Annotated in this window: 54 protein-coding genes and 2 tRNA genes (1 of these 56 cut by a window edge); 34 read left to right on the top strand and 22 right to left on the bottom strand. The window is 69.0% G+C overall.

The genetic code is table 11. From position 1 onward, the window contains the following. Nucleotides 1-298, top strand: the 3' portion of a protein-coding gene (gene cynS, locus HCA44_RS11500; RefSeq protein WP_169648705.1) for a cyanase. 146 nt of this gene lie to the left of the window's left edge; only the last 298 of its 444 coding nucleotides appear in the window; the start codon falls outside the window, past its left edge; its stop codon occupies nt 296-298. Here the strand turns inward: cynS and HCA44_RS11495 are convergent. Next, on the bottom strand, nt 286-1,212 hold the full coding sequence (locus HCA44_RS11495) for a serine hydrolase (protein ID WP_169648704.1): 927 nt from the start codon (nt 1,210-1,212) through the stop codon (nt 286-288). The two genes, cynS and HCA44_RS11495, sit on opposite strands and share 13 nt — an antisense overlap. Next, entirely contained in the window at nt 1,209-2,090 is an 882-nt protein-coding gene (locus HCA44_RS11490; protein WP_169648703.1) for a LysR family transcriptional regulator, read from the bottom strand. The genes HCA44_RS11495 and HCA44_RS11490 overlap by 4 nt, the downstream gene beginning before the upstream one ends. A gap of 153 nt (nt 2,091-2,243) precedes the next feature. Between HCA44_RS11490 and bla the strand changes: the two genes are divergently transcribed. Beyond that, nucleotides 2,244-3,221 (top strand): class A beta-lactamase, encoded by a 978-nt coding sequence (gene bla / locus HCA44_RS11485; RefSeq protein WP_169648702.1) that lies wholly within the window; start codon nt 2,244-2,246, stop codon nt 3,219-3,221. Here the strand turns inward: bla and HCA44_RS11480 are convergent. The 3 genes from HCA44_RS11480 to HCA44_RS11470 form a co-directional block, all read right to left on the bottom strand. Continuing rightward, a complete protein-coding gene (locus tag HCA44_RS11480; RefSeq protein WP_346764682.1) occupies nt 3,218-3,973 on the bottom strand; it encodes a DUF5602 domain-containing protein in 756 nt (251 codons plus the stop codon). The genes bla and HCA44_RS11480 overlap by 4 nt on opposite strands. Nucleotides 3,974-4,079: 106 nt before the next feature. Beyond that, nucleotides 4,080-5,393: an MFS transporter gene (locus HCA44_RS11475; protein WP_169648700.1), complete on the bottom strand. Its 1,314-nt coding sequence runs from the start codon at nt 5,391-5,393 to the stop codon at nt 4,080-4,082. A 78-nt stretch (nt 5,394-5,471) separates the two neighbouring features. Beyond that, nucleotides 5,472-7,076 (bottom strand): AMP-binding protein, encoded by a 1,605-nt coding sequence (locus HCA44_RS11470; RefSeq protein WP_169648699.1) that lies wholly within the window; start codon nt 7,074-7,076, stop codon nt 5,472-5,474. 184 nt (nt 7,077-7,260) lie between these two features. Between HCA44_RS11470 and HCA44_RS11465 the strand changes: the two genes are divergently transcribed. The 3 genes from HCA44_RS11465 to HCA44_RS11455 all read left to right on the top strand — a co-directional run bounded on the left by HCA44_RS11465 (nt 7,261) and on the right by HCA44_RS11455 (nt 9,868). Next, nucleotides 7,261-7,701, top strand: a complete 441-nt coding sequence (locus HCA44_RS11465) for a Fur family transcriptional regulator (protein ID WP_169648698.1) — start codon at nt 7,261-7,263, stop codon at nt 7,699-7,701. 80 nt (nt 7,702-7,781) lie between these two features. After that, on the top strand, nt 7,782-9,242 hold the full coding sequence (locus tag HCA44_RS11460; protein WP_169648697.1) for a catalase: 1,461 nt from the start codon (nt 7,782-7,784) through the stop codon (nt 9,240-9,242). A 152-nt stretch (nt 9,243-9,394) separates the two neighbouring features. Further along, entirely contained in the window at nt 9,395-9,868 is a 474-nt protein-coding gene (locus HCA44_RS11455; RefSeq protein ID WP_169648696.1) for a DNA starvation/stationary phase protection protein, read from the top strand. Nucleotides 9,869-9,940: 72 nt separating this feature from the next. Here the strand turns inward: HCA44_RS11455 and HCA44_RS11450 are convergent, their stop codons facing one another. After that, entirely contained in the window at nt 9,941-10,531 is a 591-nt protein-coding gene (locus HCA44_RS11450; protein ID WP_169648695.1) for a CHAP domain-containing protein, read from the bottom strand. 51 nt (nt 10,532-10,582) lie between these two features. Between HCA44_RS11450 and HCA44_RS11445 the strand changes: the two genes are divergently transcribed. From HCA44_RS11445 to HCA44_RS11430, 4 genes are all read left to right on the top strand, one after another. Then, a complete protein-coding gene (locus HCA44_RS11445; protein ID WP_169648694.1) occupies nt 10,583-11,260 on the top strand; it encodes an HAD family hydrolase in 678 nt (225 codons plus the stop codon). Further along, entirely contained in the window at nt 11,257-12,240 is a 984-nt protein-coding gene (locus HCA44_RS11440; protein ID WP_169648693.1) for an LLM class F420-dependent oxidoreductase, read from the top strand. Before HCA44_RS11445 ends, HCA44_RS11440 begins: the two co-directional genes overlap by 4 nt. A 164-nt stretch (nt 12,241-12,404) precedes the next feature. Beyond that, a complete protein-coding gene (locus tag HCA44_RS11435; protein ID WP_169648692.1) occupies nt 12,405-13,208 on the top strand; it encodes a metal-dependent hydrolase in 804 nt (267 codons plus the stop codon). A 93-nt stretch (nt 13,209-13,301) separates the two neighbouring features. Beyond that, on the top strand, nt 13,302-14,108 hold the full coding sequence (locus tag HCA44_RS11430; protein WP_169648691.1) for an SDR family oxidoreductase: 807 nt from the start codon (nt 13,302-13,304) through the stop codon (nt 14,106-14,108). Nucleotides 14,109-14,130: 22 nt separating this feature from the next. Here HCA44_RS11430 and HCA44_RS11425 read toward each other — a convergent pair whose 3' ends face one another. Both HCA44_RS11425 and HCA44_RS11420 read right to left on the bottom strand, forming a co-directional pair. After that, the gene (locus tag HCA44_RS11425; RefSeq protein WP_169648690.1) at nt 14,131-14,940 is read right to left on the bottom strand and encodes a class I SAM-dependent methyltransferase; all 810 of its coding nucleotides are present in this window, start codon (nt 14,938-14,940) and stop codon (nt 14,131-14,133) included. A gap of 25 nt (nt 14,941-14,965) precedes the next feature. After that, nucleotides 14,966-15,754, bottom strand: coding sequence for a class I SAM-dependent methyltransferase (locus HCA44_RS11420; protein WP_169648689.1), 789 nt, complete (start codon nt 15,752-15,754; stop codon nt 14,966-14,968). A 117-nt stretch (nt 15,755-15,871) separates the two neighbouring features. Here HCA44_RS11420 and HCA44_RS11415 point away from each other — a divergent pair, with 117 nt between their 5' ends. Continuing rightward, nucleotides 15,872-16,855: a WYL domain-containing protein gene (locus tag HCA44_RS11415; protein ID WP_169648688.1), complete on the top strand. Its 984-nt coding sequence runs from the start codon at nt 15,872-15,874 to the stop codon at nt 16,853-16,855. A gap of 66 nt (nt 16,856-16,921) precedes the next feature. Here the strand turns inward: HCA44_RS11415 and HCA44_RS11410 are convergent. Further along, a tRNA-Pro gene (locus HCA44_RS11410) sits at nt 16,922-16,995 on the bottom strand. 73 nt (nt 16,996-17,068) lie between these two features. Next, nucleotides 17,069-18,040, bottom strand: a complete 972-nt coding sequence (locus tag HCA44_RS11405) for a metallophosphoesterase (RefSeq protein WP_169648687.1) — start codon at nt 18,038-18,040, stop codon at nt 17,069-17,071. A 66-nt stretch (nt 18,041-18,106) separates the two neighbouring features. On the opposite strand from HCA44_RS11405, the gene HCA44_RS11400 reads away from it, so the two are divergent. Next, complete coding sequence (locus tag HCA44_RS11400; RefSeq protein WP_169648686.1) at nt 18,107-18,586, top strand: GatB/YqeY domain-containing protein; 480 nt, start codon at nt 18,107-18,109, stop codon at nt 18,584-18,586. A 103-nt stretch (nt 18,587-18,689) separates the two neighbouring features. Here HCA44_RS11400 and HCA44_RS11395 read toward each other — a convergent pair whose 3' ends face one another. Further along, nucleotides 18,690-19,208: an Lrp/AsnC family transcriptional regulator gene (locus HCA44_RS11395; protein WP_277350810.1), complete on the bottom strand. Its 519-nt coding sequence runs from the start codon at nt 19,206-19,208 to the stop codon at nt 18,690-18,692. A gap of 158 nt (nt 19,209-19,366) precedes the next feature. On the opposite strand from HCA44_RS11395, the gene HCA44_RS11390 reads away from it, so the two are divergent. Next, complete coding sequence (locus tag HCA44_RS11390) at nt 19,367-22,909, top strand: indolepyruvate ferredoxin oxidoreductase family protein (RefSeq protein WP_169648685.1); 3,543 nt, start codon at nt 19,367-19,369, stop codon at nt 22,907-22,909. Between the two features lies 1 nt (nt 22,910). Here HCA44_RS11390 and HCA44_RS11385 read toward each other — a convergent pair whose 3' ends face one another. Further along, a complete protein-coding gene (locus HCA44_RS11385; protein WP_169648874.1) occupies nt 22,911-25,268 on the bottom strand; it encodes a penicillin-binding protein in 2,358 nt (785 codons plus the stop codon). Between the two features lie 344 nt (nt 25,269-25,612). On the opposite strand from HCA44_RS11385, the gene HCA44_RS11380 reads away from it, so the two are divergent. Beyond that, nucleotides 25,613-25,930, top strand: coding sequence for a WhiB family transcriptional regulator (locus HCA44_RS11380; protein WP_169648684.1), 318 nt, complete (start codon nt 25,613-25,615; stop codon nt 25,928-25,930). Nucleotides 25,931-26,026: 96 nt separating this feature from the next. Here HCA44_RS11380 and HCA44_RS11375 read toward each other — a convergent pair whose 3' ends face one another. Both HCA44_RS11375 and HCA44_RS11370 read right to left on the bottom strand, forming a co-directional pair. Beyond that, nucleotides 26,027-27,118 carry an ArsA family ATPase gene (locus tag HCA44_RS11375; RefSeq protein ID WP_240945475.1) on the bottom strand — a complete coding sequence of 364 codons (1,092 nt, stop codon included), beginning with the start codon at nt 27,116-27,118 and terminating at the stop codon, nt 26,027-26,029. 47 nt (nt 27,119-27,165) lie between these two features. Next, nucleotides 27,166-28,182, bottom strand: coding sequence for an ArsA-related P-loop ATPase (locus tag HCA44_RS11370; protein WP_346764681.1), 1,017 nt, complete (start codon nt 28,180-28,182; stop codon nt 27,166-27,168). Nucleotides 28,183-28,295: 113 nt separating this feature from the next. On the opposite strand from HCA44_RS11370, the gene HCA44_RS11365 reads away from it, so the two are divergent. The 3 genes from HCA44_RS11365 to HCA44_RS11355 are packed head-to-tail and all read left to right on the top strand — an operon-like array spanning nt 28,296 to nt 29,783. After that, on the top strand, nt 28,296-28,460 hold the full coding sequence (locus HCA44_RS11365) for a DUF4177 domain-containing protein (RefSeq protein WP_169648681.1): 165 nt from the start codon (nt 28,296-28,298) through the stop codon (nt 28,458-28,460). A 20-nt stretch (nt 28,461-28,480) separates the two neighbouring features. Beyond that, a complete protein-coding gene (locus tag HCA44_RS11360; RefSeq protein ID WP_169648680.1) occupies nt 28,481-28,993 on the top strand; it encodes a RidA family protein in 513 nt (170 codons plus the stop codon). Beyond that, nucleotides 28,983-29,783 (top strand): MBL fold metallo-hydrolase, encoded by an 801-nt coding sequence (locus HCA44_RS11355; protein WP_169648679.1) that lies wholly within the window; start codon nt 28,983-28,985, stop codon nt 29,781-29,783. The genes HCA44_RS11360 and HCA44_RS11355 overlap by 11 nt, the downstream gene beginning before the upstream one ends. A gap of 87 nt (nt 29,784-29,870) precedes the next feature. On the opposite strand, the gene HCA44_RS11350 is transcribed toward HCA44_RS11355, so the two are convergent. Together HCA44_RS11350 and HCA44_RS11345 are read right to left on the bottom strand one after the other, a co-directional pair. After that, entirely contained in the window at nt 29,871-30,545 is a 675-nt protein-coding gene (locus HCA44_RS11350; RefSeq protein WP_169648678.1) for a Crp/Fnr family transcriptional regulator, read from the bottom strand. Nucleotides 30,546-30,842: 297 nt separating this feature from the next. Next, on the bottom strand, nt 30,843-31,061 hold the full coding sequence (locus HCA44_RS11345) for a hypothetical protein (RefSeq protein WP_169648677.1): 219 nt from the start codon (nt 31,059-31,061) through the stop codon (nt 30,843-30,845). Nucleotides 31,062-31,283: 222 nt separating this feature from the next. On the opposite strand from HCA44_RS11345, the gene nth reads away from it, so the two are divergent. Genes nth through HCA44_RS11325 form a run of 4 tightly spaced genes read left to right on the top strand, consistent with a single transcriptional unit; the run spans nt 31,284 to nt 34,598 of the window. Continuing rightward, entirely contained in the window at nt 31,284-31,964 is a 681-nt protein-coding gene (gene nth, locus HCA44_RS11340) for an endonuclease III (protein WP_240945464.1), read from the top strand. Nucleotides 31,965-31,966: 2 nt separating this feature from the next. After that, nucleotides 31,967-32,626 carry a TlpA disulfide reductase family protein gene (locus tag HCA44_RS11335; protein ID WP_169648675.1) on the top strand — a complete coding sequence of 220 codons (660 nt, stop codon included), beginning with the start codon at nt 31,967-31,969 and terminating at the stop codon, nt 32,624-32,626. Next, entirely contained in the window at nt 32,623-33,411 is a 789-nt protein-coding gene (locus tag HCA44_RS11330) for a CoA pyrophosphatase (protein WP_169648674.1), read from the top strand. Before HCA44_RS11335 ends, HCA44_RS11330 begins: the two co-directional genes overlap by 4 nt. Next, the gene (locus HCA44_RS11325) at nt 33,408-34,598 is read left to right on the top strand and encodes a MarP family serine protease (protein ID WP_169648673.1); all 1,191 of its coding nucleotides are present in this window, start codon (nt 33,408-33,410) and stop codon (nt 34,596-34,598) included. Before HCA44_RS11330 ends, HCA44_RS11325 begins: the two co-directional genes overlap by 4 nt. 40 nt (nt 34,599-34,638) lie before the next feature. Here the strand turns inward: HCA44_RS11325 and HCA44_RS11320 are convergent, their stop codons facing one another. Genes HCA44_RS11320 through nhaA form a run of 3 tightly spaced genes read right to left on the bottom strand, consistent with a single transcriptional unit; the run spans nt 34,639 to nt 37,399 of the window. Beyond that, on the bottom strand, nt 34,639-35,625 hold the full coding sequence (locus tag HCA44_RS11320; RefSeq protein WP_240945463.1) for an alpha/beta hydrolase: 987 nt from the start codon (nt 35,623-35,625) through the stop codon (nt 34,639-34,641). 25 nt (nt 35,626-35,650) lie between these two features. After that, nucleotides 35,651-36,172 carry a phage holin family protein gene (locus HCA44_RS11315; protein ID WP_169648672.1) on the bottom strand — a complete coding sequence of 174 codons (522 nt, stop codon included), beginning with the start codon at nt 36,170-36,172 and terminating at the stop codon, nt 35,651-35,653. Nucleotides 36,173-36,196: 24 nt separating this feature from the next. Beyond that, nucleotides 36,197-37,399 carry a Na+/H+ antiporter NhaA gene (nhaA, locus tag HCA44_RS11310; protein ID WP_169648671.1) on the bottom strand — a complete coding sequence of 401 codons (1,203 nt, stop codon included), beginning with the start codon at nt 37,397-37,399 and terminating at the stop codon, nt 36,197-36,199. Nucleotides 37,400-37,647: 248 nt separating this feature from the next. Here nhaA and HCA44_RS11305 point away from each other — a divergent pair, with 248 nt between their 5' ends. Further along, entirely contained in the window at nt 37,648-39,021 is a 1,374-nt protein-coding gene (locus HCA44_RS11305; protein ID WP_346764680.1) for an MFS transporter, read from the top strand. 52 nt (nt 39,022-39,073) lie between these two features. Here the strand turns inward: HCA44_RS11305 and acs are convergent, their stop codons facing one another. Then, complete coding sequence (acs, locus tag HCA44_RS11300) at nt 39,074-41,026, bottom strand: acetate--CoA ligase (protein ID WP_169648670.1); 1,953 nt, start codon at nt 41,024-41,026, stop codon at nt 39,074-39,076. Nucleotides 41,027-41,234: 208 nt separating this feature from the next. On the opposite strand from acs, the gene HCA44_RS11295 reads away from it, so the two are divergent. Then, nucleotides 41,235-41,984, top strand: a complete 750-nt coding sequence (locus HCA44_RS11295) for an oxidoreductase (RefSeq protein WP_169648669.1) — start codon at nt 41,235-41,237, stop codon at nt 41,982-41,984. Nucleotides 41,985-42,444: 460 nt separating this feature from the next. On the opposite strand, the gene HCA44_RS11290 is transcribed toward HCA44_RS11295, so the two are convergent. Then, the gene (locus HCA44_RS11290) at nt 42,445-43,299 is read right to left on the bottom strand and encodes an HAD-IB family hydrolase (protein WP_169648668.1); all 855 of its coding nucleotides are present in this window, start codon (nt 43,297-43,299) and stop codon (nt 42,445-42,447) included. 281 nt (nt 43,300-43,580) lie between these two features. Here HCA44_RS11290 and ssd point away from each other — a divergent pair, with 281 nt between their 5' ends. Genes ssd through HCA44_RS11255 form a run of 7 tightly spaced genes read left to right on the top strand, consistent with a single transcriptional unit; the run spans nt 43,581 to nt 48,289 of the window. Then, complete coding sequence (gene ssd, locus HCA44_RS11285) at nt 43,581-44,720, top strand: septum site-determining protein Ssd (protein WP_169648667.1); 1,140 nt, start codon at nt 43,581-43,583, stop codon at nt 44,718-44,720. Further along, a complete protein-coding gene (locus tag HCA44_RS11280; RefSeq protein WP_169648666.1) occupies nt 44,717-45,901 on the top strand; it encodes a TadA family conjugal transfer-associated ATPase in 1,185 nt (394 codons plus the stop codon). Before ssd ends, HCA44_RS11280 begins: the two co-directional genes overlap by 4 nt. Further along, on the top strand, nt 45,898-46,713 hold the full coding sequence (locus HCA44_RS11275) for a type II secretion system F family protein (protein ID WP_169648665.1): 816 nt from the start codon (nt 45,898-45,900) through the stop codon (nt 46,711-46,713). The genes HCA44_RS11280 and HCA44_RS11275 overlap by 4 nt, the downstream gene beginning before the upstream one ends. After that, nucleotides 46,710-47,279, top strand: a complete 570-nt coding sequence (locus HCA44_RS11270) for a type II secretion system F family protein (protein ID WP_346764679.1) — start codon at nt 46,710-46,712, stop codon at nt 47,277-47,279. The genes HCA44_RS11275 and HCA44_RS11270 overlap by 4 nt, the downstream gene beginning before the upstream one ends. A 46-nt stretch (nt 47,280-47,325) precedes the next feature. Beyond that, a complete protein-coding gene (locus HCA44_RS11265; protein WP_169648663.1) occupies nt 47,326-47,544 on the top strand; it encodes a DUF4244 domain-containing protein in 219 nt (72 codons plus the stop codon). 11 nt (nt 47,545-47,555) lie between these two features. After that, nucleotides 47,556-47,912, top strand: a complete 357-nt coding sequence (locus HCA44_RS11260; RefSeq protein ID WP_169648871.1) for a TadE family type IV pilus minor pilin — start codon at nt 47,556-47,558, stop codon at nt 47,910-47,912. Beyond that, a complete protein-coding gene (locus tag HCA44_RS11255; protein ID WP_169648662.1) occupies nt 47,909-48,289 on the top strand; it encodes an Rv3654c family TadE-like protein in 381 nt (126 codons plus the stop codon). The genes HCA44_RS11260 and HCA44_RS11255 overlap by 4 nt, the downstream gene beginning before the upstream one ends. Before the next feature lie 9 nt (nt 48,290-48,298). Here HCA44_RS11255 and HCA44_RS11250 read toward each other — a convergent pair whose 3' ends face one another. Then, nucleotides 48,299-50,590 carry a DEAD/DEAH box helicase gene (locus HCA44_RS11250; RefSeq protein WP_169648870.1) on the bottom strand — a complete coding sequence of 764 codons (2,292 nt, stop codon included), beginning with the start codon at nt 50,588-50,590 and terminating at the stop codon, nt 48,299-48,301. 491 nt (nt 50,591-51,081) lie between these two features. Here HCA44_RS11250 and HCA44_RS11245 point away from each other — a divergent pair, with 491 nt between their 5' ends. From HCA44_RS11245 to HCA44_RS11225, 5 genes are all read left to right on the top strand, one after another. Continuing rightward, nucleotides 51,082-51,285, top strand: coding sequence for a cold-shock protein (locus tag HCA44_RS11245; protein ID WP_003935252.1), 204 nt, complete (start codon nt 51,082-51,084; stop codon nt 51,283-51,285). A 431-nt stretch (nt 51,286-51,716) separates the two neighbouring features. Next, on the top strand, nt 51,717-54,659 hold the full coding sequence (gene topA / locus HCA44_RS11240) for a type I DNA topoisomerase (RefSeq protein ID WP_169648661.1): 2,943 nt from the start codon (nt 51,717-51,719) through the stop codon (nt 54,657-54,659). Between the two features lie 55 nt (nt 54,660-54,714). Next, nucleotides 54,715-55,929, top strand: a complete 1,215-nt coding sequence (locus HCA44_RS11235) for a DNA polymerase III subunit delta' (protein WP_169648660.1) — start codon at nt 54,715-54,717, stop codon at nt 55,927-55,929. 31 nt (nt 55,930-55,960) lie between these two features. Further along, nucleotides 55,961-56,033, top strand: a tRNA-Thr gene (locus HCA44_RS11230). A gap of 148 nt (nt 56,034-56,181) precedes the next feature. Then, nucleotides 56,182-56,376, top strand: a complete 195-nt coding sequence (locus tag HCA44_RS11225; protein WP_169648659.1) for a hypothetical protein — start codon at nt 56,182-56,184, stop codon at nt 56,374-56,376. The last annotated feature ends 286 nt before the right edge of the window (nt 56,377-56,662 follow it).

The following is a 56,662-nucleotide window of genomic DNA, read 5'->3' as shown; positions in this document are numbered from 1 at the left end:
CGACGCGTGGAAGATCGGCGAGTTGCTCGAACTCGACGACGACGTGGTCGAAGCTCTCCAGGTGCAGCCCTATCGCGGCAGCGGCGTGCAACAGATCCCCACCGACCCCACGATGTACCGCCTCTACGAGGCGCTCGACGTGTACGGTGCGGCGCTCAAAGAACTCATCCACGAAGAATTCGGCGACGGCATCATGAGCGCCATCAACTTCAAGGTGGACGTCGAGCGGCGTGCCGATCCCGCCGGCGACCGCGTCGTGGTGACATTCGACGGCAAGTTTCTCGATTACAACTGGTGAGCGAACTCGGCGACCGGCCCTGAGCGCAGAGCCGTGACCGCGATGCGGGCTGCCGTGCCGATCGCCGTGTCGACGACGGGTAGGTGCGGCTCCGACCGTGCTGCCCGCGTGAACACCGCGACGGCAACGGGCACCTCGCCCGTGTGGTGCACCACCGCGACCTCGTTGCGGATGATGCCGATCGTGCCGGTCTTCCCGGCGACGGTCACGCCGCGATGAGGGAACCCGGAACGGATTCGGTTCGTCCAGATCTGTCGAGCCATCGTCGTCTTCAGGAACTCGCTCCAGCCCGGCGTGACGGCCTCACCGGACCAGACGGCCGCGAGAAGGGTCGTCATGTCCCGCGCGGTGGTCGCGCTCGTGAGTGCCGGGTCGTAGACGCTGACGTCGACGTCCACCTCCGGCGACGCGAGCGCGTCGAACGCTTCGCGCGTGGTGTGCACCGCCATGTCGACGCGCAACGCCTCGTGCACGTCCGCGGTGCCGCCGACGATTCGGGTGCGACTCAGGCCGAGGTCCGCCGAGACCGTCTGCACCGCATCGAGGCCGACCTGGCCGAGTAACAGGTCGGCGGCTGCATTGTCCGAGGCGGTGAGCATCGAGACGACGAGGTCGCGGCGGCTGAGCGCGACCGGGTCCGTCAGCAACGACAGACCCGTCGGCCCGGGCGTCAGCGTCGTCGGGTGCGCCTCGACGCGTTCGGCGGGATCGAGACGTCCGTCGGCGAATGCACGCAATACCGCGACGGCGAGTACGAGCTTGTACACCGAGGTCATCACGACGTGATCGTCTGCGGCCATCGAGATCTCGTGGGTCGAGTCGGCGTCTGGATCGATCCTCCGCGCGTGGAGCCAGCCGACGCAGCCCGCGTCGGCGAAGGTCGCGCGGATCCTTTCGTGCACAGTGTGGTTCATCGCCGTGCCCTCGTGAGTACTCGATCGAGCGCGGCCGAGTGGACGGGCTGCGGGCGGTCTGCGTTCCACACGACTCGCACCGGCAAGCTCACGTCGTCGCGCAGGAGCTCGATCCATTGCACTCCGGGAGCGTGCTGCGGACGCGTCGTCGTGACACCGAATGCCTGCCCTGCCGCGACACACGCGAGCATCGCCCGCTCGTCCTCCGTCGCGACCACCGCCGGGTCGAGACCGCGTGCCCGCCACAGCTCGACGAGCGCGTCGTGTGCCGGTGGATTGTCGGTGCGGGGCGCCGACGCGAATGCCAGGTCGTCGAGCATGCGCGCACGTGGCTGTTGAGCGTCGCACACCGGATGGCCCGCGGGCACCACGACCCAGCGCGGGAGCCGGACCACCGGTCCGTACCGCACCCCGTCGAGGAGCGCCGGTTGCTCCACGACTGCGAGGTCGAGCGCATGCCCGCGCACGGCGTCGACAAGCGACGGCGTCGTATCGCAGGAGGTGACCACGCGCGTCGCGGTAGGTCCGCTTCCGGCGAGCCTGCTGACGCACTCGAGCACCAGACGGTCGGACAACGCGGCGGTCGCACCCCACCGCAGGACGCCGACGTGCGCGCCGGCGATGCGTGCGGCTTCCTCGTCGAACCGGTCGGCATCCGCGACGAGAAGGCGTGCCCGAGGGAGCAGTTCTCGTCCGGCTGCCGTGAGGACTCCGCCGCGCGCGGTGCGCTCGACGAGAGTGAGTCCGAGCCGCGTCTCGAGCCGGCGGATGCCTTGCGAGAGCGGCGGTTGCGTCATGCCCAGGCGATGTGCTGCACGGCCGAAGTGTTCCTCCTCCGCGAGTGCGACGAAGAACCGCAGGTGCCGGACGAGATCCATACCGTCATTGAACCAACCTCCCGTTGTCGGTATTCGGTCCGGACGGGTTCCGCGTTGTTCGTCACCACGGCGACCGGCAGCGATATCCGATGCGACTCGGCCGCGCGCGGATTCGTATTGGCGCGAGTCGTCGGCGAATCCGACATTGGGTTCATGCCCGACATCGAACGCCTGAATACGACACACCCGACCCGCACCGGCCGCGCCGTCGCGGCCGCGGCCGCGCTGACGTTCCTTTTCGCCGGATGCTCCGCGGCAGCGGAACCGGGGGCACAGCCGACATCCGAGACCACGCCGTCCGTATCCACCCAGTCGGCGCACGGTCTCGATCCGCACGGCCTCGAGGATGCTGTCACCGCCGTCGAGAAGAACCGACGGCTCGAGATCGGGGTCGCGGTTCTCGATCCGGTCACCGGCCGCACGTTCTTCCATCGCGCCGACGAGAGCTTTGCCCTGTGCTCCACGTTCAAGGTGTATGCAGTCGGTGCGCTCTTGCGACGTACGGCCGCGGGCACCTCGAGTCTCGATAGCCCGGTCATGGTCGAGAAGTCCGACGTGGTCCCGAATTCGCCGGTCACCGAGCCCGCGGCGGGCACGACGATGACGTTCGCTCAACTCGCCGAGGCAGCACTCACGCGAAGCGACAACACAGCGGCCAACTACGTGCTGCGCGAAATCGGAGGACCCGCGGCCGTGACCGACTTCGCTCGCTCGACCGGCGACGACCGCACACGACTCGACCGTTGGGAACCGGATCTCAACGACACACCGCCTGGCGAGGTTCGCGACACGTCGACGCCGCGCGCCCTCGCCGAGGGGTACCAGTCCGTTCTGCTCGGCGACGCCTTGGGTGCGCCCGAGCGCGAGAAACTGACGACGTGGATGCTGTCGAACACGACGAGCAGGATCGCCACGGCGCTGCCGGACGGGTGGACCGTCGCGGACAAGACCGGTGGCGGCTACTGGGGAGCGGTCAACGACGTCGGCCTCGTGCGTGACGAGTCGGGGCGGCCCCTGATCGTGTCGATGCTGAGTGCGTCGACGACAGGGGACAGGGAGGCCCCGCTCGACGGCGACGCGCTCGCCGAGGTGACGCGCGCGGTGGTCGCGGCTTTCGGAGCGGGAGCCTAGCCTGCGTCGTGGTAAGCGAGCCCGCCCAACTCGACGACATACTGCTGCGCATCGGCATCCCAGTCGACCGAGAAGGTGGTGGGATAGTGGCCGGACGCCTGGTATGCCTGCGGCTGCGGCAACGTCTCTTCGTGTGAGGGGTGGGTGAGCAGCCAGTCGCGTGTGAACATCGGCTCGATGAAGATGTGCCTGCCGTCCCAACTGCCGTGCAGGACTGTTTCGGTGAACTCGTGCGGGCGCGGGTGGGAATCGGCCCAGTGCAGCCCCATGTGCATCGTCGTGCCGGTCAGCGGATCGTCGGTGGGGGCATACCCTTCGGGCAGGTACTTCTGATCGGGAAGGCGCGTGGCCCGGTCGAGGTATCCGGGCGCGAGCGGATCGATCTGCATCAACATCGCCCGGTCCACGAGATAGAAGTGGACGTCGAAATGGGGTCGATCGAAGCCGTGCTCGGGATTGTGCCCGTGCGGGTTCCAATCCATCGTCACGTGATCGACTGGGGTCGCACGGGCTCGATCGGCCACCTGGAGCGGGTATTCGCGGCTGCCGGCCAGCGGTCCCTCGGGGAGCCCGTCGAGCGCTGCGGCGTCGATGCGCACCCCGATGGCGACGGGCACGCCGTCGTCGAATCGTTGGAAGACGTGCGCGGTGCCGTTGCCGATTGCGCTTGCGGGACCGACCGCGTCGGGCGGCGCGTGCGAGGCGACGGCGGTACCGCTGACCAGCAGGACGGACGCGGCGGCCGTTCCCACGATGGCAAGGATGCGTCGAGTGAACATGGCACGGGCTCGTGGTCGGGACTGTGTCTGTTCATCGTAAGTCGCGGCCGCCGCGTGGTGCGCAGTTTCGGCTGATCGATCACACGTCCGACAGGTGCACGCCCTTGGTTTCCTTCATGAACAGGCATGCCACGCCGGTGGCCGCGGCGAGCGCCATGATGTAGACACCGAACACCCACCCGATGTCGTGCGAGACGAGCAGCTGGTTGAGATACGGTGCAGTACCGCCGAATACGGCGACCGAGAACGAATACGCGAACCCGATCGCCTGGGTGCGGAGCTTGGTGGGGAAGCTCTCGGACAGAGTTGCCGAGAGCACCGACGCCGGCACGGACACGATCAGCAGGGCGACGGTCGCCGCCACCAGCAGGGTCCAGCCGTTCGCCGAGATCGCGCCGGTCAGCGGGATCTGCAGAGCGAACATGAGTACTGCGAAGGCCGCGAGCATGGGCCTGCGGCCGATGCTGTCGGAAAGACGTCCCCAGAACGGAAGCGAGACGAGCGCGATCACCTGGGCGATCACGAGCATCCAGTAGGCGGTGTCGGGGTCCATGCCTTCCTGCGTGATCGCGTAGGTCGAGACGTACGACGTCCACGTGTAGTGCGCCGCGGTGATACCGGACGTCATCCCGATCATCAGCACGATCGCCCGCACCACGGTACGCCGCGGGATCGGCGTGGAATCGGTTGCGGTGGTGTCGGACTCGAATACATCGCTCTCGTCCATGCTGCGGCGCAGGTACAGGGCGACGAGGGCGAGTACCGCACCGAGCAGGAACGGGATGCGCCAACCCCATTGCGCGACCGCATTCTCGCTGAGCGCACTGGTGACCGCACCGCCGACCGTGTAGGCGAGCGCCGAGCCGCCGAAGATCGCGACGAACGCGATGCTGCCCCACGTTCCCCGACGGTTCGGCGGCGCGATCTCGCCGACGTACGAGTAGGCCGTCGCGGACTCGCCGCCGTGCGCGAATCCCTGCGCGATGCGGGCCGCGAGCAGGATGATCGACGCCCCCACACCGATCGTCTCGTAGGTCGGCATCACACCGATGACGAGGCTCCCGGTCGCCATCATGAGCATCGTGGTCACGAGCACGAACTTGCGGCCACGTCGATCGGCGATGCGGCCGAACACGATTCCGCCGAGAGGGCGCATCAGGAATCCGACCGCGAACACCGCGAGCGTCGACAGCAGCGCCGAGACGGGATTGGTGTCGTCGAACACCGCGGCGGCGATGAACGGCGCGAACACCGCGTACGCGCTCCACTCGTACCACTCGAGCACGTTGCCGACGCCGCTCGCGACGAGGGACTTCCGTTTCGATTTCAGGGACGACGAGCTCGTCGGTGATGCGTCCACGGCTGGATCGGCAGCAGAGGAGGGGCGGGCCATGGTGGGCCTCCGATTTCGTTCGGTCGGACGGGGGGAGGGGAGTCGGCGTGGAAGGGGGAGGGGAAGCGAGGACGGGGATCAGGTCGTGGGATGCGCGACCTCACGCAGCGCGGTGCGGCGGATCTTGCCGGTCTGGGTCTTGGGCAGGTCGTCGACCACGTGAATGTGCTTGGGCCGCTTGTACGCTGCGAGGTGCTCGCGCACGAACTCGAGTAGTGCGTCCTCCCCGACGCGCGGTGCGTCCGTGCCGAGGGACACGAAGGCGACGACCGATTCTCCCTGGTAGTCGTCGGGCACACCGACGACGCCCGCCTCGTGCACCGACGGGTGCCGGTACAGCGCGTCCTCGACCTCGCGCGGCCAGACCTTGAAGCCGGACACGTTGATCTGGTCCTTGATCCGGTCGACGAGGTACACCCAGCCGTCCGCGTCGATCACGGCGACGTCGCCGGTGCGGAGGCGGCCACCGGGGAAGGTGGATGCCGTCGCCTCGGGGTTGTCCAGATAGCCCGACACGACCTGGGGTCCGGACAGTTCGAGTTCACCCGGAGCCCCGGTGGAGACGTCGGCGCCGGACGCGTCGACCACGCGGGCGGTGAGCCCGGGCAGTGCCTTGCCGACGGACAGCGTGTCGGTCGCGGCATCGACCGGCGCGCGCTCGCCGAGTGGAACGGCGACGACGGCCGACGTCGTCTCGGTCATGCCGTACACATTGTGGATGTAGTGGCCGAAGCGCGCTTCGAACCGCTCGACGGTCGCGGGCGGGATCGGCGCTCCGCCCGAGTACAGTGCGCGGATCGACGCGAGATCGTCTCGGCCCGCCTGTGGCACTGCGCCGAGCGCGTTGAACACTGTGATCGACCCGATCGTGAATGTCACACCGTGGGTGCGGATTTCGTCGAGTGTCACTTCGGGGTGGAAGCGCCCGGCGAGCACCAGGCTGCCGCCGTGGAGCAGCGCCATGGTCGCGTTGACCACCGCGCCGGTGATGTGGAACAGCGGTGCGACACCCAGGACGACGTCGTCGCTCGTGAGGCCCACGTGGGCGGCGTAGCTCGACGCGACCGCGAGCACATTGGCGTGACTGTTGCACGCGCCCTTCGGTGGACCGGTGGTGCCCGACGTGTAGGCGAGGATCGCGAGGTCGTCGCCCGAGAGTTCCGCCGCGGGTGCCTGCCCGTCGCACTGCGCCGCTTCGGACAGCAGTTCGTCCTCCTCGGCACGGCCGATCCCCGTGAACACGCGGGGATCGTCGGTGGTCTGGAACGAGTGCGGGTCGGTCGTCACGACCCAGACCCCGGACGCGGCGACCGCGCGGACGTCCTCGGCGGCGTCGTACGAGGACACCACGCCGACAGCCCCCGAATCGGTGAGCAGGCGTGCGAGTTCGTCGCCGCGGTACATCGGGTTGACCGGGACGGCCGCGGCGCCGAGCTTCCACAGGGCGAGCAGCGTGAGCGGGTACTGGGGAATGTTCTGCAGGTAGATGCCGACGCGGTCGCCGTGCGTGACGCCGCGCCGCGCGAGCGCGACCGCGAGGGCGTCGGTGAGGCGGTCCACCTCGCGCGCCGACAGCGTGGCGTCGAAGTACGTGATCGCGACCCGTTCGGGCTCACGCTCGACGCGGCGAGTCCATGCCTCGATCAGATTTCGGGTGGGGGGATGGATGTCTGCGTCCGGCACGTGGCGCTCCTCGGTACTGGGCTGCTGCTCCCGGACGATCGGCCTACCGATCGATCGCTCGGTAGTTGAAAAGTGTCGTGCATCACAGAGCGGCTGTCAACCAGGCGGAGGTCGCGAATGTGACCGCAGGCACCGCCTGCGCTCTTTTCTTGACTAGTTCCAAAAAGAGCGCATACTTGGAGTCATGCGACACGACATCGATCCCAAGGCGCAACTGCGCACGGCGGGGCTTCGTGTGACCGCTCCGCGTGTCGCAGTGTTGAACGCCGTTGCCGCCGATCCGCATTCGGATGCCGATCACATCGCGGCCGCGGTGCGCGACGAGCTCGGCTCGGTGTCGACGCAAGCGGTCTACGACGTGCTGAAGGCATGCACGGCAGCCGGCCTGCTGCGCCGGATCGAACCGGCAGGCTCGGCCGCCCGGTACGAGGCGCGTACCGGCGACAACCACCACCACCTGGTGTGCCGCTCGTGCGGCACGGTCGTCGACGTCGACTGCGTGGTCGGCGAGGCGCCGTGCCTGACCCCGTCGCAGACGCACGGCTTCGCCGTCGACGAAGCAGAAGTCGTCTTCTGGGGGCTGTGTGCCTCGTGCCGCCGAGACGCACCCGTCGACGCCACCTGACCGATCGATTCCGAGACCTTCCAGGGCACCCGTGTGCCCTGACTTCGCCAACCGAAAAAACTCCCGACAGGAGGCAGTGAATGTCCGAAAAGGCCGCTTTCACGACCAACGACTTCGGAAACCCCGTCGCGAGCGACAACGAGTCGCTCACCGCGGGCACGCAGGGGCCCATCCTGCTGCACGACCACTACCTGATCGAAAAGCTCGCCCACTTCAACCGCGAGCGCGTGCCCGAGCGCGTCGTCCATGCCAAGGGCGGCGGCGCTTTCGGCGAACTCGTCGTCACCGGCGACGTCAGCAAGTACACCAAGGCCAAGGTGTTCCAGCCCGGCGCGCGTACCGAATCGCTCGTCCGGTTCTCGACCGTCGCGGGTGAGCAGGGCAGCCCGGACACGTGGCGCGACCCGCGCGGTTTCGCGGTGAAGTTCTACACCGAGGACGGCAACTACGACCTCGTCGGCAACAACACGCCGGTCTTCTTCATCAAGGATCCGATCAAGTTCCCCGACTTCATCCACTCGCAGAAGCGTCTGCCCGGTTCGGGGCTGCGCGACCACAACATGCAGTGGGACTTCTGGACCCTCCGGCCCGAATCGGCGCACCAGGTCACCTGGCTCATGGGCGACCGCGGCATCCCGAAGACGTGGCGTCACATGGACGGCTTCGGATCGCACACCTACCAGTGGGTCAACGAAGCGGGAGAACGCTTCTGGGTCAAATACCACTTCAAGACGGACCAGGGCATCGAGTTCCTCACGCAGGCCGAGGCAGACGAACTTGCCGGCACCTCGCCGGACCATCACCGCCAGGATCTGTACCAGGCGATCGAGCGCGGCGAGTTCCCGAGCTGGACGCTGAAGGTGCAGGTCATGCCGGTCGACGAGGCGGAGGGCTACCGATTCAACCCGTTCGATCTCACCAAGGTGTGGTCGCAGCAGGACTACCCGCTGATCGAGGTGGGCACCTGGACGCTGAACCGCAACCCGGAGAACTTCTTCGCGCAGATCGAGCAGGCATCCTTCGAGCCGTCGAATATCGTTCCGGGAATCGGGTTCTCGCCCGACAAGATGCTGCTCGGCCGCGTGTTCTCGTACGCGGACGCGCACCGCTACCGGATCGGCGCGAACTACGCGCACCTGCCCGTCAACGCGCCGAAGAACAAGGTGTCGTCGTACTCGCAGGACGGGGCGATGACCTACCGGTTCGACTCACCCGAGACCCCGGTCTACGCACCCAACTCGTTCGGCGGCCCGCATGCCGATCCGAACATCGCCGGCGACGAGGGGCTGTGGAACTTCGACGGCCAGGCGGTGCGCGCCGGATACGTCGAGCATCCCGAGGACGGTGACTTCACGCAGGCCGGCACCCTCGTGCGCGAGGTGCTCGGCGACGACGAACGGGACCGACTGGTCGCCAATATCGTCGGGCACGTGCTCGGTGGCGTCGAAGAGCCGGTGCTCAGCCGGGTGTTCGAGTACTGGAAGAACGTCGATGCCGATCTCGGCAAGCGAGTCGAGGAGGGCGTGCGCTCGGCACAGTGAGCCGGATCTCGGAAGCGTGGGCCGGCTTCTCCCCACGACGACCGGCAACTCGAATAGGCTCGGGGCAGCAGGGATCGGGCCGATCACGCCGACCCGATCCCGGAGCCTGCGTTCGACAGAAGCGCTGCGTTCTAGAGAAACGAGGTAGGAAAATGAGCAACCCCATCACCAGCACTCTCAACGCCGATCAGCAGAGGACCGCCGGTGACGCTCTGCAAGCCACCGTCGTCGACCTGATCGATCTGTCCCTCATCGCGAAGCAGGCGCACTGGAACGTCGTAGGCCGCAACTTCCGGTCGGTCCACCTGGCGCTCGACGAACTCGTCAGTGCCGCTCGCGGATTCACCGACGACGCGGCGGAGCGCGCCACGGCGATCGGTGTCAGCCCGGACGGCCGCGCGGGTACGGTGGCGAAGGACTCCGGTACCAAGGGCTTCGGCGAGGGCTGGACCACCGACTCGGAGGTCATCGCGTCCATCGTGGGCAATCTCGGTGCCGTCATCGAGCGTCTCCGCGAGCGCATCGCTTCCACCGAAGCGGCCGATCCGGTCACCCAGGATCTGCTCATCACCATCACGGCGCGGCTCGAGCAGCTGCACTGGATGTGGCAGGCGCAGATCGCCTGATCGCAGATACGAGCCGAACACAGGGCGCCCCCGCGCGCCGAGCGGGGGCGCCGTGTGCGTTGCGTTGCGCGGTCACGCGCCGCCCAGCGTGCCGAACCCGACGACCGCGGAATCGTCGCGCCAGTCGAGATTGTGCAGCCGCACACGATCCCACTCGTTGCCGCCGGCGGTCGTGACGGTGTCGCCGTCGACCGCGACGACGATGTTGGTGTGCTGGCCGACACCGAGGAACCACGAATTCTCGTACAGCACGACATCGCCCACCGCGGGACGGTAGCCGGAGTCGACGGCCTCGAAACGGTCGGTGGCTTCGTAGAACTCCTGCAAGGTGTAGACGCCCGGGATGCGCCACCCGCCCGAATTCGGGTTGGCGAGCGGCGCACCCGACTCGCGCATCACCCAGCTCACGAAGTTCGCGCACCAGTCCTCGTCCGCGCCGTCGGAGTAGAACTCGCCGGGCTGTTGTGCGGCATGCTCCGTGCGGACCAGTTCGACCACACGGCGCTGCACGGGCGTCAGCTCGGTGTCGTCCGCCGTATCGAGGTGCGCGGTGTCCCAGGGCACGTACCGCTCGGGCGCGACGTGCAGCGCGACGACCCCGGTCCCGAGGATCGCCGCCCCGGCCGCGATCGCGACCACGACTCGACGGCCCGGTGTGCGCATGCGGTCAAATTACAGGTTTAGCAGCCGGGCGACGCGGGGTAGGTGTAACCGATGACGACGTCGTGGTCCTCGGCAGTGCTCTTCGACATCGACGGCACCCTTGTCGACTCCAACTACCAGCACGTGGACGCGTGGACGCGGGCCTTCGAAGACGTCGACCATCCCGTCGCCGCATGGCTCGTCCACCGCGCGATCGGGATGGACGGCAGCAGGCTGCTCGAGGTCCTGCTGCCGGACGCCGACGACGCGATCCGCGACCGCGCGAAGGATCTGCACCTCTCCTACTACGAGCAGCACGCGCAGCGGTTGCGACCGCTCCCGGGCGCACGCGATCTGGTCGCGCATCTGGCCGAGGCAGGCGTCGCGGTGGTCCTGGCGTCGTCGTCCTCGCGGGAGGAACTTGCGATCCTGCGCGAGGTCCTCGACGTCGACGCCCACGTCGCAGCCGTCACCAATGCCTCCGACGTGGAGACCGCGAAGCCGCGCCCCGAACTCGTCGCCGTCGCGCTCGGCAAGGTGGGAGTCGCCGCGTCGGCGGCGGTGCTGGTGGGCGACGCGGTCTACGACATGGCCGCCGCGGTTCGCGCGGGTGTGCCCGCGGTGGGGGTGCTCAGCGGTGGCATCGGCGCCGACGAACTGACCGTGACGGGCGCGTCGGCCGTGTTCGACGACGCCGCCGACCTGCTCGAGAACCTCGACCGGACACCGATCAGGGAGATGATCCAGTGACTCGCTTCGGCTACACCCTCATGACCGAGCAGAACGGCCCGAAGGAGCTCGTGGCCAATGCGATCGCGGCCGAGCGCGCCGGGTTCGACTTCGCCGTGTCGAGCGACCACTATTCGCCGTGGCTGTCCGCGCAGGGGCATGCGCCGTACGCGTGGTCGGTGCTCGGCGCCGTTGCGCATGCGACCGAACGCATGGACCTGTTCACGTACGTCACGTGCCCGACGATGCGGTACCACCCGGTGATCGTGGCGCAGAAGGCGGCGACGATGCAGATCCTCGCGGACGGCCGCTTCACGCTCGGTCTCGGTTCCGGCGAGAGCCTCAACGAGCACGTCGTCGGCCGCGGGTGGCCGTCCGTCGACACCCGGCAGGACATGCTGGTCGAAGCCGTCGAGATCATGCGCGAACTGTTCACGGGCGATCTGCTCACGTTTCGCGGCAGGCACTTCGACGTCGACTCGGCACGATTGTGGGACGTCCCCGACGATCCGATCGCGATCGGTCTGGCGATGTCGGGCGCTCAGGGCGTCGAACGGTTCGGCCCGATCGCGGACGACCTCATCGCGACCGAGCCCAGGAAGGAGCTCGTCGACGCGTGGAAGTCGTTGCGCAACAGTGTGGGTGAGCCGCCCGGTCGCTCCGTCGGGCAGATCCCGATCTGCTGGGATCCCGATCGGGATGCGGCGATCGCGCGTGCGCACGATCAGTTCCGCTGGTTCGCGGGCGGCTGGGCCGTCAATGCGGACCTACCGACGACGGCAGGATTCGCTGCCGCAACCCAATACGTACGACCGGAAGATGTCGCGGACACGATTCCGTGCGGTCCCGACCTCGATCGCATCGTCGAGGCCGTGAGCGCGTACTGGGAGGCCGGTTTCACCGACGTCGCGCTCGTGCAGATCGGCGGCGACCACCAGGAGAGGTTCTTCGAGGAAGCCGCGGTGCCCTTGCTCGAGGCGCTGCGGGTCGCCTCGAGCTGACTCGATCCGGGCCGGAAACGGCACCGCCCAGCCCGGGCCGCCCCGCGTCGGAGGGCGTTGCTAGATTCGTTCGCGTCCGAAAAGACGTGGCGAAAGGCGTTCTCCTCCATGAAGTCCTGTGTCCCGATCCAGCAGCGCACGGCCGGGACGGAGGGCAGTCCCGCATGGTGATGGGACCGACGCACGCGATGTCGGGTGCCGCGGTGGGGCTCGTGGTCGCGGAAGTGCTGCCGCCCGATTGGGGTGCACCCACGTCCACCGCCGAGACGTTCACCTTCGCCGCGGTGTGCGCGGGCGCGGCACTGCTTCCCGATCTCGATACCGCACAGTCGACCGTCTCGCGCTCGTTCGGACCGGTCAGCAAGCTGTTCGCACGCCTCGTCGATGCGATATCGCTCGGCTACTACCGGCTCACGAAGGGCAAGAAGGACGGCAAGCGTCGCGGCGGGCACCGCACGCTCACCCACACCGCGCTGTTCGCGGCCGGGCTCGGTGCTGCCGTCACCGCCGCGGTCGCGCATTTCGGTAAACCGGCCATCGTCGCGACGCTGTTCTTCGCGATCGGTCTCGCACTGCGGGGGCTCGCCGGCGAGTTCGCGAAAGAGAAGGGCTGGCTGGTCGTTTCGCTGTTGTCCGCGGTCACCGCGGCACTCACCTGGCAGTGGTATCCCACGCAGGCCGGCTCCACCGGGCTCGGCGTCGCCGTATCGCTCGGGTGCGTCGTGCACTGCATCGGCGACGCGATCACCAAGGAGGGCGTGCCTTTCCTCGCGCCGTTCGTGCCGTGGGGCAAGGAACGCTGGTGGGAGATCAAACTGCCCGACTTCCTGTCGATCCGGGCGGGCGGCCCGTTCGAGAAGGTCGTGCTCGGGCCTGCCCTCACCCTCGGGGTGTTCGCCCTCGGCGTGCTCGCGATCGACGGCGCGCCGCAGGCGATCTACGACGCGTTCACGCCGGTCGCGCGGTAGCAACCTCCGCACCTCGTGATGCACCAGGTGGTGCGGATAGACTTCGGCAGCGCCGCGTGAGCGTCACGCAGGCGGCGTCGGGAAGGGGTCGTCATGGCACAGAATCCGCGCACACCCGGGACAGCCCTCGTCACAGGTGCGTCGTCGGGCATCGGCGCGTCCGTCGCAGCACTGCTCGCACGACGCGGCTACCGCGTCTTCGGCACGAGCCGCGATCCCGACCGCGCACCCGCGATCGCCGGCGTCGAGTTCGTCGCACTCGACCTGCTCGATCCTGCGAGCATCGAAGCGTGCGTCGCACGGGTCGGTGACGTCGACGTCCTGGTCAACAACGCAGGCGAGAGCCAGAGCGGTCCCTTCGAAGAGCTGCCGATGGACGCCGTCGAAAGGCTGTTCCAGGCGAACGTGTTCGGCGCCGTGCGGCTCACACAGCTCGTGCTGCCGGGCATGCGCGCCCGAGGGTTCGGACGCGTCGTGATGGTCGGGTCGATGCTCGGCAGTTTCCCACTCGCGTACCGGTCGTCCTATGTGGCGGCGAAGGCGGCGCTGCGTGGTTTCGCGACGGCCGCCCGCCGCGAGGTATCGCCCTACGGGGTGCGGATCACGACCGTCGAACCGGGGTCGATCGCGACCGGTATCGGCACCCGCCGCACGCACTATCGCGCCGACGGGTCCACCTACACCCGCGAGTACGACACGATGATCGAGCATCTCGACGCCAACGAGCGCGGCGGAATCTCGCCGGACAAGGTCGCCCGGACCGTCCTGAAGGCGATCGAAGCAGACAAGCCGCGCCAGCTCTACGCCGTCGGCAGCAATGCGCCGGTGGTGTTCGCGCTCCAGCGGCTCGTTCCGCGCGAACTCGTCGAGAAGATCACCGCGCGCAAGCACGGTCTCTGAACGCTGCGCCGCAGGGCCGCAGTCACACGCGGCAGTAGGCCCCGTACATGAGCGGGCTCGACACGATCGCGTTGCACGCCACCATGTCGTCGGTCAGCCGTGCGGTGAGGGTCTCCGCGTCCACCTGTTCGGCCGTCGCGATCCCGAGCCGTTCGAGCAACGGGGCCGCCGCGATCACCGCATTCGCCCAGCCGAAGACCGGCGCCTGGTCGCCGCCGCCGACCTCGGCCTCGAGAGTCATCCGCGGCTCGGGCAGACCGGCTTCGAGGAAAGCCGAGTACAGCGACGGCCCCATACGGATCCTGGTGCCCACGCGTTCGAAGGCGTCGAGCACCCAGCGGCGGGCCGTGTGCCAGTGCTCGCTGTCCGCGGTGGTCCAGTCGGTCATGTCCGCTTCGTGCACGCACAGGATGCCGTCGGGCCGCAGCAGCGATGCGGCACGGCGCAGCGCGTCCACGGGATCGGGCAGGTACATCAGGATCAGGCGGCCCACGACCGCGTCGAACCGCTCCGTCATACTGTCGAGCGTCTGGACGTCACCGGTGCGGAACTCGATGTTCTCGATGCCGCTGAGCGTGCACCACTCCTGCGCGTGTTCGACGGCTTCCGGGTCGCGTTCGACGCCGACGACACTGCCGCTCGGGCCGACGTATTCGCTCGCCAGCAGCGCGACATTGCCCGCGCCGCTGCCGAGGTCGAGCACGCGCATGCCTTCGTGCAGGCCGGCCTGGTCGAAGAGCCGTCGCGTCAGAGGATCGAACACCCGGCTCTGGCTCATCAGGCGTTCGTGTTCGAGCCGGCGGTCGTCGGCGAAGTATTCGGTGGTCGACATGAGATTCCTTCCTGTGGCGTCGGAGTCACGCCGGTCGGCGGCCCCAGGTGAACACGAACTGATACGACCACGCGCTGAACCGCGGGTCGACCACCAGTTCCTGCATGCGGTCCAGCTCCGCTTCGCTGAGCCCGTGCGACACGAGGACGGGGGCGACCTGTTGCAGCAGGCTGCCGTAGTAGCGAAGTCCGGCACCGCCGCCCGAGTCGGTGAACGCGTGCTCGGCACTGCCGACGTCGGTGAGGCCGACGGCGGCCATCTCGTGTGGCACCGAGTGCGCCCATGCGAGATTCATGCCGACCGCAGGCGCGGCGTGCGCGATCGCCGTCTCGAATACCCGGTCGAACAGCGCGAGGTCGTCCGCGTCGGCGGCGGTGACCGCGTGTGGCAGCCGAGGGGAGACATCGCCCACGACGAGCCACCCGCCCGGCGCGAGGGAGCGCGCGAACTCGGCGAAGATGTCGCGGCGGCGAGCGAGGTGCATCAGCAGCAGCCGCGCATGGACGACATCGAACGGGCCGGGTTCGGGCAGCCCGTCGTCGACGTCGTGTGCGTGCACCGTGACACCGCTCGACGGCGGGAGGTGCGTGGTGTCGATGTCCACGGCCGCCACGGACCCGGTCGGCCCTACTCGGTCGGCGAGCCACCGCGCGATCGAACCGTTCCCCGCACCCGCGTCGAGACATCGCGCGCCCGGTGGAACGCCCAGGTCGTCGAGAATTCGTGTCGACGTGCCGTCGAGCATGTCGCTGAGGCACTGCACCTGGACGTGTCCCGGATCCGACCCGGTGTCGAACACGTACTCGGTCTGCATATGTCGGCCTTTCGTCGAGGCGCCGGCAGCGAGGCGTCCGGCGCAGCGGGGTGATCGAGCCACCGTAAAAGGCGTTTAGGCAGCGGGTGTTCCTCATCACATGGCATCCTCGAATTCGTGACGTCGAGTTCGGCACGCGTGCTGACCTTGCTGTCGCTGCTGCAGGGGCGACGGCGGTGGACGGGCGCCGAGCTCGCCGAACGGCTCGAGGTCAGCCCGCGCACCGTCCGCGGCGACATCGAACGTCTCCGGGACCTGGGGTACTCGGTGGCCGCGGCGCGCGGTGGGGCAGGTGGGTACCGGCTCGGTGCCGGCGGCGCGGACGTCCCGCCGCTGCTGCTCGACGCCGACGAGGCCGTTGCGGTCGCGATCGGGCTGCGCAGTGGAATGAGCTGCATCATCGGCGGCATGGAGGAGACGTCGCTGCAGGCGCTCACGAAAGTCGAGCGGCTGCTCCCCGCACGTGTGCGGCACCGCCTGCGCAATCTCGACCGCTTCCTCGTCCCGCTGCCGTTCGCCGAGCCGGCCCCGGTCGTCGATCCGCGCCTGCTCACGATGCTCGTCGAATTGTGCCGAGGGTGCGAACGCCTCCGATTCGACGAACACGACCGCCAGGACACCGCCGCGGCACCGGGCCGTCGTGAGATCGAGCCGTACCGGGTGATCAACCGGGGCAATCGTTGGTACCTGTTCGGGTACGACCTGGGCATCGACGAGTGGCGTGTGTTCCCGGTCGAACGGATCGTGCCGCGCACGCCCACCGGACCGCGATTTCGTGAACGCGAGCTGCCCGGCGACCTCGAGGACTTCGTCGCGCGGCTGCTTCCGACTCGGACGTGGAACCGTCAGGCCACGGTCGTCGTCCATGCGCCCGCGGACGTGGTCGCGGAGCGCATCGCCCCCGCGGAGGGCGAGCTGAGCGTGCTCGACGACTCGACGTGCCGGGCCGTCGTCGGCGGACAGACGATCCTCGCGATCGCGGCGGTCCTCGCGCGTCTCGACGCCGATTTCGCGATCGAAGATTCACCGGACCTGGCGCGCTGTCTTGCCGAGCTGTCCGACCGGTATGCGCATGCGGCGGCGTCACACGAATATGGCTGAAAGCCAGTGAGCCCGACCGGAAAACCGGTCGGGCTCACTGAACTCGACATGCATCGAGCAATACTGTCGGGGTGGCGGGATTCGAACCCACGACCTCTTCGTCCCGAACGAAGCGCGCTACCAAGCTGCGCCACACCCCGTGGCCGGACTGCGGTCTGCAATCGGACCTCGGCCAGCTTACAGCACCACTCGACCTGCCAGTAAATCGGCTGGTCAGCCGCGCAGAACGGTGCGCCGCGCACGGCGACGACGACCGCGTACGACGTCGGTCGTGTCGTCCTTGCGCTTGCTGGCGACGAGCGTGAGCAGCGTGGCCTCGGGGCGGCAGCAGAACCGGGCGGGGGCCCACGGCGACGTGCCGACGCCCGCCGACACGTGCAGCTTCATGTGCTCGCCCCACTGCGACGGGCCCTTGACGCGCGAGCGGTCGAGGTCGCAGTTGGTGACGAGGGCGCCGTAGAACGGCAGGCACAGCTGGCCGCCGTGCGTGTGGCCGGCCAACACGAGGTCGTAGCCGTCGTCGGCGAACCGGTCGAGCACGCGGGGCTCGGGGGAGTGCGTGATGCCCAGCCGCAGGTCCGCGAGCGGATTCGGTCGCCCGGCGACGGTGTCGTACCGGTCGCGCTTCAGGTGCGGGTCGTCGACGCCCGCCGCCGCGATGCGCACACCCGCGACCTCGAGTTCGCGGCGCACGTGCGTCACGTCGAGCCAGCCGCGCTCGGTGAACGCGGCGCGCAGGTCTCCCCACGGCAGGCTTTCGCCGAGCACGCGCTTGTGGTTCTTGCGGAAGTACTTGAGCGGGTTCTTCGGGCGCGGACCGAAGTAGTCGTTGGAGCCGAACACGAACAGTCCGGGGCGGGCCAGCAGGTTGCCCATCGACTGCACGACCGCGGGCACGGCCTTCGGGTGCGACAGGTTGTCGCCCGTGTTGACCACGAGGTCCGGGTCGAGGCTGTCGAGTTCGCGAAGCCAGTTCTGCTTGAGCCGCTGGTTCGGCATCATGTGCAGGTCGCTCAGGTGCAGCACACGCAGCGTCGACGCCCCGGGCTCGAGCACCGGCAGCGTCACCTCACGCAGCGCGAACGCATTGCGCTCGATGAGTGTCGCGTAGCCGATGCCGAGAGCAGCGGCGCCTGCCGTGCCGATCGCGGAGCGGGTGAGAAGGGAACGGAACTCGTCAGACACACCTCCACGATACTGAAAGGGCGATCGCGATACCGGCGGAGAACGAGGTCGCGTAGCGTTCGCACCATGTCAGATTCTTCCGAACAGCCGCTCAAGGCACGCCTTCGTTCCGACATGACCGCGGCGATGAAGGCGAAGGACACGCTGCGGACGGCCACATTGCGCATGCTCATCGCGGCCGTGCAGAAGGAAGAGGTCGCCGGGAAGGAAGCACGCGAACTCGGCGACGACGAGGTCTTGAAGGTGCTCGCCCGCGAGTCGAAGAAGCGTGGCGAGGCCGCCGAGATCTACACGCAGAACGGCCGCGGCGAACTCGCAGCCCAGGAGCACGCCGAGGCCCAGATCATCGACGAGTACCTGCCCACACCGCTCACCGAGGACGAACTCGCGTCCGTCGCCGACACCGCGATCGCCGACGTCGCCGAGGAGATCGGTGAGCGGCCCGGCCAGAAGCAGATGGGCCTGGTCATGAAGCGCGCCACCGCGATCGCCGCGGGCAAGGCCGACGGCGCCCGCATCTCCAAGGCCGTGCGCGACCGCCTCTGACTCCGGACCGGTCGGTCACGATGTCACACGGTGTGCGTTCGGTGCACCGAATGTCACATCGTGACCGCCACCCGAGGGTCACATCGTGACCGCCACCCGAGGGTCACTCGCGCCGCGGTGGCGTCGAGCGACCCCATCCGGCGTCACGCGTCACGTGCGCGAGCAGCGGTTGCACGCGGAAGGGCAACGGATTGGTGAGCGAGAGCGTCGTGTCCGAGTGCGTGACGCCCGGTACCGCGACGACCCGCTGGATCAGCGCCTGCAGCTCGGGGTGCCCGGTGGTCGCTACGCGGACCAGCAGATCCTCGCGGCCGGTGGTCGCGTGGATCTCCAGCACCTCGGGGATCGCGGTGAGCGCGTCCACGACGTCCTGCAACCGACCCTGATCGAGAGTGAGCGCGACGAAGGCCTGCACCGTGATCCCGATGCCCGCGAGGTCGAGTTCCGGCCGGTAGCCGCGGAGCAGGCCCGCGTCTTCGAGCCGTCGCAGACGCGCCTGCACGGTGTTGCGGGCGACCCCGAGCGCCGACGCCAGTTCGACGATTCCGGTGCGCGCATTGCGCGAGAGCATCCCGAGTAGCTCGGCGTCGAGGCGGTCGATGTCGACGCGATCGTTGAGCAAATCCGGCACCTCCAGCGGTGATGAGACTCACACTCTGAACGAATTGCTCAGTTGCTCCGATTCTAATTGACCGGCACAGGCGCCTGGGTCACGCTCGACACAACTGGACGTTCACCAGTCGGGGCGATCCTCCGACGGAACGAAGGCGGTGCCTGCTCATGACTCAGACGCACGACTCTGCCCGGAAACCCGACTCTGCCCGAACGCGCGACACCGGCAGGCCGCGCGCAGCCGCCCCGCCGCGTTCCCGCCCGTCCCGCGCGAGTCTCGACCTCGCCGACCGGTACCGCCCGTCGTCCGGCCCGGTCCTGCTCAGCGGCGTGCAGGCGATGGTGCGCGCCCTCACCGAGCAACACGCCCGCGACGCCCGCGCCGGCGTGCGTACCGCGACCTTCGTGTCCGGCTACCAGGGCAGCCCGCTCGCAGGCGTCGACCGGCTGATCGAGAGCCTGCCCGACGTGACGGGACCGAACGACATCCGCCTTGTGCCCGGCCTCAACGAAGAGCTCGCCGCCACCGCGGTGTGGGGCAGCCAGCTCGACGTTCCGGGAACCGCCACGCATGACGGCGTGGTCGGCGCGTGGTACGGCAAGGGGCCCGGGCTGGACCGCTCGGGCGATGCGATGCGGCACGGCGCGATGTACGGCGCGAACCCGCACGGCGGTGTCCTCGTCTACGTCGGCGACGATCCGGCGTCCAAGTCGTCGACTGTTCCGGCCGCAAGCGAACGTTCGCTGGCCGCGCTCGACATGCCGGTGTTCTTCCCGCGCAATGCCACGGAGATGATCGAGTTCTCGCTCTACGGAGTGGCACTGTCGCGCGCGTCGGGGTGCTGGTCGGCGATCAAGGTGGTCGCGGACGTCGCCGACGGATTGTCCACTCTCACCCGGGACTTCGCGGACCTGGCGATCACCGTGCCCGAGATCGAGTGGGAGGGCACGCCGTGGCGGTACCGGCAGCGCCGGCTTGCCGCGCCGCCCGATTCGGTTCTCGCCGAGGCAGATCTGACCGGGCCACGGTGGAAGATGGTCGAAGCGTTCGCTGCCGCGAACCCGATCGACACGCTCGAGGTCGATCCACCGCACGCGTGGCTCGGCATCGTGGCCCCCGGGACGGCGTACGACGCGGTGCGTCAGGCGCTGGCCGATTTCGGACTCGACGAGGACGCACTGCGCGCCGCCGGCATCCGCATCCTGCGCGTCGGGATGCCGTTCCCGCTGTGTGGCAGCCGACTCCGGGAGCTCGCGCACGGCGTCGAGACGGTGCTCGTGGTCGAGGAGAAGGCGTCGTTCGTCGAATCCCAGCTCAAGGACATCCTGTTCGCCGAGCCCGGCAGGCCCGTCGTCGTCGGTAAGAACGACGCCGACGGCAGGCCGCTCGTACCGCGCAGCGGCGAACTCACCGCCGAACGGCTCGCCGGGCCGCTGCGCCGAATCCTCTCGCCCCGTGTCGCGCTCGCGCCCGCGGCCCCGCCGCGACTCGAGCTCACCGTGCTGCCGTCGCCCCGCACCGCGCACTTCTGTTCGGGTTGCCCGCACAACCGCTCGACCGTCGTGCCGGACGGGTCGATCGCCGCGGGCGGCATCGGTTGTCACACGATGGTGACGATGGCCGACCGTCCCGAGAGCGCGGTGGTCGGGCTCACCCAGATGGGTGGCGAAGGCGCGCAGTGGATCGGCCAGTCGCCCTTCACCGACACCGGACACATCTTCCAGAACCTCGGCGACGGAACGTATTTCCACTCCGGCCAGCTCGCGGTGCAGGCGTGCGTCGCGGCCGGCGTGAACGTCACGTACAAAATCCTCTACAACTCCGCGGTCGCGATGACCGGTGCGCAGGATCCCGAAGGCGCGCTCACCGTGCCCGAGTTGACGCACAAACTCGCGGCGGACGGGGTGCGCAGGATCATCGTGTGCGCCGACGAGCCCGAACGGCACCGTGATGCCGACCTCGCCGACGGTGTCGTCGTGTGGCACCGCGACCGCCTCGACGAAGCGCAACGACTGCTGCGCGATGTCGACGGCGTGACGGCCCTCGTGTACGACCAGCACTGCGCCGCCGAGGCACGCCGCAAGCGCAAGCGCGGGACGATGCCGCGCAAGCGCACCCGCGTCGTGATCAACGAGGCGGTGTGTGAGGGCTGCGGTGACTGCGGGGCCAAGAGCAACTGTCTCTCGGTGCAGCCGGTGTCCACCGAGTTCGGCCGCAAGACGCGGATCGACCAGTCCACGTGCAACACCGACTACTCGTGCCTCGACGGCGACTGCCCGTCGTTCGTCACCGTCACCGAACCCGAGACGCCGCCGCAGCATGCCCACCCGCAACCGCCCCCGGTGCCGGATCCGGCGACGCCGGACGTGCGGGGCACCTACAACCTCTTTCTCGCGGGTGTCGGCGGCACGGGTATCGTCACGGTCAACCAGATCCTCGGGATCGCCGCGCTGCGAGCAGGTTTCGACGTCACCGGACTCGACCAGACCGGCCTGAGCCAGAAGGCGGGCCCCGTCACGTCCCACCTCGAACTCGCGGCGCCGCGGCCGGGCGGCGGCACCGGCACGAATCGGGTCGGCACCCGCGCCGCCGACGGCATCCTCGCCTTCGACGCCCTGACGGCCGCCGACAGCCGGTTCGTCGACGTCGGTGACGCGTCACGCACGGTGACCGTCGCGTCGACGTCGGTCACGCCGACCGGGTCGATGGTGCGTGATCCGGCCGTGACGCATCCGGAGGTGAGCGAGCTGCTGGCGCGACTCGATGCGCGTGCCCGACGTGTCGTGCACCTCGATTCGCTCGCTGCGGCACAGCACCTGTTCGGCGACACCGCGCCCGCGAACATGCTCGTCGTCGGCGCGGCGTACCAGGCGGGCGTGCTGCCGATCCCGGCCGACCGGATCGAGGAGGCGATCGAACTCAACGGCGTGCGCGTCGCCGCGAACCTCGCAGCCTTCCGCTGGGGGCGGGTATCCGTCGCGCGCGCGGACGAATTCGCTCGTGCCACGACACCGCCCGAGGCGCCTGCCCGGACGATGCCGTCGCTGCCCGACACCTTGTGGAGCCGGGTGCACGCGCCCGGCGACCTCGTGCCGCTCGTGCAGCGACGAGCCGCGGATCTCGTCCGGCATTCGGGCTCCCGCGTCGCGTCGCACTACCTGGACGTCGTCGCGATCACATGGAATCGCGAGCAGGCAGCGGACGGGTCGGGCGCACTGACGGGTGCCGTCGCGCGCGGCCTGCACAAGCTCACTGCCTACAAGGACGAGTACGAAGTGGCCGCACTGCTGACGGATCCGGCGTTCCTCGCGTCGCTCGACACGGAGGTGCCGGGCGCGACCGCGCCGACGTTCATGCTGCACCCGCCCACGCTGCGCACCCTCGGACGGTCGCGCAAGATCGGATTCGGGCCTCGTTCGCACACGGTGCTCCGCGCGCTCGCGAAGGGCAAGGCGCTGCGCGGCACTCGGCTCGACCCGTTCGCGCACACCGGAATCCGGAAGCTCGAACGCGCGCTGATCGCGCACTACGAAGCGATGATCGACGATCTCACCCGCGACCTGACGAGCGTGAACTACGACCGCGTGGTGGCCGCCGCCGACGCAGCGGACATCGTGCGCGGTTACGAGGACGTCAAGCTCCGCTCGGTCGAGCGATACCGAGCCCGGCTCGCCGAGCTCGGTATCGCCACCGAATCACTGGACGTGTGAGCTAGCGGCCGGGTATCGGAGGAACCTGGATCGGTGGCAGCCCCGGTATCTGTATCGGCGGCACCGTGTTCGGTCCACCGCCTCCGTTGGGCTGGTCACCCGCCGTGTTGCGCTTCGACCCGTCGCTGATCGAGATCGTGATGGTCGACCCCGGCACCGCGGAGCCGGACGGCGCCTGGCTCACCACATTGCCCTTCGCCGCGTCGGAATCGATCGTGAGCGACGTGACCTGGAAACCCGCGGCCTGCAACGTCGAGGTGGCCTGCGACTGCGTCATGCCGACGACGTCGGGCACCTGACCGGCCTGCGAACCCCGTACGTACTTGTCGTCCGTCGGCGGCAACGATGTGGGGCCGAAGTCGTTCACGATCGGACTGATCGCCTTGTACCACGTCTGAGCGGGCTCGTTGCCGCCGTACAGGTTTCCGTCGCCGCACGAGCGCAGCGGCCCCGAGCAGATCTCGCCGGGAGTCGGCGAGTCGCCGAAGATGTACGACGCGGCTGCGAGGTTGTTGGTGAAGCCGAGGAAGCCCGACGACATGTGCGACTCGGTGGTGCCGGTCTTGCCCGACATGGGCAGCGACCAGCCGACGCTGCCCGCCGCGGCGGCCGACGTGCCGCCCGGCTGGTCGTCCTTGCTCATCGCGTTCGCGAGCGTGTCGGCGAGACCGGGCTCCACGACCTGTTCGCACGCCTGCTGCGTGATCGACACCGGCTTGCCCTCGCGGTCGAACACCGAGTCGATCGGCGTCGGCGGGCACCACTTGCCGTGCGAGGCGAGCGTGGCCGCGACGTTCGACAGTTCGAGCGGGTTGATCCACGTGGGGCCGAGCGTGAACGACCCGAGGTTCTGGTCCTTCTGGAAGTCGGCCATGCTGCGATTGTCGAAACCGGACGTGTTCGGTTCGGCGTACGAGCGCATGCCGAGGCGCACCGCCATGTCGACGGTGGGGCCGACGCCCGTCTGCTGAATCAGCTTGACGAATGCGGTGTTCGGCGACTGCGCGAGCGCATCGGTCACCGACATCTGAGCCGGGTAGCGTCCCACGTTCTCCACGCAGTACGTGGCGGCGGGACAGCCGGCGGCGCCGCCGCTACCCATGCCCCGCGCCTCGAACCGCCCGGGGACGTCGAGTACCGCACTGGTGCCGAGACCCTTCTCCATCGCGGCTGCGGTGGTGAAGAGTTTGAAGATCGACCCGGCTCCCGCGCCGCCGAGCGAATACGGCTGCGGTTGGACGGTTTCGTGCGCATCGACGTCGAGGCCGTATGTTCGGCTCGACGTCATCGCAAGGACGCGGTGCTGGTCCTGACCGGGTTGCACGACGTTCATGACATTCGCGATGTCCGGTAGGTGCGGACTCGCGGTCGCGGTGACCGCGGCCTTCGTCGCGGCTTGCACCTGCGGGTCGAGCGTGGTCTTGATCAGGTAGCCGCCGCGGTCGATCTGTTCGCGACTGAGGCCTGCCTCGGCCAGGTACTGCAATGCGTAGTCGCAGAAGAATCCGCGGTCGCCCGCCGCGATGCAGCCGCGGGGGAGTGTCTTGGGTTCGGGCAGCACCCCGAGCGGTTCGTCCTTGGCGGCACGGAACTCGGCGGCCCGTTCGGGGATGTTCGCGATCATCGTGTCCAGCACGGTGTTGCGGCGCGCCGTGACCCCCTCGGGGTTGGTGTACGGGTTGAGCGCGGAGCTCGACTGCACCATGCCCGCGAGCATCGCCGACTGTGTCGCGTTCAGCTCCGACGCGTCGATGCCGAAGTAGGTCTGTGCGGCGTCCTGGATGCCGAACGAGCCGTTGCCGAACGGCACGAGGTTGAGATAGCGCGTGAGGATCTCGTCCTTCGTGAGCTCCTTGTCCAGCGTGAGCGCCATGCGGATCTCTCGGATCTTGCGCGCGGGTGTGGTCTCGATCGCGGCGCGGCGTTCGGCGTCGGTCTTCGCGACGACCAGCAGCTGATAGTTCTTGACGTACTGCTGATCGAGCGTGGACGCGCCCTGCTGCACCTCGCCGCTCGACGTGTTGGTGAGGAATGCGCGGATGGTGCCCTGCCAGTCGACGCCCTGGTGTTCGGCGAACCGCCGGTCCTCGATCGACACGATCGCGAGCTTCATGTCGTTCGAGATCTTCTCGCTCGGCACCTCGAAGCGGCGCTGGTCGTAGAGCCACGCGATGGGATTGCCGTCGACGTCGACCATCGTGGAGACGGCCGGGACGGTGCCCTCGACGAGCTCGGCGGACACATTGTCGACGGTGTCGGCGGCGCGGTTCGAGGCGTACCCGAAGCCACCGGCGACGGGGAACAGGATCCCGGCGAGCAGCACACCCGCGAGGATCGAGCAGCCCACCAGCTTCCACACAATGTTCGCTTTTGCCACGGGGTTCGCCTTTGCCACGCGCTACAGAGTACGTGCTACGTCGAGCCCGTCCCGCCGGTCGACGTCGGCATGTTCCGAAGAGGTGGTTTGACAATCCTGCGAGGGGGTAACCGGGGTGTTGTCACAGGTAGAGACGTACGTACCACTAAAACCGACCAAGCGTCTTGCATTGCCGGTGAGTGCGTCCTAGATTGTGAGAACAGTGTGACGTAGATAACACCCAATGAGGAGTGTTCGCGCGTGGGTGAGGGGTACAGGACCCGTGAACGTGGGAGCACGTGAGCACCGTTCGCGCGGTGTTCGGACACGAAGAGGGGACACACAGCATGCACACATCCACTCCCAACCGGCTCAACGTCGAAGAAGCAGAAGCACGGATCGCATGGGTCACCCAGGCACGCTGCCGCCAAGTCGATCCCGACGAGCTGTTCGTCCGCGGTGCAGCCCAGCGCAAGGCCGCGACCATCTGCAGGCACTGCCCGGTCGTGATGGAGTGCGGAGCTGATGCCCTCGACAATCGTGTGGAGTTCGGTGTGTGGGGCGGGATGACCGAACGCCAGCGCCGTGCCCTGCTCAAGCAGCATCCCGAGGTCGAGTCGTGGGCCGACTTCTTTGCCGCCCAGCGCGCGCAGAAAGCGATGTGACGGGCCGGCAGCGCGCGCACCCGTGACCGTTCCGGTCACGGCGGTGTCACGACCAGGTGCGCACCGGTGGATCCGGGCGTTCGGTGGGTGATCGGTTCACGTGGTGTGGGTGAGCTGGTCACCCACTGCGCGTAGTGCCTCGAGGTCCGACACCTCGAACGGCAGCGACGGCACACCCACGATCGGGACCCGGGGGTGGTTCGACGTGAACCGGCCCAGCAGTCGCACCTCGCGCCGCGCGGTGACCGCCCGGTGCGCGTGGATCCGCAACACGCCCGCGCTGGTGGCCCGCGACTCCAGGTCGCCGGCGTCCAGCCGCTCGGCAGCCTCGGCGGCGATCTCGGGGGAGAGCGACAGCAGCGTCGGATGCGTGCGATTGAGCACGAGTCCGGCGAGGGGCATCGAATCCTCGGTCAACCGGTCGACGAAGAACGCCGCCTCGCGCAGCGCGTCCGGTTCGGCCGCCGACACAACGACGAACCGGGTCTCCGGCTGCCGCAGCAACTCGTAGGTGCGGTTGGCGCGCTCGCGGAAACCCCCGAACATCGAGTCCAGCGACTGCACGAAGCTCGACGCGTCCGACAACATCTGACTGCCGACGATGGTCGAGACACCCTTGAGGGCAAGCCCCATCGCGCCCGTGACGAGCCGCGAGATGCCACGACCCGGTGCGGTGAGCAACCGGATCATCCGGCCGTCGAGGAAGGCGCCGAGCCGTTGCGGCGCGTCGAGGAAATCGAGAGCGTTGCGCGACGGGGGCGTGTCGACCACCACGAGATCCCACTCGCCGCTCTGTGCGAGCTGCCCGAGTTTCTCCATCGCCATGTACTCCTGCGTGCCGGAGAACGACGTGGCGACGGTTTGATAGAAGGGATTCGCCAGAATCTGCTCTGCTCGGTCCGGGGGCGAATGTTCGATCACCATCTCGTCGAATGTGCGACGCATGTTGAGCATCATCGCGTGCAGTTCGCCGCGCGCGTCCGGGCCGAGATCGACCGGCTGCGGCGCGTTGTCCAGTTCGTCGACACCGAGCGCCTGCGCGAGGCGGCGTGCAGGGTCGATCGTGAGCACGACGACTCGCCTGCCCTGTTCGGCAGCGCGCACCGCGAGTGCCGCGGCGGTAGTGGTCTTGCCGACGCCGCCCGCGCCGCAGCACACGATGATGTGGGTCTTCGGGTTCGCCAGCATGTCGCCGACGTCGAGCGCCTGCCTGCGGGTGTCCCGCTCGGCGGCGCTCATCGGACGCCCTGTTCGCGCAGCGCGTCGGCGAGTTCGTACAGCGCGCCCAGGTCGATACCCTCGACGAGCGCCGGCAGCTGCAGCCGCGCACCACCGACCTGCGACAACTGTTCCGCGCTTCGCGCCTGCGCCTCGACGACCGACGCATGCTCGATGGTCTCCGTCAGCAGGCCCGCGAAGTCCTCGTCGGACAGCGAGACCCCGGCGCCGGACAGGTCGGCGCGAATCGACTCGGCGTCGAGCACGCCGTCCGCCGCTGCTGTCACGACGTCCTCGGGCAGGAACTGCGGGCTCGTCCGATTGACCACCACCGCGCCCAGATTCAGGCCCGACGCGGCGAGTTCGGCGGCTGCGTCCGCGGTCTCCTGCACCGGCAGCGCCTCGAGCAGAGTCACGAGATGCACGACGGTCTCGTCCGAGTGCAGCATCCGCACGACGCCCTCGCTCTGTGCGCGCACCGGACCGCCCTTCGCGAGATCGGCCATCGCCTGCGTGACGTCGAGGAAGCTGCCGATGCGCCCGGTGGGCGGCGCGTCCACCACGACCGCGTCGTACGCGCGGGTGCCGTCCTTGTCGGTGCGGACGGCGGTCTCCTTGATCTTGCCGGTCAGCAGGACGTCGCGAAGACCCGGCGCGATGGTGGTCGCGAACTCGATCGCCCCGAACTTGCGCATCGCCCGGCCCGCGAAACCCAGGTTGTAGAACATGTCGAGGTACTCGAGAAAGGCGGTCTCGATGTCGATCGCGAGCGCCACCACCTCGCCGCCGCCCTCGGCCGCGGCCACGCGCGTCTCCTCCGGCGGCAACGGTGGCACTTCGAACAGTTGCGCGATGCCCTGGCGGCCTTCGACTTCGACGAGCAGCACCCGTCTGCCGCCCTCGGCCAACGCGAGTGCGAGCGCCGCGGCGACCGTCGACTTGCCGGTGCCGCCCTTGCCCGACACGAAGTGGAGTCGAGCACGCGCCGCCGCGTCGGGCCACGCCCCGGTGGACAGCTTGGGAGATGCAACCACGACGCCGAGCCTATAAGGCATGGAGAGGCGATGTGCGACAGACTCGCGACAGCTGTGCGGTACGTGTCGAGCGGACCCGGTACAGCGCGGTCGGCGCAGGATAGGCTCGCTCCATGAGTGAATCGACTTCGTGGGAGTACGCGACCGTTCCGCTGTTGACCCATGCCACCAAGCAGATCCTCGATCAGTGGGGCGGAGACGGCTGGGAACTCGTCACCGTTCTTCCCGGTCCCACCGGGGAACAGCACGTGGCCTACCTCAAGCGCCCGAAAGAGTGAGCACACGAAAGGCTGAGCACATGAGCGAGAGCATCAACGCGGGCAGCTGGACCGGCAAGCTCGTCGAACTCGGCATCACGCTGCCGCCCGTCGCCGCTCCCGTCGCGGCGTACGTGCCCGCGGTCGTGTCCGGCACGCACGTGTACACGTCGGGCCAACTGCCGCTGCTCGCAGGCGAACTCACCGTCGCGGGCAAGGTCGGCGCCGAGGTCACCGAGGAGCAGGCGAAGGACGCCGCGAAGGCGTGCGCGCTCAATGCCCTCGCGGCCCTCGACGCCGCGGCCGGCATCGACAGCGTCGTACGCATCGTCAAGGTTGTCGGGTTCGTCGCGTCGGCCGACGGTTTCACGCGCCAGCCGTTCGTCGTCAACGGTGCGAGCGAGCTGTTGGGCGAGATCTTCGGCGACGCCGGGCAGCATGCCCGTTCGGCAGTCGGCGTGGCCGAGTTGCCGCTCGGTGCGCCCGTCGAAATCGAACTGGTCGCCGAGATCGTGGTCGACCGGGAAGAAGAGGACTCCACCGATGCCGGTTGAGCATCCGGCCTACGGCCGCGTCCGTGAGGTGACACCGCTGGCGTCGGTCGTGCTCGAGAACAACCCCGGCATGATGACGCTCGACGGCACCAACACGTGGGTGCTGCGTGCGCCCGGCCACGACGAGTGCGTCGTCGTCGACCCCGGAGAGGCCGACGACGCGCACCTGGACGTCCTCGCGGAGGTCGGTCCGGTCGCGCTCACCCTCGTCACCCACCGCCATCACGACCACACCGACGGCATCGACGGCTTCGTCGAACGCACCGGGGCGTCCGTCCGCGCGGTCGACCCGCGATTCCATCGTGGCGGCGGCAACTCGTACGAGCCCGGCGAGGTCATCGAGGTCGCGGGCCTCGTGGTGACGGTCGTCCCCACACCCGGGCACACGGCGGACTCGGTGTCTTTGCATGTGCGGGCCGCACAGGGCGACGCGGGCGCGGCCGTCGTCACCGGCGACACGATCCTCGGCCGCGGCACCACGGTGCTCGACGACACGGACGGCGACCTCGGTGACTACCTGTCGTCGTTGCGCAGGCTGATCGATCTCGGCCCGAACATTCCCGTGCTCCCCGGGCACGGACCCGATCTGCCCGATCTGGAGACGATCGCGCGCGGCTATCTCGCGCACCGCGAGGAACGGCTCGACCAGGTGCGCGCCGCGCTCGCGGACCTCGGCGCCGACGCGCCGGTCGAGGCCGTCGTCGAGCACGTCTACACGGACGTCGACCCCAAACTGTGGCCCGTCGCCGAGAAGTCGGTCAACGTCCAGCTCGAGTACCTTCGCCGCTGATCGGTTCGCTGGCGGGCCGTCCGCCCCGACGCGACCGGCCCGGCACCGAGGGCGTTCGGTGCCGGGCCGGGGCGGGAGCCGGAGAGGTCAGCGCGCGCGGCGTGCGAGCCGCTCGGAGTCCGAGATCAGGACGCTCTTGCCTTCGAGGCGCAGCCAGCCGCGGTGTGCGAAGTCGGCGAGCGCCTTGTTGACGGTCTCGCGCGACGCGCCGACGAGCTGCGCGATCTCTTCCTGCGTGAGGTCGTGCGTGACCCGCAGCGCGCCCGCTTCCTGAGTGCCGAAACGCTGCGCGAGCTGCAGCAGCGCCTTCGCGACACGACCGGGGACGTCGGTGAAGATGAGGTCGGCGAGGTTGTTGTTCGTGCGGCGCAGGCGGCGTGCGAGCACACGGAGCAGCTGCTCGGAGATCTCGGGGCGATGGTCGATCCACTGCTTGAGGGCGTCGCGGTCCATGCTCACGGCGCGGACCTCGGTGACGGTGGTGGCCGTCGACGTGCGGGGACCCGGGTCGAAGATCGACAGCTCGCCGAACATGTCGGACGGGCCCATGATCGTCAGCAGGTTCTCGCGACCGTCGGGGGAGCGGCGGCCGAGCTTCACCTTGCCCGAAATGATGATGTACAGCCGGTCGCCCGGCTCGCCCTCGTTGAAGATGACATGCCCTCGTGGGAAGTCGACCGGCTGCAGCTGCTTGGTCAGCGCCGCCACCGCTGAGGGCTCGACTCCTTGGAAGATGCCGGCTCTTGCCAGGACGTCGTCCACGTGCGCTCCTTGAATTCGGTTCGTTCTCTCCGTGTGCACCGTCACACATTCTTGCGTGTGCATCGCCGCACATCACAGTACGACGCGCTGCGCGGGCACGCGGGATCCCCGCGAAACACGGCCGCACAACTGGTACAGATGTGAATTCTACGTGGCTGTGCGCCGGCGCGAGTGACGGATACCACCCGGCACCTTCGGTAGTGGTGCAGTTCTGCCGCACCGAAACTACCAAAACAGCGGGTGACGAGGTAAAAGGCGGGTGAAGACGGGGATCTTCGGGCCGCCTTCGCCCGTGGCTCAGCCTGCGCGCTTGGCGCGCTGGTTCAGGTGCGCGAGCGCGTGCGGGAAGCCCTGGTGCGCGAGCGTGGCGACCTCGTCGCCGTTGGCGCGGTCGAGGAACTCCTCGACCTCCTGTTCGCGGACGGACAGCCGCTGGAGTCGGACTTCCACTCGTTCCATCGCCAGAGCGAACAGCATCAGCAGCACTGGGAAGAGGACGACGGCCAGACCTTGCATACAGCGCAGTAAACACGTTTCAGGTCTCGGATGCGACACGGCCCCGGGCTTCACGCGCGCGACCTACGTACAGTTGTGATCGTGGCGAAAACGGGTGAGAACGGCTCCGACGTGCGAGGACGGGCGCGAGCGCGGAAAGCCGCGGCCCCCCGCGACAGCACGGTCACGGACCGGCCGGTTCGTGAGGAATCCCATTTGGCGCTGGTCCGCCGGGCACGTCGCATGAATCGCGCGCTGGCCGTCGCATTCCCGCACGTGTACTGCGAGCTCGACTTCACGACGCCCCTCGAACTGACCGTCGCCACGATCCTCTCGGCGCAGACCACCGATGTGCGCGTCAACCAGCTCACGCCCGCGTTGTTCGCGCGCTACCGCACCGCCCGCGACTACGCGGAAGCCGATCGAACCGAGCTCGAGGAGTACATCCGCTCGTCGGGCTTCTACCGCAACAAGGCGAACTCGCTGATGGGTCTCGGTCAGGCGCTGCTCACGCGGCACGACGGCGAGGTCCCCCGCACGCTCGCCGAACTCGTCGAGTTGCCCGGGGTGGGCCGCAAGACGGCGAATGTGATCCTCGGCAATGCATTCGGCATCCCCGGAATCACGGTCGACACGCACTTCGGCCGGCTCACGCGTCGCTGGAAGTGGACCGACGAAGAGGACCCCGTCAAGGTCGAGCACGCGGTCGGTGCGCTGATCCCCCGCAAGGAATGGACCGACCTGTCGCACCGCGTCATCTTCCACGGCAGGCGCGTGTGCCACTCGCGCAAGCCGGCATGCGGCGTGTGCGTGCTCGCCAAGGACTGCCCGTCGTACGGGCTCGGTCCGGTCGACAAACAGGCCGCCGCCGACCTCGTGCGCGGCCCCGAACGTGACCACCTGCTCGAACTGGCGGGGATGTAGGAGTGTCCAAATCTGCCGCACGGTGGAGCGTCGCCGTGCTCGTGGTCATCGCCGCGCTCGTGGTCGCGCTGTGGCCGCGTTCGGATGCGGGCGACGCCGGCGACACCCACGCCGATCGGTTCACCGGCTCCACCGCGACACCGAGCGGGCCCGTCGACGAGAGCGCGCTCGCCGATGCCCGGGAGCGGGCCGCGCTCGCGCCGTGCCCGGCGCCCTCGGGCGCCCCGGTGGCCGATTCTCCGTTCGCGGGTGTCACCCTCACGTGTCTCGGCGACGGCGCGCCCGTCGACCTCGCGGAGGCGCTTGCGGGCAAGCCCGCGCTGGTCAACCTGTGGGCCTACTGGTGCGCGCCGTGTGCCGAGGAATTGCCGTATCTCCAGCAGTTTTCCGCGGAGGCGGGAGACGCCGTTACTGTGCTCACAGTGCACACCGACACGAACGAAGCCAACGCGCTCGCGCGGCTCGCCGACTACGGCGTCACGCTCCCCGGCGTCCAGGACGGATCTGCCCGTGTCCAGGCCGCGGTCGGCGCACCCGCGGTCCTGCCGGTGTCCGTGCTCGTCCGCGCGGACGGCACCGTCGCGTCGGTTCTGCCGAAGCCGTTCGACAGTGTCGCCGAGATCCGTGACGCGGTGCGCGACGGCCTGGGGGTGGTCGCGTGAACGCTCTCGACGCACCCGAGTGGCTGCGTAAGGCCGCGACGTCGACGCCCTTCGATCCGCACGCCGCCAATCCCGTTCTCGACCGAAGGCCCCCGGCGGGCAGCCGCACGCGGCCCGCGGCCGTCCTCGTCCTCTTCGGCGGGTCGCCGAACGCCGATCCGCTCGTCCACGGCGGGCTGCCCGAGGACGCGGAACTGTTGCTCACCCAGCGCGCCGCCACCCTCCGGCAGCACAGCGGACAGGTGGCCTTCCCCGGCGGCGCAGCCGATCCGGAGGACGACGGTCCGGCCGACACCGCGCTGCGCGAAGCGCGTGAGGAGACGGGCCTCGACCCGTCCGGCGTCCGGCTGCTCACGACGCTGCCCGACATCTTCGTTCCCGTTTCCGGTTTCGACGTCACCCCGGTCCTCGCGTACTGGGCGACGCCGAGTCCCGTCGACGTCGTCGACCGCCGCGAGGCCGCGCGCGTCGCGCGCGTGCCGGTCCACGAACTGATCGACCCGCGCAACCGTTTCCAGGTCCGGCACCCGGCGGGCTACCAGGGGCCGGCGTTCGACGTGTCGGGCATGCTCGTGTGGGGCTTCACGGCGGGCGTGCTCGCCGGCATCCTCGCCGTCTCCGGGTGGGAGTTGCCGTGGGACGTCGACGACGTGCGTGACCTCGACGCGGCACTCGCCGCGGCGGGCCAAATGCCCGACCTGCGACCCGAATCCACGGTCCGTCCCGAATCCACGGTCCGTCCTGGGGATGCTGTCCGTGCGCACGAAGCGGAGCGTCACGGATGACCGGCTCGAACTGGGTGGACGTCTTCCTCGTCCTGATCGCGCTCGTCGCGGCGTCGTCGGGTTGGCGGCAGGGCGCGGTCGCGTCGATCCTCGCGTTCCTCGGCGTCGTCGTCGGCGCGGTCGCGGGCATCATGATCGCGCCGCACGTCCTGGTGCACATCGACGACAGCCGCTGGCGCGTGCTGGCGGGCATCGCGCTCATCGTCGTCCTGGTCGTGATCGGTGAGGTCGCGGGCATGGTGTTGGGCCGCGCCGCGCGCGGCGTGATGCACAGCCCGGCCGCGCGCGGCGTCGACAGCGTGATCGGTGCCGTCGTCCAGGCCGTCGCGGTGTTCGTCGCGGCATGGCTGCTCGCCATCCCGCTCACGTCGGCATCCTCGCCCACGATCGCGGGTGCGGTGCGCGGCTCGCAGGTGCTCGAACGTGTCGACGAGCTCGCGCCGCAGTGGATGCGCAATCTGCCTGCCGAGTTCACGTCGCTGCTCGACACGTCGGGCCTGCCCGACGTGATCGGCCCGTTCGGCCGCACGCCGGTCGCGGAGGTCGAAGCTCCGGACCAGAGCGTGCTCGACAGCCCCGTCGCCCGCAACCTGCAGTCGAGCGTCGTCGAGGTGCAGGGGCTCGCGCCGAGTTGCCAACGCGCCCTCGAAGGCTCGGGCTTCGTCTACGCACCGGGCCGGGTCATGACCAACGCGCACGTCGTCGCGGGTACCTCCGGCGTCACGGTCGAGTCGAACGGCACCGCATACGACGCGACGGTCGTGCTGTTCGATCCCGCGGTCGACGTCGCGGTGCTCGACGTCCCGGGACTCGGCGCGGCGCCGCTGTCGTTCGCTCCCGATCGTGCGATGACGGGCGACGACGCGGTGGTCCTCGGCTTCCCCGGCGGTGGCCCGTACACCGCGTCGGCGGCGCGCGTACGCGAGACGCTCAACCTCAACGGGCCGGACATCTACCGCACCGGCAACGTCCAGCGCGAGGTCTACACGGTGCGGGGCAGCATCCGGCAGGGTAACTCGGGTGGTCCGTTGGTGAGCCCCGACGGCGAGGTCCTCGGTGTCGTGTTCGGTGCCGCGGTCGACAACAGCGACACCGGTTTCGCGCTCACCGCGGGCGAGGTCGCGCCGCAGGCGCAGGCCGGGGCGTTGGCGTCGGCTCAGGTCGAGACCGGGGTGTGCATCGGCTGATTCGCCGGGCGAGCGGTCAAGGCCTCGGTGCGGCGCGGAGTCAGCGCGCTCCGGCGTCGGCCGACAGGAAATCGAGCAGGGTCGACGTCACGCGCTCCGGCGCCTCCCAGTGCGCGTAGTGGCCTGCCGCGGCCACCGTGCGCACCTGCTGTGCGGGTGCCCACCGAGCGCTGGCCCGGATGGTCGCTTCGTGCACGTACCGGTCGAGTTCGCCGCGCAGGTGCAGCACCGGGATGTCGAGGCGTTCGTCCATCGCGGTCATGAACCGTCTGCCGTCCGGGCGGAACTGACTGCGAAATGCCCACCGCTGGTATTCGAGCGTGCAGTGCGCGGTGCCCGGAATCTGGATCGCCGACCGCATCCGCGTGAGCACCTCGTGGAAGTCCGGTGCCGACGCGAAACCCGGCCCCGAGCGGGCACGGATGATCCGCTCGACGTCGATCCCGCCGTCGGCCGTGAGCCGCCGCTCGGGCAGCCACGGCGGCTGACACGACAGGAAGGACGGCAACAGCGCCGCGCGCTGATGCCGGTCGTGCAGAACGGCGTGGCGCAGTGCCGCGGGATGCGGCGAGCCGATGACGGCGGTCGCGCGCACGAGTTGCGGGTGCAGAATGGCCGTCGCCCAGCACACGAGCCCGCCGTCCGAGTGGCCGACGAGCGTCGCGTCGGGGCTGCCGGTGGCCCGGATCAGGCCCGCGATGTCGCCCGCGAGAGTCCATCCGTCGTAACCGCGCGGCGGCTTGTCGGAGTCGCCGTAGCCGCGCAGATCGACCGCGAGGACGCGGTAGCCCGCTTCGGCGAGGGCCGGAATCTGGTGCCGCCACGACCACCAGAAGTCGGCGAAGCCGTGGAGCAGCACCACGAGCGGCGCGTCGGCGCCCGCCGACGGATTGCCCACGGTGTGGAACCGAATGCCGTTGGCGTGGATGTCGCGGTGCTCCCACGGACCGTCGTAGCGGACCGTCGAGGGATCCGGCGGCGATGTGGGCACGGCAGGGTCGGGCGTGGGCATGGACGGCGTAGGCATGGAACCCGGGAGGTCAGGCGCGTAGCTAGCGCGCGTGGCGTCCGTTCGGCGCAGCCGCCGCGTGATCGGGCAACGAGGCGTGCTCGCCGCGGTTCGGCAGCACCGACTTGGTCTGCTTGAGCGAGTCGATCGTCTTCTCGGGAGCTCGCAGCTTGCGAACCCGCAGGTAGCCGAGCAGTGCGAGGAAAATCGTCGCGACGACCATGATGCCGAACACGATGAGGAACGACGCCCAGTGTGCGAGCCACAGGTCGAGCAGTTCGGCGAGGAAGAAGAAGAAGAAGAACGAACTGAACAGCAGCACCGTGAACGCGAGGATGAAGAACAGGCTGCCCTGCAGGCCCTTCTTGACCTCGCCGGTGACCTCGGCCTTCGCGAGTTCGATCTCGGAACGGACGAGGGTCGACATGTGTGTGGTGGCGTCTTTGACGAGCGTGCCGATGCTCGCGTCGCGGCCCGCGGGACGATCCGGGTCGGTGAGCGGGATCGAGGTGACGGTGTGCGGAACCCCGTCACCGGTGTAGCGCGGGTTGTCTGCGTTGCTCAACTTTCGACCCCTCCAGGTGTGCTGTTACTCGTCCGGTCCCTGCTCGCGGGCCTGAGTGACCCGACCGCGACGCAACAGTAACGCCGAACCGATCAACGACGCAGCCAACGATGTCATGAGCACCGCGGCCTTTGCCAACTCTGCTTCGTCGCCGTAGCCGGTCAAAGCCAGTTCCGTCACAAGAAGGCTAACCGTGAAGCCGATCGCGCAGAGCACGGACACGGCGAACATGTCGCGGTACCCGACCCCACGGGGCATGGTCGCGATGCCGAGCTTGGTGGCCAGGACGGTGACACCGAAGATGCCGACCGGCTTGCCGACCAGCAGGCCGAGGATCACCGCGAGCGACACCGGGCTGGTGAACAACGAGCCGACGACATCCCCCGACAATGCGACGCCCGACGCGAACAGCGCGAACAGCGGCACACAGAGACCCGCCGAGAACGGCTGAATCCGGTGGACGAGACGGTGCGCGGGGGCGGCCTCCTCGCCGCGGTCGCGTCGCACGCGAGTGAGGAGGCCGAGCGCGACACCGGCGATCGTGGCGTGGATGCCGGCCTCGTGGATGCAGTACCAGGTGGCGAGCGCGACGGGCACGTACAGCCACGGTGTCGTGATGCGCCGACGCTGTGCGAGGGCATACACCACGAGCAGGGCGACCGCGGCGAGCAGCCACATCAGCGCGACCGATGCGGTGAACACGACCGCGATGATCGCGATCGCGAGGAGGTCGTCGACCACCGCGAGGCTGAGCAGGAACACGCGAGCAGCAGGCGGCACGCGCGAGCCGGCGAGCGCGAAGACGCCGAGTGCGAACGCGATGTCCGTCGCGACCGGGATCGCCCATCCTTGGTCCATGCCCGGCTGACCGTGGCCGATCGAGAACGCGATGATCGCGGGCACCACCACGCCACCCAGCGCCGCCAGTACGGGCAGCGCCGCGCGCTTGCGGTCGGCGAGTTCGCCCACCACGAGTTCGGACTTGAGTTCGAGGCCTGCGATGAAGAAGAAGACCGCCAGCAGGCCGTCCTGCGCCCAGGTGCCGATCGTGAGGTCGAGATGCAATGCCTCTGGGCCGAGGTGGGTGTCGCGCAGCGTCGTGTACCAGTCGGCGATCGGCGAATTGGCCCATACGACGGCGACGACCGCGGCCACGAGCAGCAGGGCGCCGCCGACGGTTTCGGTGCGCAGACGGTCGGCGAGCCGGGAGGCGGGACGTGTGGTCACGGAGGCGGGAGCCTTTCGGTCCGGTACGGGGAATCGTATGCCGACCAGACTTCCCGGCTCACCGGATCGACACCCTACTCGGCTGCGCCCCGTCTCGACGGGCGGGGTGCGCACCACCGTGAGGTCGGTTATTTGCACATAAGGCCTGCTCGGGTGTTCAATCTCTTACCTGATGGACGGTCGTCTCATCTATTGGAACAAGCGTGCCGTGATCGTGCGGCGGCGCACAGCGTGAAAGTGGGAAGGCCGTGAGCACTGCCGTCGGCGAACAGAGTCGTGAATCGAGCGACACCGTCGCGGGCGTTCCCCGCAGCCGCATCGTCGTCGCGAGCATGGTCGGGACGTCGATCGAGTTCTACGACTTCTACATCTATGCGACGGCCGCGGTATCCGTCTTTCCCCACCTGTTCTTCCCCAAGGGCGACTCCACCACGGCGCTGCTCGCGTCGCTCGCGACCTTCGGTCTCGCGTTCGTCGCGCGGCCGCTCGGGTCGATCCTGTTCGGCCACTTCGGCGACCGCATCGGCCGCAAGGCCACGCTCGTCGGCTCGTTGCTGACGATGGGTATCGCGACGTTCGCGATCGGCTTGCTGCCCACCTACCACGCGGTCGGCCTCCTCGCGCCCGCGCTGCTCGCCCTCATGCGTTTCTGCCAGGGCCTCGGACTCGGCGGCGAGTGGAGCGGCGCCGCCCTGCTCGCGACCGAGACGGCGAAGGAGGGCAAGCGCGCGTGGGCGGCGATGTGGCCGCAGCTCGGTGCCCCCATCGGCTTCTTCCTCGCCAACGGGCTGTTCCTGCTCATCACCCTCGGCCTCGGGCACGACAACGCCGACCCCGATCTCGACAGCGCATTCCTGTCGTGGGGCTGGCGTATCCCGTTCCTGCTCAGCGCCGTCATGGTGATGATCGGGCTCTACGTGCGGCTGCGCCTCGAGGAGACGCCGGTGTTCGCGCGGGCCGTCGAACGCGGCGAGAAGGTCAAGGCGCCGCTCGCGCAGGTGTTCAAGACGAGCTGGAAGCAGTTGCTGATCGGCACCTTCGTCATGGTCGGCACCTACACGCTCTTCTACATCATGACCACGTGGGCGCTCAGCTTCGGCACCGGCAAGACTCCCGCCGACGGCGGCCACGGCGCGGGCTTCAGCTATGCCGACTTCCTCGTGCTGCAACTGATCGCCGTGCTGTTCTTCGCCGCCATGGTGCCCGTGTCCGGGTGGCTCGCCGACCGCTTCGGCCGTCGCCCCACGCTGCTCGTCATCACCGGCGTGATCATGGTCTTCGGACTCACCTTCGGCCTGATCCTGGACACCGAGTCCATCAGCCAGGGCCGCATGGTGTTCTTCCTGATCCTCGGCATGCTGCTGATGGGCCTCACCTTCGGGCCCATGAGTGCGGTGCTGCCCGAACTGTTCCCCACGAACGTCCGCTACACCGGATCGGGCATCGCGTACAACGCGTCGAGCATTCTGGGCGCGGCCATCGCGCCGTTCATCGCGACATGGCTCGCGACCACCCACGGTGTGGGGTGGGTGGGCGTCTACCTGCTGATCGCGTCCGCCACCACGTTCGTCGCGCTGCTCGTGATGCGGGAAACCAGGGGCACTTCGCTCGACGCCACCTGACTGTGAGCACTTTGCGAGTCTGTGGGACTCGCAAAGTGCTCACAGCGGTGGGTTACTTGCCGCGGATGGCGTCGAACACCTGCGGGTCGACGAGCGTCGACGTGTCGCCGAGTTCGCGGCCCTCGGCGATGTCGCGCAGCAGGCGCCGCATGATCTTGCCGCTGCGCGTCTTCGGCAGCTCGGGCACCACGGTGATCTGCCGCGGCTTCGCGATCGGGCTGATCTCGGTGGCCACCTGCGCGCGCAGTTCCGCGACGAGGTCGTCGCCGGTGTTCTCGACACCCTCGCGCAGGATCACGAACGCGACGATGCCCTGACCGGTCGTCTCGTCCGCGGCACCGACGACCGCGGCCTCCGCGACGCCGCTGTGCCCGACGAGCGCCGACTCGACCTCGGCCGTCGAGATGCGGTGGCCGGAGACGTTCATGACGTCGTCGACGCGGCCGAGGACCCAGATGTCCCCGTCCCCGTCGTACTTGGCCCCGTCGCCCGCGAAGTACCAGCCCTGGTCTGCGTAGCGCGACCAGTACGTCTCGCGGTAGCGCTGCATGTCGCCCCAGATGCCGCGCAGCATCGACGGCCACGGCTGGTCGAGCACGAGATAGCCGCTCTGGCCCCGCTCGACGGGCGCGGCCTCGTCGTCGACGATCTTGGCCGAGATGCCGGGCAGGGTCGCCATCGCCGAGCCGGGCTTGGTGGCGGTGATGCCGGGCAGCGGGGAGATCATGACGGTGCCGGTCTCGGTCTGCCACCACGTGTCGACGATCGGAGCCTTGCCGCCGCCGACGACGTCACGGAACCAGCGCCACGCTTCGGGATTGATCGGCTCGCCGACGCTGCCGAGCACACGGATCGACGACAGGTCGTGTGCGTCGGGGATCTCGCGGCCCCACTTCATGAACGTGCGTACGAGCGTGGGCGCCGTGTAGTAGATCGTGACGCCGTGCTTCTCGATGATCTCGAAGTGCCGGTGCTCGGTGGGGGAGTTGGGGGTGCCTTCGTAGACGACCTGGGTGACGCCGTTCGACAGCGGTCCGTACACGATGTACGAGTGCCCGGTGACCCAGCCGATGTCGGCGGTGCACCAGTACACGTCCTCGCCTGCCTTGTGGTCGAACACATTGTGGTGCGTGTAGGACGCCTGCGTGAGGTAGCCGCCCGAGGTGTGGACGATGCCCTTCGGCTTCCCGGTGGTGCCGGAGGTGTACAGGATGAACAACGGATGCTCGGCGTCGAACGGCTGCGCGGTGTGTTCGGGTGAGGCGTTCGCGACGGTGTCGTGCCACCACAGATCCCGGCCCTCGGTCCACTCGACGTCGATGCCCGTGCGCGCGACGACGAGCACGTGCTCGACCGAGTCGGCACCCGCGACGGCCTCGTCGACGGCGGGCTTGAGCGGGGCTGCCTTGCCGCGACGCCACTGGCCGTCGACCGTGACGACGAGTTTGGCCTCGGCGTCGTCGATGCGTGATCGCAGCGCACCGGCCGAGAACCCGGCGAACACCACCGAGTGGGTGAGACCGAGTCGTGCGCACGCGAGCATCGCGACGATCGCCTCGGGGATCATCGGCATGTAGATCGCGACGCGGTCGCCGGCCACGAGCCCGAGGTCGGTGAAAGTGTTTGCGGCACGGCTCACTTCGGCGAGGAGGTCGTTGTAGGTGAGCGAGCGGGAGTCGCCCGGCTCGCCTTCGAACTCGATCGCGACGCGTTCGCCGTTGCCCGCGAGGACGTGCCGGTCGACGCAGTTGTACGCGACGTTGAGCTTGCCGCCGACGAACCACTTCGCGACCGGTGCGTCCGACCAGTCGAGCACGTCCGTCCACTTCTCGTGCCAGTGCAGGCGTTCGGCCTGGTCGGCCCAGAATCCGAGGCGGTCCGCGTCGGCCGCCTCCTGCAGTTCGGGTCCGGCGTTGGCCGCGGCCGCGAACTCGGGACTCGGCGGGTACACCGTCGGGGCCCCCTGGTCCGTCGTGGTCGCGTCCGGCTGTGCTGCGCTGGTCATGGTGTCCGGCCTTTCTCGGATCGGCTTTGTCGCACCTGTGAGCGTAGTCACATGGGGTGGGCGCTGCATCGTTCCCGGTCGACGCGGTGCGATCGCCGGTCGGGACCGGGCGGTGAGCGGCAGTCGTGAGCGACGAGAGGGCCCGTCGGGCGCCGGGCCGTCACGCCCGGTGCGGCCCGCCGGGTACCGGCCGGTAACGTCGAACATCGTGACCGACCCGCTCGCTCCTCTCGTGGACCTGCCCGGGGTCGCCGCAGCTGCCGACAAGGCGCGCGACGCTCTCGGCGAGGTGCACCGCCACAAAGCCAACCGCCGCGGTTGGCCGACCACCGCGGCCGAGGCCGCGGTGCGCGCCGCGCGGGCGTCCGCGGTGCTCGACGGCGGACGCACCGAACTGCCCACCTCGGGCGACATCGACGACCCGATTCTGGCCGGTTCGCTGCGTGTCGGGCAGGCACTCGACGGCGACGCGCTGCCGTCGATGATCACGACATGGCAGCGTGCACCCCTGCAGGCTCTTGCGCGGCTGCACCTGCTCGCCGCGACCGGGCTGGTCGGCGACGAACGACAGCTCGGCAGGCCGCGCTCGGGGCCCGGCGTGGGCGAGCGGCTCGACGCGCTGGCGCAGCTGGTGACGGGCGGCACGAACGCTCCGGCCCCGGTTCTCGCGGCCGTCGTACACGGCGAACTCCTGACGCTCGCCCCGTTCGGTACCGCCGACGGCGTGGTGGCGCGCGCCGCCTCCCGGCTCGTCGCGGCGTCGTCGGGCCTCGATCCGCACAATCTCGGCGTGCCCGAGGTGTCGTGGATGCGCAGGCCGCAGATGTATCGCGACGCAGCCGCGGGATTCGCGGCCGGCACGCCGGAAGGGGTCGGTGGCTGGGTCGTGTTCTGCTGTGGCGGCTTCGAAGCGGGTGCGCGTGAGGCGACGTCGATCGCCGACGCGATGGGCGGCTGAGCGCCGCCGCGCACGTGATGGAGAGCGAAAGAGCTTGCCCTGCACGCGAAAACCGGGCGACACCCTGGGAGATGTCGCCCGGTGGCGCGGCGCAACGGTTACCAAGCGTCCTCGGTGGGTTGTGTGGACGGCCTCGGCGAAGGTCGGATGTTCGAAGGTTCGTCTCCGCGATTCTCGGGGCGATTCTTCCTGATCGGGGTCGCTCCCGTTGCGGGGTCCTCGCCTTCGGTTCACCCGGTCTCGCAGGCCCACAACGCTTTTGCCCTTATAGTGGCGTGAGCTTCGCGTGGGTACCGAAAACACCGCGTCAGAATCGAGTCGGGGGGCCCTGGTCTTCTCTTCCGACTCGGGCTAGGCCCTTCTCGTTTCCTACTTCATTTCTACGCCCCCGCGGTCGCGTCATCAAGAGTTGATCCGTTTCGTGTCGGCAACTTTCGGGTCTCGCGGATGTCGACCGTCGTCACTTGCGCTTGCGTCGTGTCGAGTAGGTGTAGGCGCCGGCGAAGAGTGCCGTCAGTCCCACCGCGGCGCCCGCCGCCATCGCCGTCGAGGGGGCGGCGATCCGGGAGCGCAGCGACACGGGATTCGAAAAAACCAGTACGGGCCAACCTTTTTCGTTAGCCGTCCTACGTAATGCCCGGTCCGGATTGACGGCGGTCGGGTGTCCCACGGCCTCCAGCATCGGCAGGTCGGTGATCGAGTCGGAGTACGCGTAGCACCGCTCCAGGTCGTACCCGAACTCGTCCGCGAGCGCACGGATGCCCTCGACCTTGCCCTCGCCGTAGGCGTAGAACTCGACCTCGCCCGTGTACCTGCCGTCCTCGACCGTCAGACGCGTCGCGATCGATCGGTCGGCCCCCAGGGCTGCCGCGATCGGAGTGACGACCTCCTCGCCCGATGCGGACACGATCACCACGTCGTGCCCGCTCGCCTTGTGGTCGGCGACGAGGTCGGCGGCCTCGGCATACACGAGCGGATCGACGATGTCGTGCAATGTCTCCGCGACGATCGCCTTGACCTGCTCGACGTTCCAGCCAGCCGTCATGTCGGTGAGGTACGCGCGCATGCGTTCCATCTGGTCGTGGTCGGCGCCCGACAGCATGAACAGGAACTGTGCATAGCTGCTCTGGAGCACGGACGCGCGGGTGATGAGCCCCTCGGTGAAGAACGGCTTGCTGAACGCGAGGATGCTCGATTTGGCGATGATCGTCTTGTCGAGGTCGAAGAATGCTGCGACCTTCGTCGGGGTGGCGGTCACTCTGCCAGAATAAGCAGATCGGTCGCGTCGCGGGCAGACAGTTGAACTTGCAAACATCGGCCGCGCGAGGTGTACTATCAGAGTTGCCCGGTTCGCCGGGCGCACTCAGCCCGACCCCCCGGGGCTGAGCTTCGACGACCCCCGCCTCCTCCCCCCCTGGCGGGGGTCGTCCCTTGTCCGGGGTCTGTTCCCGAGTTCGGTTCGGCCGACGCGTCACGATATCCCGGTCGAGCGGGCCGTACCTGCAGGTTTCCGTGGTTGTCCACAGGCACCGAAATCCATCCACAGATGCTCCCGCGGTCTTCCGCGCAGCCCCCGCAGGCCGCATCGTTCGATGCATGACCTCGCCCACTCACACGGCGGCATCCGCCACCGCGCAGTCCGGCGCCGACCTCACGGTGTGCGTGCCTCCTTCATTGCACGCGAGTGTCCAGCGCGTCGCGGCTGCGGCGGGCCGCACGCCGCAGGACGTCCCGCGCGCAGATCTCGGGCGCTGGTGGGACTCCGCACCCGTGGTCGTGCTCGACGCATCCGCCGCGCTCGACTGGGGCGGCAGGTTGCCGCGCCGATCCGGCGTCGTGGTGGTCTCGGACGGCGCACCCGACATCGCGACATGGAAGGCAGGCACGGCGCTGGGTGCCGAGCACGTCCTCGCGTTGCCCGACGAGGAACCCGTGCTCGTGGCCGTGCTCGCCGAACGCCGCGATGCCGCGGCGATCGGCGGCGGCGACGTCGTCGCGGTCGTCGGTGCGTGCGGCGGAGCGGGTGCGTCCACGTTCTCCGGGGCACTGGCACTGTGCGCAGGTGCCGGCGGGCGCGAGGTTCTCCTGGTCGACGTCGATCCGGGTGGTTCGGGCCTCGACGTGCTGCTCGGGGTAGAGAACGAGCCGGGTCTCCGGTGGTCCGGTCTGCGTGTCGACCGCGGCAGGCTGCCGGGTGCGGCGCTGCGTTCGGCATTGCCCGGACGCGACTCGATCCGCGTGCTGTCGCTCGACGACACTGCGCGCGGCGTACCTGCCGCGCCCACCGCGTCCGGCGTGCACTCGGTGCTCGAGGCCGGCCGCACCGACGGTGGACTGGTGGTGTGTGACGTCCCTTTCGAGGGCGCCGCCGCCGAGACACCCGCGAGCGCCGCCGTCGACGCTGCCGATCTCGTCGTGGTCGTCGTACCCGCGACGGTGCGCGCGGTGCTCGCCGCGCGTCGCGTCGCCGCGTGGGCGAGTGGGCACAACCACAATGTCGGCGTCGTGGTGCGGGGGCCTGCGCCCGGTGGGCTCACCGCGTCCGACGTCGCCGCGGCCCTCGGGCAGCCGGTGCTGGCGTCGATGCGCGCCGATCGCGCGCTCGCGAACGATCTCGAACACCGCGGGCTGAGGTTGCGGCGTCGTTCCCCGCTCGCGGCCGCGGCGGCAACCGTCGTCGGCATGCTCGACGCGCGGCCCGGTGGCGGCGCCTCGTCCGGGTGGAGCGCGGCATGACCTCGGCAGTCGACGCGGACCTGCTCTCGCGCGTGCGTGATCGTCTCGCCCAGACCGAGAGCACGCCGAGTGCCGCGGCCGTTGCGGAGGCGGTGCGCGCCGAGTCGGGTGGCGTGCTCGGCGACACCGACCTTCTGGTGGTCCTGCGCGAGTTGCAGACCGAGCTCACCGGCGCGGGCCCGCTCGACGCGCTGCTGTACGAGCCGGGGGTCTCCGACGTCCTGGTCACCGATCCTGCCCATGTGTGGGTCGACCGAGGCCGCGGCCTCGAACTCACCGCTGTCCGCTTTGCGGACGAGGCAGCGGTACGACGGCTCGCACAGCGGCTCGCGCTGTCCGCGGGGCGCCGCCTCGACGACGCGCAGCCGTGGGTCGACGGCAGACTCGCGGGCGTCGGCGAAGGCACCTTCGGCGTCCGGCTGCACGCTGTGCTGCCACCCCTCGCGCAGGCAGGCACGTGCCTGTCGCTTCGTGTGCTGCGCCCGGCAGCGCTCGGCCTCGACGAGCTGGCCCGGCGCGGTGCCCTGCCCGGCCGCGCATCCCGACTCGTGCGCGCAATCGTCCGTGCCCGGCTCGCGTTCCTCGTGGTGGGCGGCACCGGCGCAGGCAAAACGACGTTGTTGGCGGCGATGCTCGGCGCCGTCGACCCGGGGGAGCGCATCGTGTCGGTCGAGGATGCGGCGGAACTCGCGCCGCCCCATCCACACGTCGTGTCGCTCGTCGCGCGCGCCGCGAACGTCGAGGGCGTCGGCGCCGTACCGGTACGCGAACTCGTGCGCCAAGCGCTGCGGATGCGGCCCGACCGCATCGTCGTGGGCGAGGTGCGCGGTGCCGAGGTCGTCGATCTGCTCACTGCCCTCAACACGGGTCACGACGGCGGGTGCGGCACGGTCCACGCGAACGCGCCCGGCGAGGTCCCCGCCCGGCTCGAGGCGCTCGCGGCCCTGGGTGGGTTGTCCCGGCAGGCGTTGCACAGTCAGCTCGCGGCAGCGGTCCAGGTCGTGCTGCACGTGCACCGCAGCGCCGACGGCGCCCGCGGGCTCGCACAGATCGGGGTGCTCGAGCGCGCCGACGACGGACTGGTCACCGTCGTACCCGCGTGGACGGCGAAGGAGGGCGACGGTCCCGCCGCCGCGCGGCTCGTCGAACTCGTGTCCTCGCGTGCGGGAGACCCGCGGTGACGGCCACGGTTCTGTTCCTGGGCGCAGGTGCCCTGGCCGCGCTCCCGGCACCCACCGCGCGAGCGCGGCTGGCACTCGACACCGGCCGCCGCGGCGTCGACGTGCCGTGGTCACCCGTCGCTGCGGCAGTTGCGGTCCTGGCCACGGTGGTCGTGGCCGGTATGTGGACCGCGGTCGCACTCGTGCTGGTGGGCGCCACCGCGCGGGTCCGTCATCGGCGTTCCACCGCTGAGCGCGCGCGCCGGGCTCGGCTGACGTTGGTCGAGGCCGGGCTCGATGCCGTCACCGCCGAATTGCGTGTCGGAGCGCATCCGGCGGACGCATGCGATGTCGCGGCCGACGAGACGTCGACGCGTGCCGGCCGCTCGACGAGCACCGCGCCCTGCTCGCTCGTGGTGCCCCAGGCCTTCCGCGCCGCAGCCGCGCGGGCCCGGCTCGGAGGCTCGGCGGCCGACGGCTTCCGCAGTGCACGCGAGTATCCCGAGTTCGACCGCATCGCGCAGCTGTGGGAGGTCGCCGATCGGTACGGTCTTCCGCTCGTCGATCTCCTCGACACCGCGCGCACGGATCTACTCGGCAGACAACGGTTTCGGCAGCGCACCGAGGCGTCCCTCGCGGGTGCGCGAGCGACGGCGGTGGTCCTCGCCGCCCTGCCCGCGCTGGGAATCGTGCTGGGGGAGTTGATGGGTGCACACCCGATCGCCGTGCTCACCGGTGGTGGACTGGGCGGTGTCCTGCTGGTCGTCGGGAGTGGGCTCACATGTGCCGGCCTGATGTGGGCCGACCGGATCACCGGGCAGGTGCTCCAGTGATCTGGCTGTTGCTCGCCGCTGCCGCGCTGGCAGTCGCGCCCGGACGGCGACGGCCCGCGCAGCGGCTGGGATCCACGAATCTGCCTGACGAGCCTGGCAACGCCGCCACGGAGAACACCGACGTGCTGGCGTCGGCGGCAGCGATGGACCTGTTCGCGGCGTGCCTGCGAGCGGGAATGCCGGTGTCGGCGGCAGCCGCGGCCACCGCACCCGGTGCGCCCCGTGCGCTGAGTGACTTCCTCCGAAAGGCGGCCGAGTTACTCGCTCTCGGTGGGGATCCGGGCGACGCGTGGACCTACTCCGGCGACGACAGCCCGACCGAGGAGCTCGCCCGTGTCGCGCGACGCTCGGCGAGGTCGGGCACGGCCCTGTCCAGCGCCGTCGCGGAGATCGCGGCGCACACTCGTGACGATGCCGAGGACGCGGCGACGGCCGCGGCAGAACGTGCGGGGGTGCTCATCAGCGGGCCGCTGGGTGTGTGCTTCCTGCCGGCATTCCTGTGCCTCGGCATCGTGCCGGTCGTGATCGGCCTCGCGGGCAGCGTGCTGGGCGGCGGCCTGCTGTAGACGGCCCGCCGCAGACCAGCTGTGGTGGGAGACGAAGGGGGAGAACATGTTCGACAAGATCCAGGCGCGTGATCTGTGGCATCGGGCAGGCGCGCGGGCGCTCGTCGTCGCGCGCGACGACGACGGCATGTCCACCGTCGAGTACGCGATCGGCACTATTGCCGCCGCGGCGTTCGGAGCGGTGCTCTACACGGTCGTCACCGGGGACTCGATCGTCGATGCGCTCACCGGCATCATCGACAAGGCGCTCAGCACGTCGGTATGACGAGTCGCCGGATGCGGGGCGTGCGGCGCTCTCGGGTCGCGGCCGACGACGGCGGTGTCACGGTCGAGGCGGCCCTGTCGATCGCGGCACTCGTGATCGTCGTCGTGCTGTGTGTCGCCGCGGTCGTCGCCGTCACCCTGCACGTGCGATGCGTCGACGCCGCGCGGGAGGCTGCGCGACTCGGTGCGCGTGGCGACGGCGATCGCGCGGTCGCCACGGCCCGGGAGGTCGCACCCGACGGTGCGCGCATCAGCGTGCGGGTCGACGGGGATTCGGTGATCGCCCGGGTCGAAGCAGCCAGCCCGCTGTTGCCGATGGTCGACATCTCGGCGGTCTCGGTCGCCGCGCTCGAGCCGGAGGCGAGATGACGGATGCGACCGGAGGCGAGAGGACAGCGACCGGCCTGCGATGCCGCGGCGACGCGGGAGGTGCCGCGATCGTCGGGGCGTTCGCGGCAGCGGTCCTCGTCGCGGTCACCGCCGGCGTGGTCCACGTGGGTGCGGCCGTCGCTGCGCGGCATCGCGCACAGGCGGCGGCCGATCTGTCGGCGATCGCGGGTGCGTATGCGCTCGACCGCGGGATCGAGGTGGCGTGCGGACGCGCGGAGAGCCTCGCGGAGACCAACGGCGCCACGGTCGACGAATGTCGCGTCGACGGGTGGACGGTCACGGTCGAGGTGACGGCCGATGTGCCGTGGGTCGGCCGCACCGCGCACGCGACCGCGCGGGCGGGACCGGTCGAGTGACCTCTGCCGTCAGCCGATCGCGGCGAGCACGACGTCGAGCACCCGGGCCGCACCGTCCTTGTCGAGCGGGTCGTTCCCGTTGCCGCACTTGGGGGAGTACACGCACGACGGGCAGCCCGCCGTGCAACTGCACGCGCGGATCGCATCGCGGGTGGAGTTCAACCAACGGACGAGTTCGCGGTGTCCGCGTTCGGCGAATCCCGCGCCGCCCGGGTGTCCGTCGTAGACGAAAACCGTGGGCAGGCCGGTGTCGCCGTGCAGCGCGGTCGACACACCACCGATGTCTCCGCGATCGCATGTCGCGACGAGTGGAAGCAGGCCGATCGCCGCGTGCTCGGCCGCGTGCAGCGCGCCTGGCAGACGTGTCGCGTCGATGCCTGCGTCCTCGAGGACGTCGGGGTCGAGCGTGTACATCACGGCGCGCGTCTCCAGCGAGTGCTCGGGCATGTCCAGTTCGACCGAATCGATCACCTCGCCCGTGTGCAGGCGCCGCAGGTATCCGACCACCTGCCGTGTCACCTCCACCTCGACGAAGGCGACCGACACGTCGCCGAACTGCTTGTGCTCGAGCGTCGAGCGGATCGCGATCTCGGTGGTCTGCCGGGCCGCCGTCGTCCAGTCGGGTGTCTCGGGGTGCACGAGTGCGACACCGTCGTCGAGGTCGAGTTCGTCGACGACGTACGACTCGCCCTGATGGATGTGCACCGCCCCGCTGTGCACCGTCGCGGGCGCACGTCCGACGTCGACGGTGCCGAGGAGCTGTCCGCTCGTCGTGTCCACGATTGCGACCTGCCCGCCGCCACCCCCTCGGATGTCGACGGCGGCGTGCGGGTCGATACCTGCGGTGACGAACCAGCCGTGCGGCCTGCGGCGGATCGCGCCTTCGCGGGCGAGTCGTGTCAGTACGTCGTGCGCTCCGAGCGCGTCCACTTCGTCGTCTCGCAGCGGCATCTCCCGCGCGGCGCACAGCAGCTGCGGGCCGAGCACGTACGGATTGCCGGGATCGGTGACCGTCGCCTCGACCGGCCGTTCGAGCAGTGCGGCGGGATGGTGCACGAGATAGGTGTCGAGCGGGTCGTCACGCGCGACGAGCACGACGAGCGAACCCTCGCCGCGCCTGCCGGACCGTCCACCCTGCTGCCAGAACGACGCGACGGTGCCGGGGAAACCGGCGACGACGACAGCGTCGAGGCCTGCGATGTCGACGCCGAGTTCGAGTGCGTTGGTGGTCGCGACACCCAGGAGGTCGCCCGCGGAGAGCGCGCTCTCGAGCGCGCGCCGGTCCTCGGCGAGATATCCGGCGCGATACGACGCGACCCGCTGTGCGAGGTCGGCGGGCAGCATGTCCTTCGCGGTGAGCGCGGCCAGTTCGGCCGCGCGACGTGAGCGCACGAACGTGAGGGTGCGTGCGCCTTCCTCGAGCAGGCGCGCCATGATGCGCGCCGCTTCGGTGGACGCAGGTCGTCGCACCGGCGTCTGCCCGACGGTCTCGGGCAGCAAGGGCGGCTCCCAGAACGCGACGGTGCGTGGGCCGTGCGGCGAACCGTCGTCGATCACCTGCTCGCACGGTGCTCCGACGAGTTGGGTTGCGGCCTTGCCGGGATCGGCAGCGGTTGCACTGGCGAGCACGAACACCGGGTCGGCGCCGTACCGCGCCGCGAGTCTGCGCAGCCGTCGCAGTACGAGGGCGACGTTCGAGCCGAACACTCCGCGGTAGTAGTGACACTCGTCCAGCACGACGTAGCGGAGATGACGGAAGAAGTGCGCCCACCGCGCGTGCGAGCGAAGCAGCGACACGTGCAGCATGTCGGGATTGGTGAACAGCCACCGGGAGTTCTCGCGCGCCCACTGTCTCGTCTCGGTGGGGGGGGCGCCGTCGAACGCGCACGGGCTGATGCCCGCCAGAGCGGGATCGGAGTCGACGAGCGCCGTGACCGCGCGCAGTTGATCGGCGCCCAGTGCCTTCGTCGGCGACAGATACAGCGCGCTCGCGCGGGGTTCGTTCGCGAGTGTGGTGAGGACCGGCAGTTGGTAGGCAAGCGACTTGCCCGATGCGGTTCCCGTCGCGACGACGACATGTCTGCCGTGGTGCGCGTGTTCGGCTGCTTCGATCTGATGGGTCCAGGGCCGCGCGATGCCACGGTCGTCGAGTGCATGGACCACGGCGGGATGCGCCCAGTCGGGCCAGGGGGTGTGGCGGGCGCGCCGCGCCGGCAGTTCCGCGACATGAGTGATCGGCGATTCGCCTGCGGACACTCCGGATGCGATGTGGTCGAGCAGCCCCTGGCCGTACGACGGCACGGACGCGGGGTACTGCTCGCTCGGCGACGACCAGTCGACGCCGAGCGATCCGCTGCGTCGGCGGGAAAAGTCGGGGTCTGCCGAAAACACCGTGGGTACGTCACTCTCCGATTCGGGCGCGTGGGGACCGACGGTGCAGATCCCGCCGTTACCAGCGGGTTCGATGTTACCGGCACGTAGCTGTTCGACCGTGGACGGGGCGAGGATAGGCGTGTACACGGACTGCCACACGAAGTCCCGCCGAATAACGCCAGATTTTTACCGGAATTGTTGTTTTTCGACTGTTGCGCGGCCAGGGTTCATGGTTGACTACACCTGGTCGCAGCTTCTGTGTTCGTGCTTGATGAAAGCAACGCTCGCAGGATCGGTGTTGCGAGCGCGGTGCTCTGCTTTTCCTGAGGGGGAATCGAGTAGTACAGCGGTCGGAACCGGCCCGATGTGTCGTGAATGTACGGCTCATCGAATCCGGTGGTTAGAAAGAGAAGGAAAGCATGGCACAGGGCACTGTGAAGTGGTTCAACGCGGAGAAGGGCTTCGGCTTCATCGCTCCTGAGGACGGCTCGGCAGACGTCTTCGTTCACTACTCCGAGATTCAGGGCAGCGGCTTCCGCACCCTCGAGGAGAACCAGCGCGTGGAGTTCGAGGTCGGCCAGGGCACCAAGGGCCCGCAGGCCACCGGCGTTCGCGCACTCTGAAGTCCGCGGCCCGTTCACGGGTCGTACGACGAGAGCAACATCGTCATTCGTGATCGTCCTTCGGACGAACACCAACTGTGACGAATGTGGATCGTGTCCCCCGCTACCGACAGGTGGCGGGGGACACGTCTTTCTCAGGGCTGTGGAATCCGCGCCGGAAAGGGGGCGGTCTCTCGACATACACGGGCCGCGGCGACCAGTCGTGAACACAGCCCGGGACGAACCTGTCGGTCTGCCGGTTCGGATACTTGTACGATCGTCCCGATCGCCGTCCGCCGTGCCCGCGGCGTGCGGCACTGATCAGCGGGTACGAGTTGTGCATGTGTCACTCTTGTCGTGACCAAACCGGGTATACAGGGACGAGCCAGGTATACAGGGGTTGGTCTACGCCGCTGGTAGCGGTTACCGACTCAGGAAGGTTCGGGCAAGAGGTGGCTAAGGCAGACAGCGGCAATTCACAGGCGTCGGCGACGGGCGGCACGCAGCCCCGGCGTCTCGTGATCGTCGAGTCACCCACGAAAGCACGCAAGATCGCGCCCTATCTGGGCAAGAACTATGTGGTCGAGGCGTCCGTCGGGCACATCCGGGATCTGCCGCGCGGCGCCGCCGACGTCCCGGCCAAGTACAAGGGCCAGCCGTGGGCCCGGCTCGGTGTCGACGTCGACCACGACTTCGAACCGCTGTACGTCGTCAACCCCGACAAGAAGTCGAAGGTCACCGAACTCAAGGGCCTCCTCAAGGACGCCGACGAACTCTTCCTCGCCACCGACCCCGACCGCGAGGGCGAAGCCATCGCGTGGCACCTGCTCGAGACCCTCAAACCCAAGATCCCGGTGCGCCGCATGGTGTTCCACGAGATCACCGAGCCCGCCATCCGAGCCGCGGCCGACGACACGCGCGATCTCGACCTCGATCTCGTCGACGCACAGGAGACCCGCCGCATCCTCGACCGCCTGTACGGCTACGAGGTCAGCCCGGTGCTGTGGAAGAAGGTCATGCCTCGGTTGTCGGCGGGCCGTGTGCAGTCCGTTGCGACACGGATCATCGTGCAACGCGAACGCGAACGTATGGCGTTCCGTTCCGCCGAGTACTGGGACATCTCGGCGAAGCTCGACGCGGGGGCCGACGCGTCGCCGCGCAGTTTCGGTGCGCGTCTGGTGAGTGTCGACGGTGCGCGTGTCGCGGTGGGCCGCGACTTCGGTTCCGACGGCATGCTCACCAACACCAGTGTCGCGGTGCTCGACGAGTCCCGTGCGCGACGTCTCGCGGACGCGCTCCAGGGCGTCGACCTCTCGGTCGCGTCGGCGGAGACCAAGCCGTACACGCGCAAGCCGTACCCGCCGTTCATGACGTCGACACTCCAGCAGGAGGCCGGCCGCAAGCTGCGTTTCACGTCGGAGCGCACGATGCGCACCGCGCAGCGGCTGTACGAGAACGGCTACATCACCTACATGCGTACCGACTCGACCACGTTGTCGGAGTCGGCCATCGCGGCGGCACGGGCCCAGGCTACCGAGTTGTACGGTTCCGAGTTCGTGCACTCGTCGCCGCGGCAGTACACGCGCAAGGTCAAGAACGCGCAGGAGGCGCACGAGGCGATCCGCCCCTCGGGCGACGTGTTCCAGACGCCCGGTCAGTTGCACGCGCGCCTCGACCAGGACGAGTTCAAGCTGTACGAGCTCATCTGGCAGCGCACCGTCGCGTCGCAGATGGCGGACGCGCGTGGCAACACCCTCACCCTGCGTATCGCGGGCACCGCGGCCACGGGCGAGAACTGTGTGTTCTCGTCGTCGGGCCGCACCATCACCTTTCCGGGATTCCTCAAGGCGTACGTCGAGAGTGTCGACGAGGAGGCCGGTGGCCAATCCGACGACGCCGAGTCCCGGTTACCGGCGCTCGAGCAGGGTGACGCCGTCACCGCCACCGAGCTGAACCCCGACGGACACACCACGAACCCGCCCGCGCGGTACACCGAGGCGAGCCTGATCAAGGCGCTGGAAGAGTTGGGCATCGGCCGACCCTCCACCTACGCGTCGATCATCAAGACGATCCTCGATCGTGGCTACGTCTACAAGCGCGGCAGCGCCCTCGTGCCGGCGTGGGTCGCATTCGCGGTCATCGGCCTGCTCGAGGTGCACTTCGGCAGGCTCGTCGACGTCGGCTTCACCGCAGGTATGGAGGACGACCTCGACGCGATCGCCGGCGGCCGCGAACAGCGCGGCAACTGGCTCAGCAGCTTCTACTTCGGCGGCGAGTACGGCGACGAGAAGTCGGTGGCCCGCGAAGGTGGCCTCAAGAAGCTGGTGGGCGCGAATCTCGAGGCGATCGACGCACGAGAGATCAACTCGATCCGCCTGTTCGACGACGCCGAGGGCCGTGAGGTCCACGTTCGGGTCGGCCGGTACGGCCCGTATCTCGAGCGGATGGTGCGCAACCCCGACGATCCGGACGGCGACCTGATCTCCCAGCGTGCCAATCTGCCCGACGATCTACCGCCGGACGAGCTCAGCCCGGAGTACGCGGAGAAGTTGTTCTCCACTCCTCAGGAGGGGCGCAAGCTCGGCGCCGATCCGCTCACCGGGCACGAGATCGTCGCGAAGGAAGGTCGTTTCGGTCCGTACGTCACGGAGATCCTGCCGGAGCCGGAACCCGAGCCCGAGCCGGTTGCCCCCTCCACATCGACGGCGGGCGACGGCGGCACCACCAAGACGAAGGCGCCCGCGAAGAAGACCGCGGCCAAGAAGACCGCCGCGAAGAAGACGGGACCCAAGCCGCGTACGGGTTCGCTGTTCAAGTCGATGGACTTGGCGACGATCACGCTCGACGACGCACTCAAGCTGCTGTCGTTGCCGCGCGTCGTCGGCGTCGATCCCGAGTCCGGCGACGAGATCACCGCGCAGAACGGCCGGTACGGGCCGTACCTCAAGAAGGGCACCGACTCGCGCTCGCTGACCACCGAGGACCAGATCTTCGACATCACGCTCGACGAGGCGCTGAAGATCTACGCCGAGCCGAAGCGTCGTGGCCGGTCCGCGGCCGCCGCGCCACCGTTGCGCGAGCTGGGCGTCGATCCGGTGAGCGAGAAGGCCATGGTGATCAAGGACGGCCGATTCGGGCCGTACGTCACCGACGGCGAGACCAACGCCAGCCTGCGCAAGGGCGATGATGTCCAATCGATCACCGACGAGCGCGCGTCCGAACTCCTTGCCGAGCGCCGTGCTCGTGGCCCCGTGAAGAAGAAGGCGACGAAGAAGGCCGCCAAGAAGACCACCGCCAAGAAGACCGCTGCGAAGAAGACCACCGCCAAGAAGGCCGCGGCGAAGAAGGCGGCTCCGAAGAAGACCGACGACAAGGGCGGCGAGACGGAGTCCTGAGGTCGGAGCCGGGGGCACGACCGCGGCCGTAGTCGGTGCACACCGATAGGCTGGAGTGGTGACCGTATTCGACCAGCTCGTGGGGCAGGAGCACGTCGAGGCCGAGCTCACGTCCGCCGCACGGGCGGCTCGGCTCGGCTCCGCCGCGGGTTCGGCGATGACGCACTCGTGGTTGTTCACCGGCCCGCCGGGGTCCGGCCGCTCGGTGGCCGCGGTCGCCTTCGCGGCGGCATTGCAGTGCACCGATCCGGAAACGCCCGGGTGCGGGGTGTGCCACGCGTGCACCACCGTCATGGCGGGCACTCACGGCGACGTGCGACGCGTTGTGCCGGAAGGGCTCAGCATCAGCGTGTCGGACATGCGCGCGATCGTCGCCACCGCTGCGCGCAGACCCAGCACCGGGCGCTGGCAGATCGTCGTCGTCGAGGACGCCGATCGGCTCACCGAGGGCGCGGCCAACGCCCTGCTCAAAGCGGTCGAGGAGCCTCCCGAACGCACAGTGTTCCTGTTGTGCGCGCCGTCGGTCGATCCGGAGGACATCTCTGTCACATTGCGCTCGCGGTGCCGGCACATCGCGACGGTCACCCCCACGGTCGACGCCATCGCGCAGGTCTTGCGCGCGCGCGACGGAATCGAACCGGACGACGCACGGCTCGCGGCCTCGATCAGCGGCGGCCATGTCGGTCGCGCCCGACGCCTGGCCACCGATCTCACGGCCCGGACCCGCCGTGCCGAGGCGCTCGACCTCGCGACCGCGGCGTTGCGTCCCGCCACCGCGTACGAGGCCGCCGAAGCGCTCGTCCGTGCGGCGGAGGCCGAGGCGAAGGACGTGAGCGCACAACTCGACGAGCGCGAGACCGAGGAACTGCGCACGGCGCTCGGTGCGGGCGGAACCGGCAAGGGTGCCGCGGGGGCGCTGCGCGGATCGGCGGGTGTGCTCAAGGAGCTCGAACGCAAGCAGAAGTCACGTGCGACGCGCACGGCCCGCGACTCGCTCGACCGCGCGCTCGTCGATCTCGCTGGTCTCTATCGCGACGCGCTCGCGACCGCGTGGGGCAGTGCCGCCACCCCCAATCATCCCGACATGACGAGCCGCGCAACGGATCTGGCATCGCGCACCTCGCCTGAAGGGCTCTTGCTGTGCATCGAAGCCGTGCTCGACTGCCGCGAGGCGATCGCCGTCAACGTCAAGCCGCTCTGGGCGGTCGACGCCATGGTCGCGCGCATCGCGGGGGCCTTCGAGCAGCCGTTTTCGCGTTTGCGGGTCTGACGCGCTAGACTCGCTTCCGCCGTAAGGCACCGCTGCCTTAGCTCAGTCGGTAGAGCATTTCACTCGTAATGAAAAGGTCGAGAGTTCGATTCTCTCAGGCAGCTCAGCGGAAACCCGCAGGTAGGCACCAGCCACCTGCGGGTTTCGTCGTTTTCGGGTCTGCCGCCCGGTATCGGTGCCTGCCCCTCTCGGCGGCGACCGATCTTGCGGCAACGACCGACATTCCGGCACGGATACCGCCATGCTCGACCTATGACGGACACCTTGAAGGACCGAGTACGCGAAAAGTTGCTGCGACAGCGCGACGAGGACACCGGCCGGCCGACGGGAGGGGGAGGTGACGATCAACGCGTCACCTCGATCGACGAAGACCTCGCGCTCCTGGACCTCGCGGGCGACGACACCGAGATCGTCGAACGTCTGGCCCGCAAGTACTGGGTGCCGTGATCCCAGGAGCGCGTACGAGAACACCGGATCGTGCGGCTTTAGGCCCGCTGACCAGGCGATTTGGTGTTTCGCGATCGCTTCGCGTAACTTATTCCAGGTCAGAGCGACACGGACACCGACTCCTTCCCCTCGGGGATGTGAGACAACGAGGTTGGACGCAGGCGCCTGAACATGGGGCACACACTCTCGTGTAGAGTGAAAGCCCGATCCCAGAGTTAAGGACCGAGGGTGCTTCTTGCGCCCAAAGTTGCGATGGGATAAGTTGGAACGGTTGCCCCGGATCTGC

It is taken from the genome of Rhodococcus sp. HNM0569 (assembly GCF_012726205.1).
Taxonomy (GTDB): domain Bacteria; phylum Actinomycetota; class Actinomycetes; order Mycobacteriales; family Mycobacteriaceae; genus Rhodococcus_F.
This window is presented reverse-complemented; position numbering and strand designations above follow the sequence as displayed.

Excerpts from the sequence above, each read along its gene's own strand:
- HCA44_RS11495 (WP_169648704.1), bottom strand. The coding sequence starts at position 1,212 with ATGAACCACACTGTGCACGAAAGGATCCGCGCGACCTTCGCCGACGCG.
- HCA44_RS11490 (WP_169648703.1), bottom strand. The coding sequence starts at position 2,090 with ATGGATCTCGTCCGGCACCTGCGGTTCTTCGTCGCACTCGCGGAGGAG.
- bla (WP_169648702.1), top strand. The coding sequence starts at position 2,244 with ATGCCCGACATCGAACGCCTGAATACGACACACCCGACCCGCACCGGC.
- HCA44_RS11475 (WP_169648700.1), bottom strand. The coding sequence starts at position 5,393 with ATGGCCCGCCCCTCCTCTGCTGCCGATCCAGCCGTGGACGCATCACCG.
- HCA44_RS11465 (WP_169648698.1), top strand. The coding sequence starts at position 7,261 with ATGCGACACGACATCGATCCCAAGGCGCAACTGCGCACGGCGGGGCTT.
- HCA44_RS11460 (WP_169648697.1), top strand. The coding sequence starts at position 7,782 with ATGTCCGAAAAGGCCGCTTTCACGACCAACGACTTCGGAAACCCCGTC.
- HCA44_RS11455 (WP_169648696.1), top strand. The coding sequence starts at position 9,395 with ATGAGCAACCCCATCACCAGCACTCTCAACGCCGATCAGCAGAGGACC.
- HCA44_RS11450 (WP_169648695.1), bottom strand. The coding sequence starts at position 10,531 with ATGCGCACACCGGGCCGTCGAGTCGTGGTCGCGATCGCGGCCGGGGCG.
- HCA44_RS11445 (WP_169648694.1), top strand. The coding sequence starts at position 10,583 with ATGACGACGTCGTGGTCCTCGGCAGTGCTCTTCGACATCGACGGCACC.
- HCA44_RS11435 (WP_169648692.1), top strand. The coding sequence starts at position 12,405 with ATGGTGATGGGACCGACGCACGCGATGTCGGGTGCCGCGGTGGGGCTC.
- HCA44_RS11430 (WP_169648691.1), top strand. The coding sequence starts at position 13,302 with ATGGCACAGAATCCGCGCACACCCGGGACAGCCCTCGTCACAGGTGCG.
- HCA44_RS11425 (WP_169648690.1), bottom strand. The coding sequence starts at position 14,940 with ATGTCGACCACCGAATACTTCGCCGACGACCGCCGGCTCGAACACGAA.
- HCA44_RS11420 (WP_169648689.1), bottom strand. The coding sequence starts at position 15,754 with ATGCAGACCGAGTACGTGTTCGACACCGGGTCGGATCCGGGACACGTC.
- HCA44_RS11400 (WP_169648686.1), top strand. The coding sequence starts at position 18,107 with ATGTCAGATTCTTCCGAACAGCCGCTCAAGGCACGCCTTCGTTCCGAC.
- HCA44_RS11390 (WP_169648685.1), top strand. The coding sequence starts at position 19,367 with ATGACTCAGACGCACGACTCTGCCCGGAAACCCGACTCTGCCCGAACG.
- HCA44_RS11380 (WP_169648684.1), top strand. The coding sequence starts at position 25,613 with ATGCACACATCCACTCCCAACCGGCTCAACGTCGAAGAAGCAGAAGCA.
- HCA44_RS11375 (WP_240945475.1), bottom strand. The coding sequence starts at position 27,118 with ATGCTGGCGAACCCGAAGACCCACATCATCGTGTGCTGCGGCGCGGGC.
- HCA44_RS11365 (WP_169648681.1), top strand. The coding sequence starts at position 28,296 with ATGAGTGAATCGACTTCGTGGGAGTACGCGACCGTTCCGCTGTTGACC.
- HCA44_RS11360 (WP_169648680.1), top strand. The coding sequence starts at position 28,481 with ATGAGCGAGAGCATCAACGCGGGCAGCTGGACCGGCAAGCTCGTCGAA.
- HCA44_RS11355 (WP_169648679.1), top strand. The coding sequence starts at position 28,983 with ATGCCGGTTGAGCATCCGGCCTACGGCCGCGTCCGTGAGGTGACACCG.
- HCA44_RS11345 (WP_169648677.1), bottom strand. The coding sequence starts at position 31,061 with ATGCAAGGTCTGGCCGTCGTCCTCTTCCCAGTGCTGCTGATGCTGTTC.
- nth (WP_240945464.1), top strand. The coding sequence starts at position 31,284 with ATGAATCGCGCGCTGGCCGTCGCATTCCCGCACGTGTACTGCGAGCTC.
- HCA44_RS11325 (WP_169648673.1), top strand. The coding sequence starts at position 33,408 with ATGACCGGCTCGAACTGGGTGGACGTCTTCCTCGTCCTGATCGCGCTC.
- HCA44_RS11320 (WP_240945463.1), bottom strand. The coding sequence starts at position 35,625 with ATGCCTACGCCGTCCATGCCCACGCCCGACCCTGCCGTGCCCACATCG.
- acs (WP_169648670.1), bottom strand. The coding sequence starts at position 41,026 with ATGACCAGCGCAGCACAGCCGGACGCGACCACGACGGACCAGGGGGCC.
- HCA44_RS11290 (WP_169648668.1), bottom strand. The coding sequence starts at position 43,299 with ATGTTTGCAAGTTCAACTGTCTGCCCGCGACGCGACCGATCTGCTTAT.
- ssd (WP_169648667.1), top strand. The coding sequence starts at position 43,581 with ATGACCTCGCCCACTCACACGGCGGCATCCGCCACCGCGCAGTCCGGC.
- HCA44_RS11280 (WP_169648666.1), top strand. The coding sequence starts at position 44,717 with ATGACCTCGGCAGTCGACGCGGACCTGCTCTCGCGCGTGCGTGATCGT.
- HCA44_RS11265 (WP_169648663.1), top strand. The coding sequence starts at position 47,326 with ATGTTCGACAAGATCCAGGCGCGTGATCTGTGGCATCGGGCAGGCGCG.
- HCA44_RS11260 (WP_169648871.1), top strand. The coding sequence starts at position 47,556 with ATGCGGGGCGTGCGGCGCTCTCGGGTCGCGGCCGACGACGGCGGTGTC.
- HCA44_RS11255 (WP_169648662.1), top strand. The coding sequence starts at position 47,909 with ATGACGGATGCGACCGGAGGCGAGAGGACAGCGACCGGCCTGCGATGC.
- HCA44_RS11245 (WP_003935252.1), top strand. The coding sequence starts at position 51,082 with ATGGCACAGGGCACTGTGAAGTGGTTCAACGCGGAGAAGGGCTTCGGC.
- HCA44_RS11225 (WP_169648659.1), top strand. The coding sequence starts at position 56,182 with ATGACGGACACCTTGAAGGACCGAGTACGCGAAAAGTTGCTGCGACAG.